Here is a 54,443-nt window from a genome sequence, read left to right as displayed (position 1 = left end):
TCGCCCGCATGGACATGCGGCACCGGATGGCCGTGACGGAGCTCCCGGACGGGACGACGCTGTTCGTCGACCGGCTCGACTACCGGATGCACCCGTGGGCGCTCGGTCTCGCACTGTGGCCGGGCATGTGGGTGATCTGGCAGTGGCGTGCACTGCGGATGCGGCAGCAGGCCCCGACCTGGCCCCCTGCCTGACGCAACGCTCCGCACGGAATCGAGCCGAGCCTCCCGTCCGCCGCGGAGCGGGCGTAGCCTCGACCACGTGAGCCAGACGCGCCCCCAGGAGCCGACGACCGACGACCGCGTGCACAGCACGCTGGCGACCGTGGACTGGCGGCGCATGACGTTCGACCTGTACCGCCGCGTGCGCGCCACCCCCGACCCCGAGACGGCGCACGCGCTGTGGCGGGAGACCCGCGACGCGATGTTCGCGGAGCACCCGGCCAGCCCGCTGCTCGACGAGGACGCCCGCGACTTCGAGGAGCTCCCGGTCCCGCCGTACGACCCGGAGTGGCGCTTCCGGGCCCGTGTCGAGCCGGCCGAGCCCCAGGTGCTCGACGTCGAGACCGGCACGGACGGCATCGTGCACTTCGACCGGCTCGGCATCGTGACCCTGCCCGGCATCGGGTCGCTCGACGTGTGGTCGCACGGCGGCTACGCGGGCGGGGTGTTCATCCCCGTGAAGGACGCCAGCGCCGGGAAGGCCCGCGGGACCTACGGGGGCGGACGCTACCTGCTCGACACGATCAAGGGCGCTGACCTCGGCGGCGACGACGGCGAACTCGTGCTCGACTTCAACTTCGCGTACAACCCCTCGTGCGCGTACGACCCGGCGTGGGCGTGCCCGCTCGCGCCTCCCGGCAACACCGTCGCGGTCGCGATCCCCGTCGGCGAGCAGTACGACTTCTAGGGTGGGCGCGATGTCTTCGACCGGGCTCGTGGCGATCGACGCCGGAGGGCGGATCCCGCCGTTCGAGCAGGTGCGGTCCCAGATCGCCGCCCAGATCACGGCCGGCTACCTGGTGGACGGGCAGCGGCTGCCGAGCGTCCGTGCGCTCGCGGACGAACTCGGGCTCGCGCCGGGGACGGTCGCGAAGGCCTACACCCTGCTCGAGGAGACCGGGCTCGTGCACACCGCACGGGGCGCAGGCACGCGGGTGATCCGACCGGCGGCCGTGCCGGAGGACGTCGTCGCAGCGGCCCGTGCGCTCGCGGCTGCCGCGCGCGGGGCCGGGTTGTCGGCGGACCAGGCGACGGCGGCGCTCCGCGACGTCTGGCCCGCGTAGGCGCGACGGGCCCTCAGCAGCGCTCGAACACGTACGCCGGCTTCGACACGGGCACCAGGTCCCGGTCGCGCAGGATCGTCATCGCCGGGCGGTCGTCGAGGTCGCAGACGGACGACCACGACCGGCCGATGTTGTCCGAGTACTCGATGTCGATGACCCGCGCGCCGTAGGTCTTCGTGTACGCGGCGCACTCCCGGTACTTCACGCACTCCTCGGCGACGACGAAGTCGAACCCGGTGTCACGCTTGCCGGAGGCCCCGAGCTGCGGGGTGTTCTTCTGCCCGGCGGCGAGCCCGTGCGCATGTGCGACGTCGACGAGCGCCGAGGCCAGCGCGAGGTTCCCCGATCGGGTCAGCGCGCCGTGCGACCGTGTCCAGGAGTCGAGGTTGTCGAACTCGACGGCGTCGAACCCGCGGTCGCTGCACCGGGCGATCGACTTCGTCAGCACCGCCACGATCGACTCCCGGGCGGCGGTCGTCCTGGTGTCGAGGAGCATCTCGTCCGGCCACCCCGGATCGGACACCGGGTCGCCGTCCTCGTCCCGCAGCAGGGCGTCGGCGTGCGACCGCTTCCACATCGACGCGTCCTCCGGCTGGGTCTGGAACCCGTTGACGTAGCAGACGTCGTACTTGCCGGATGCGGGGTGCGCGGTGCTGTCGCGCTCGACGATCGTCACGTCGTCGGCCGGCCGGTACGCGCCACCGAGCTGGTAGTCGGGGACGCCCGAGGTCGGCAGGTTCGTGTAGTCGTGACCCCCGGATGCCGGAGACGAAGCAGTCGCGCAACCGGACACGAGCAGGGTCCCCACGACGACGGCACCGATGAGCAGGGTCCGTGACAGCATGCACGGATCATCCCACGAGCGGGTTTCGGGTCCACCCGCTATGATGGGTCGTACTCGAGGCGCCGATCGCCTCGTGCGTCGTACGGACGCCCCCGAAACCTCCCGGTCGAACTCGACCGATGCGTATCACGCACCACCGCTCCCCCGGAACCCGTCCGGGTCGGAACACCGGTGCCAGGCTCTCTGCTGCGGCGACAGTGCCCGCACCGCCGCGCCCACTCCCGAGCACCAGCTCCCGAGCGAGCGCCGGCACGCGGACATGCTCCCGCCCGCGCGCTGATCCGAGCGCGCACCACGGCCGGCAACGGCCCGAAAGGTCACCATGACCAACCCCACTGCTGACGTCCGCTTCGCCGATCTCGGCGTCCCGACCCCGATGGTCGACGTGCTCGTCGCCCAGGGCAAGGAGACCGCCTTCCCGATCCAGGTGGACACCCTCCCCGACTCCCTCAACGGCAAGGACGTGCTCGGTCGTGGCCGCACCGGCTCCGGCAAGACGATCGCCTTCGCGATCCCCCTCGCCGCACGCCTCGCCGCCAACCCGCGCAAGCGCCGCGCCGGCCGCCCCCGCGCCCTCGTCCTCGCCCCGACGCGTGAGCTCGCGACGCAGATCGACGCGACGCTCGCCCCGCTCGCCAAGGCGATGGGCCTGAACACGACGACGATCTTCGGCGGCGTCTCGCAGGGCCGTCAGGTCGACGCGCTCCGCGGTGGCGTCGACGTCGTCGTCGCCTGCCCCGGTCGCCTCGCCGACCTCATGCAGCAGGGCCACGTGTCGCTCGACGCGATCGAGGTCACCGTCCTCGACGAGGCCGACCACATGGCCGACATGGGCTTCCTGCCCGGCGTGACGAAGATCATGCAGGCGACGCCCGAGCAGGGACAGCGTCTGCTGTTCTCCGCAACGCTCGACAACGGTGTGGACAAGCTCGTCAAGAAGTTCCTGCACAACCCGGTCATGCACTCCGTCGACGACGAGTCCAGCCCCGTCGAGGCGATGACCCACCACGTGTTCGAGGTCGCCGACGCCGACGCGAAGAAGGACCTCGTCCGGACCCTCGCCTCCGGCACCGGTCGCCGCATCCTCTTCATGCGCACGAAGCACCACGCCAAGCGCCTCGCGAAGCAGCTCTCGTCCCAGGGCATCCCCGCGGTCGACCTGCAGGGCAACCTGTCGCAGGGTGCTCGTGAGCGGAACCTCGCGAAGTTCTCCGCCGGCGAGGCCCTCGTGCTCGTCGCCACCGACGTCGCCGCCCGCGGTGTGCACGTCGACAACGTCGAGCTCGTCGTGCACGTCGACCCGCCGACCGAGCACAAGGCGTACCTGCACCGCTCGGGCCGTACCGCTCGTGCCGGTTCGTCCGGTGACGTCGTCACGGTCGTCATGCCGGCAGAGCGTCGCGACGTCGCGCAGATGATGCGCAAGGCCGCGATCACCGCCAAGCCGCAGCAGGTCAGCGCGAACTCCGCGCCGGTCGCCGAGCTCGTCGGTGAGATCGCCCCGATCCGCCACGTGGCCGAGGCCCCGGTCCAGCAGCAGCAGCCGCGTCGCCAGCAGTCCGCCTCGTCCGAGTCCGCCGGTCAGGGTCGCGGTCGCGGCCGTGGTCGCGGTGGGCGGACGGGAGGCTCGGCCCCGGCCGCGCAGTCCGGCTCGGCTCCCAGCAGCTCGGGTGGACGTCGTGGCGGACGCTCCGCTGACGCCGGCTCCGCTGGTCGCGGCGGTCGCTCCGCCGACACCGCGTCGGCGGGTGGGCAGCGCCGCGGCGGCGGGAGCCGTCGTGCGTCGAGCGACACCGTCCGCGGTGGCTCGGCTCCGGTCTGGTCGTCGGACGGTGGCTACGCTGCCGGTCGCTCGGGTTCGGAGTCCGGCGGCAACCGTCGTGGCGGTTCGCGTCGGGCCTCGCGTCCGGCCGGCTCCGCGCGCTGACGCCAGGGGGACAACCTCAACGCTCCCTGCGAGCGGATGTCCCGTTAGGTGTAGCTTCTGGGTCACCGGAGGGCACGCGAGTGTCACCCGGTTGACCTGTCCACCGACGGAAGGAGCCGCCTATGGCTGGCATCGATGACATCAAGAACGCTGCCGAGAAGGCAGCAGGCAAGGCCAAGGAAGCCGTCGGGAACGTGACGGACAACGACCGTCTCAAGGCCGAAGGCCAGACCGACCAGGCGAAGGCCTCGGCGAAGCAGGGCGCGACCGACGTCAAGGACGCCGCGCACGGCGTTGCCGACAGCTTCAAGGACAACAAGTAAGACCAAGTCGGTCGCACAGACCGCACTGCGAAGCCCCCGGATCCCATACGGATCGCGGGGGCTTCGTCGTGTCCGGGGGTCGTTACAGCAGCGCACCGACGGAGGCGAGACCGGCGCGCATGAGTGCACCACGGCCGCCTTCCATCTCGTCGGAGACCGCGGCCGACGCCGCTTCCATCGGGCTCATCCACGTCAGCTCGAGCGCGTCCTGACGCGGCTCGCACGTGCCGGTGACGGGGACGACGTACGCCAGGGAGATCGCGTGCTGGCGCTCGTCGGTGTACACCGAGGCGCCGGGCAGCGGGAAGTACTCCGCCACCGTGAACGGCGCCGGGTTCGACGGCAGCTGCGGGAAGGCCATCGGCCCGAGGTCCTTCTCGAGGTGCCGGAACAGCGCGGTGCGGATCGACTCGCCGAACATCACGCGTCCGGACACCAGGGTGCGGGCGATCGAGCCGCTCGGGGCGACGCGGAGCAGCACGCCGACCTCGGTCACGACGCCGAGGCCGTCGGTGCGGACGGGGATCGCCTCGACGTAGCAGATCGGCAGGCGACGGCGGACCATCGCGAGCTCCTCGTCGGACAGCCAGCCGGAGTCGGGGTCGGGGGTGCGCAACGAGGCCATGCACCGTGTCTACCAGGGACCGGGGCGAAGCACGTGCAAGACCACGGGGTTGGGGATGGTTGATGCGTCAACTATTGTCGGCAGCATGATCGACCAGAGCGCCGCCCAGTGGACCCGTCCGGCCGGCGAACGCGCCGGCACACCCCTGCTCGTCCTGCTGCACGGGGTGGGGTCGAACGAGCGGGACCTCCTCGGGCTCGCGCCCGCGCTGCCGCCGACGTGGACGATCGCCTCGCTGCGGGCGCCGACGGCATGGGGGCCCGGCTACAGCTGGTACCCGCTCGGCACGCCTGGGTCGCCCGCGCTCGAGCCCGTCGACGCCGCGGTGGACGGCGTCCTCGACTGGATCGACGCCGTCGCGGCCGACCATCCGCGGATCGGGCTGCTCGGGTTCTCGCAGGGCGGGTCGATGGCGCTGCAGCTCCTGCGCGCACGGCCGGCGGGCTTCGCGTTCGCCGTGTCGTTGTCCGGGTTCGTGGTGCCCGGTGTCACGGACTCCCGTGACGAGGCCGTCGCGGCGGTGCGCCCGCGGGTGTTCCTCGGGCACGGTGACCTCGATCCGGTCATCCCCGGCGAGGCCACCGCGCGGACGGCCGCATGGGCAGCGGCGCACACCGACGTGACCGACCGAACCTACGAGGGCCTGCCACACGCGGTGTCGGCGGCCGAACTGGCCGACGTGGCCGCCTTCATCGGTTCCTGACCCGCGCACGGACGGGAGGCCCGGTGCCAGCTGGCACCGGGCCTCCCGTCCGGATGGTGTCGCGACGCTAGTCGGCGAGGATCTGCAGGAGGTCCTTGCGGAGCTGGTCGACCTTGGCGGCTGCCGCCTTGGTCTGCTCCTCCGTCGCGCTGGTGCGGTACATGTGCAGCACGCCCATCGTCTTGCGGAGCGACTCGAAGAACTCGCGCTGCGCGTCCGGGACACCGGGCGTGGAGTCCCACGCCGCGGCGATCTCGTCGGCCTTCGCCTCTGCCTCGGCCTTGCCGGCGTCCGTGAGCTCGAAGAGCGTCTTGCGGCCGTCACCCGTCGAGACGACGAGGTCCTCGTCGACGAGCTGCTGGAGCGTCGGGTAGACCGAGCCGGGGCTCGGCTTCCAGGCGCCGCCGGTGCGCTCGGCGATCGTCTTGATGATCGCGTAGCCGTTCTGCGGGCCCTCGGCCAGCAGGCCGAGGATCGCGAGGCGGACGTCACCGCGGCGGCGACGCTCACGGCCGAAGCCCGGGCCGCCGAAGCCCATCCCGGGACCCATGCCCGGGCCGAAGCCCATGCCGGGACCGAACCCGCCACGGCCGAAGCCGCCGCGTCCACCGTGGTCACCGCGGTCGCGGCCGGGGAAGCCGGCGCCGTGGTGCTGCCGCGCGCCGCCGAAGCGGGGGCCGCGCGGTCCGAAGCCGCGCTGCTGGCGGCCGTTGTCGTTGTCGTCGTAGTCATCCATGGTGCGCATGAGTGACTCCTTCCTGCGTTCGTGTTCGAAGTTGGCTCGCGCTTCCGAACTGTTCCGTTCGTATCGCGATGTGTTAACGATAGATCGGTAACTATCGCCCTGTCAAGCATGTCTTCTCGTTGGGTCGGTTGTCGGGGGTCGCGGGCAGGATGGGACGGACCATGACGGACGTGCTCGAGCGCTTCTCCCCCGCGACCGCGGAGTGGTTCCGTGGCGCGTTCTCCGCCCCCACCGCGGCGCAGTCCGGCGCGTGGGACGCGATCTCGACCGGCCGGCACGCGCTCGTGGTGGCGCCGACCGGGTCCGGCAAGACGTTGGCGTCGTTCCTGTGGTCGATCGACCGACTGATCAGCTCGACGGAGCACCCGCCGGCCAAGCAGCGCACACGGGTGCTCTACGTCTCCCCGCTGAAGGCCCTGGGTGTCGACGTCGAGCGGAACCTCCGCAGTCCGCTCGTCGGCATCACGCAGACCGCTCGTCGCCTCGGGCTCGAACCACCGGACGTCACGGTGGGCGTCCGGAGCGGGGACACGCCGTCGTCCGACCGGCAGAAGCTCCTGCGGCAGCCGCCGGACATCCTCATCACGACGCCGGAGTCGCTGTACCTGATGCTGACGTCGCAGGCGCGCGAGACCCTGGTGAACGTCGACACCGTCATCGTCGACGAGGTCCACGCCGTCGCCTCCACCAAGCGCGGGGCGCACCTCGCGGTGTCCCTCGAACGGCTCGACGACCTGCTCGACAAGCCGGTGCAGCGGATCGGCCTGTCGGCCACGGTGCGCCCGGCCGAAGAGGTCGCCCGGTTCCTCGGCGGACGCGCTCCGGTGGAGATCATCGCGCCGCCCGCGCAGAAGACGTTCGACCTGCGGGTGGTCGTGCCCGTCGACGACATGTCCGAGCTCGGGGCGCCCCCGGTCGGAGCCGACGCGTCGGACGCCCCGACGAACGGGTCGATCTGGCCGCACGTCGAAGAACGCGTGGTCGACCTGATCGAGGAACACCGGTCGACGATCGTGTTCGCGAACTCCCGGCGGCTCGCCGAGCGGTTGACCGCGCGGCTCAACGAGATCCACGAGGAACGGGTGCTCGGTGCATCTGCCGACGACGCTGCGCTCGTGGCTGCGGGGGCTTCCCGGCCGCAGTCACCGGCCCGAGCTTCGGCGCACGCGCCGGTCGCCCAGCCGAAGCGTCCGCCCGCTCAGGTGATCGGTCAGTCCGGGCAGACCGACGGCGGCGGATCCGACCCGTCGGTGCCCGTCCTGGCACGCGCGCACCACGGCTCCGTGTCCAAGGACCAGCGCGCCATCATCGAGGACGACCTGAAGTCCGGACGACTCCGGTGCGTGGTCGCCACCAGCTCACTCGAACTCGGCATCGACATGGGCGAGGTCGACCTCGTCGTCCAGGTCGAGGCACCGCCGTCGGTCGCCAGCGGACTGCAGCGCGTCGGTCGAGCCGGGCACCAGGTGGGCGAGATCTCCCGAGGGGTGCTGTTCCCGAAGCACCGGGCGGACCTCGTGCACAGCGCGGTCACGGTCGAGCGCATGGTGTCGGGGCAGATCGAGTCGATCTCCGTGCCCGCGAACCCGCTCGACGTCCTCGCGCAGCACACCGTCGCCGCCGGGTCCGTCGACACCCTCGACGTCGAGCACTGGTTCGAGCTCGTCCGCCGCAGCGCGCCGTTCAGCGGCCTGCCGCGCTCGGCGTTCGAAGCCACGCTCGACCTGATCACCGGCCGGTACCCGAGTGACGAGTTCGCCGAGCTCCGCCCGCGCCTGGTCTGGGACCGGGTGCACGGCACGCTGACCGGTCGGCCAGGTGCCCAGCGACTCGCGGTGACGAGCGGCGGCACCATCCCGGACCGCGGCATGTTCGGCGTGTTCATGGTCGGGGAGCGGGCGTCCCGCGTCGGCGAGCTCGACGAGGAGATGGTCTACGAGTCCCGTGTCGGGGACGTCTTCGCGCTCGGGGCCACGAGCTGGCGCATCGAGGAGATCACCCACGACCGGGTGATCGTCAGTCCGGCGTTCGGGCAGCCGGGGCGGGTCCCGTTCTGGAAGGGCGACGGCATCGGCCGGCCAGCCGAGCTCGGACGTGCGACCGGCGCCTTCATCCGAGAGGTCGAGGGCGCCTCCGACGCGGATGCCCGCGCCCGCGTCGCCGCCGGTGGGCTCGACGAGCGCGCGATCACCAACCTGCTGACGTTCCTCCGCGAACAGCGCGAGACCACCGGTCACGTCCCGAACGACACCACGCTCGTCGTCGAGCGGTTCCGTGACGAACTCGGCGACTGGCGGCTCATCCTGCACTCGCCGTACGGCATGCAGGTGCACGCCCCGTGGGCCCTGGCCGTCGCAGCACGCCTCCGCGAACGCCACGGCATCGACGGCGACGCGATGGCGGCGGACGACGGCATCGTCGTTCGGATCCCCGAGACGGATGCCGAGCCGCCGGGCGCGGACCTGTTCGTGTTCGAGCGGGACGACCTCGAAGCGCTCGTCACCGACGAGGTCGGCGGCTCTGCACTGTTCGCCGCGCGATTCCGCGAGTGTGCCGCACGTGCGCTGCTGCTCCCGCGCCGCAACCCGGGCCAGCGTTCGCCGCTGTGGCAGCAACGGCAGCGGGCATCGCAGCTGCTCGAGGTCGCACAGAAGTACCCGTCGTTCCCGATCGTGCTCGAGACCGTGCGCGAAGTCCTGCAGGACGTCTACGACGTGCCGTCCCTGCTCGGCATCGCGGACGAGATCGCCCGCCGGAAGATCCGCCTGGTCGAGAGCGAGACCGAGCAGCCGTCGCCCTTCGCCCGGTCGCTGCTGTTCGGGTACGTCGCTGCCTTCATGTACGAGGGCGACACCCCGCTCGCCGAGCGTCGCGCGGCAGCCCTGTCGCTCGACTCGACACTGCTCGGGGAGCTGCTCGGGCGGGCCGAGCTCCGCGAGCTCCTCGACCCGGCCGTCATCGCCTCCACCGAGCAGGACCTGCAGCGGCTCTCCCCCGACCGTCGAGCACGCGACGCCGAGGGGCTGGTCGACGTGCTCCGACTCGTGGGCGCGCTCGACCTCGACGAGGCCGTCGACCGCAGCTGGGTGGCTTCCTCGGACGACCGCGACGCGGCTCGGGCGACCGTCCGGACGACCCTCGAATCGCTCGAACGCGATCGCCGCGTGCTGTCGTTCTCGCACGCGGGGTCCACACGTTGGGCCGTCATCGAGGACGCCGCCCGGCTCCGCGACGCCCTCGGTGTCCCGCTGCCCATCGGCGTCCCCACCGCCTTCATCGAGCCCGTGGCCGATCCCCTCGGTGACCTCGTCGGCCGGTACGCCCGGTCGCACGGCCCCTTCGCCGCGCAGGACGCCGCGACGCGGCTCGGGCTCGGCGTCGCCGTCGTCCAGGACACCCTGCGTCGGCTCGTCGCGGACCGGCGCCTGGTGGAGGGCGAGTTCCGCCCGGACCGTCAGGGCGCCGAGTGGTGCGATGCCGAGGTCCTGCGGCGCATCCGCACACGGTCGCTCGCGGCGCTCCGGCACGAGGTCGAACCAGTCTCCCCGGACACCCTCGGCCGGTTCTTGCCCGCGTGGCAGCACGTCCAGACACCAGGCGTCCGCGGGGGCCTGCGCGGGATCGACGGCGTGCTGCAGGTCGTCGACCAGCTCGCCGGGGTCGCCCTGCCCGCCAGTGCCTGGGAGTCCCTGGTGCTGCCCGCTCGGGTCTCCGACTACGCCCCGAGCATGCTCGACGAGCTCACCGCCACGGGAGAGGTCCTGTGGTCCGGTGGCGGCACCCTGCCCGGGAACGACGGCTGGGTCCGCCTCCACCTCGCCGACACGGCGCCGACCACCCTCGCCGAGCCGGCTGGTGACGAGACGACCGAACTGCAGCGCGATGTGCTCGGCGCCCTCGCCGGCGGTGGCGCGTACTTCTTCCGGCAGCTCGGGCAGGCCGTCGGCAGCACCGACGACCAGGCGCTCACGACCGCGCTGTGGGACCTCGTGTGGGCCGGGCAGATCACGAACGACACGTTCGCCCCGCTCCGCGCGATGCTCGGCGGCAAGGCCCGGTCGAGTACAGCGCCGCGGACCAGGGCGTACCGCGGGCGTCGGCGTCCGACGATGCCGTCGCAGTCCGGGCCGCCCAGTGTCGGCGGCCGGTGGTCGCTCCTGCCCCTGGCCGAGGCGGACGCGACCGTGCGGGCAGCGGCGACCGCGGAGCAGCTGCTCGAACGGTACGGCGTCGTGACCCGCGGCGCCGTGCAGGTCGAGGGCGTCCGCGGCGGGTTCGCCGGCGTGTACCGGGTGCTCTCGCGCTTCGAGGAGTCGGGTCGTGCACGGCGCGGGTACTTCATCGAGGGGCTCGGGGCAGCGCAGTTCGCGACGAGCCCGACGGTCGACCGGCTCCGCACGTTCGCCAGGGACCCCGACGACGACGAACGCGCGAACCCGGACCGCGCACGGACGGCCCTGGTGCTGGCAGCGACCGACCCCGCGAACCCGTACGGGGCGGCGCTGCCGTGGCCGACCGAAGCGGATCCCGAGGACGGACCCGTCGCGACGACGGCCGAGCCGAGGTCCCGCGGGCACCGCCCCGGTCGCAAGGCGGGTGCGCTCGTCGTGCTCATCGACGGGGAACTCGCGGTCTACGTCGAGCGCGGCGGCAAGTCCGTACTGACCTTCACCGAGGACCCGGCCGACCTCGCCGCAGCTGCCACCGCCGTCGCGGGCGCGGTGCGGAGCGGTCTCGGCAAGCTCTCCGTCGAGCGGGTCGACGGCGTCTTCGTGCTCGAGGCCCCGCTCGGCGAGGCACTCCGCGCCGCAGGGTTCACGGCGACACCGCAGGGGGTCCGGCTCCGTGCCTGAGGGTGACACCGTCTTCCGTGCCGCCGGTCGACTGCACACCGCGCTCGCCGGCAAGGTCCTGACGCGCAGTGACTTCCGGGTGCCGGCGTTCGCCACGCTCGACCTCGTCGGGCGCACCGTCGACGAGGTGGTCCCGCGCGGGAAGCACATCCTGCACCGCATCGGTGACCTGACCGTGCACTCGCACCTCAAGATGGAGGGGCGGTGGGACGTCTACGCCCCCGGCGACCGCTGGCGTCGACCGGCGCACCAGGCCCGGGCGATCCTCGACGCGGACGACGTGTCGACGGTCGGCTTCGCGCTCGGTGTCCTCGAGGTCGTCCCACGCGACCAGGAGTCCGAGATCGTCGGGTACCTCGGACCCGACCTGCTCGGGCCCGACTGGGACGCCGGACTCGCGGAGGAGAACCTCACCGCCGATCCGGCACGCCCGGTCGGACTCGCGCTGCTCGACCAGCGCGTGCTCGCGGGGCTCGGCAACGTCTACCGGAACGAGCTCTGCTTCCTCCGCGGGGTGCTGCCGACGCGCCCCGTCGGCGAGGTGCACGACACGGCGCGGATGATCGACCTGGCACGCCGGCTCATCGTGATGAACCGTGATCGCAGCGCGCGGGTGACGACCGGCGTCGATCGGCCGGGGTCGCGGTTCTGGGTGTACAACCGCCGCGGCAAGCCCTGTCTGCGGTGCCGGACGCCGATCCGCGCCGGGGAGCTCGGCGATTCCGAGCTCACCCTGCGCGACACGTACTGGTGCCCGCGCTGCCAGACCTGAGCAGGGTGGAGCGGCGCTGCCGAACCTGAGTCGCGGGGGCCGACGGGCCGACTCGGAACGACAGGCTCGGTGTCGTACGACAGCGACGCTGTCGCTCGTTGCGGACGCAACGGTCCGAGCGGCGCGCACCGGGCACTGGTCGCGCAGGGCGCCGGACGGGAGGCTCGGTGCCGGACGCAAGCCGAGCCTCCCGTCCGGCAGACGCGAGCCCGCCCACCCGACTCGACCCGACTCGACCCAGAACGACAGGCTCGTTGTCGTACGACAGCGACGCTGTCGTTGCTTGCGGACGCAACGGTTGCACGCGCGTCCTTGCGACAGGCTCGCTGTCGTACGACACCGACGCCGTCGCTCGTTGCGGACGCGCGTCAAGCGGACGCGGAGCGATCCCGGAGCGAGCGACGACGGAGCGTCGGCTGCAGGACGGCCGGCGGGTTGTACTGCTGGTCGAGGCGACCGACGTCGGTGCCCGGCGGGACGATCGCGTCGATGCGGTCGAGGACCTCGTCCGAGAGCGCCACGTCGGCACCGGCGAGCAGGTCGTCGAGCTGCTCCATCGATCGCGGTCCGATGAGCGCGCTCGTCACACCAGGGTGCGCGATCGCGAACGCCATCGCGAGGTGGGTCATCGGGATGCCGGTCTCCTCGGACAGGGCGACGACCTGCTCGACGGCGTCGATGCGTCGTTCGTCCTGGTTGTGCCGGAACATCCCGACGCGCGCGAGGTCGCTCTCCTGGCCCTTCCGGAAACGGCCGGTGAGCATGCCCCCGGCGAGGGGACTCCACACCAGGGTGCCCATGCCGTAGCGCTCGGCGGTGGGGAGGACCTCGCGCTCGATGCCGCGGTTGAGGATCGAGTAGGTCGGCTGCTCCGTACGGAAGCGCTCGAGGCCGCGACGCTCGGACGTCCACTGCGCCTCGACCTGCATCGACGCGGGGAAGTCGGAGCTGCCGATCGCGCGGACCTTGCCGCTCCGGACCAGGTCGGTCAGGGCGGACAGCGTCTCCTCGATGTCGACCGTGTCGTCCGGGCGGTGCGCCTGGTAGAGGTCAATGTGGTCGGTCTGCAGGCGGCGGAGCGAGTCCTCGACGGCGCGCATGATCCACCGGCGGGAGTTGCCGCGGCGGTTCGGGTCGTCGCCCATCGGACCGTGGAACTTCGTGGCGAGGACGACGTCGTCGCGACGGCCCTTGAGCGCCTTGCCGACGAGTTCCTCGGAGCCGCCCTGTGAGTAGCGGTCGGCCGTGTCGATGATGTTGATCCCGGCGTCGAGCGCACGGTGGACGATGCGGATGGAGTCCTGCTCGTCGCCGTTGCCGATCCGGCCGTCGGTGCCGAGCATCATCGCACCGAGTGCGAAGGGGCTGACCTGGATCCCGGTCTTGCCGAGGGTGCGGTACTGCATGGTTCCTCCTGTCGATGGCGCCCCGTGCGTCCGTGCCGTATCGTGGACCGAACTGGAACGCTCTTCCGGAACTATACGGAATAGCTTTCCGTTTATGCAAGCTGTCAGGAGAACTCTGTGCGCGCCGATGCCCGACGCAACCTCGACGCGTTGACCGACGCCGCGAAGGCCGTGTTCGCGACGGACGGGGTCGACGCACCCGCGAAGGTGATCGCGGACCGCGCTGGAGTCGGCGTCGGCACGCTCTACCGGCACTTCCCCCAGCGTTCCGACCTGGTCGTCGCCGTGTTCCAGCGCGCGGTCGACGCCTGCGCGGACGCTGCCCCGACGCTCGCGGCCGAGTACGCACCGGACGAGGCACTCGCCCGGTGGCTCCAGCGGTTCACCGAGTTCGTCGCAACGAAGCGCGGGCTCGCCTCGGCGCTCCACTCCGGGGACCCTGCGTTCGAGGCCCTGCCGGACTACTTCCTCGGGCGACTCGGCGACGCGCTCACCGGGCTGCTCGACGCCGCCGCGGCAGCCGGCACGATCCGCGCCGACGTCGACGCACGCCAGCTCCTGCACGCCGTCGCGAACCTCTGCCACGGCGCACCGACACCGGAGCAGAGCCAGCTGATGGTCGGACTCCTGGTGGACGGACTGCGCTACCGCGCGACAGTCTGAGGCCTCAGCGCCCCGGGTGCAGGCGTGACGCGGCGGTCGAGCGCACGGCGTCGGTGACCCGGTCCAGCAGGGGCGAGGCCAGGTTCCAGCGCTGCCACCACAGCGCGACGTCCGCCCGACGCCCCGGGGTGAGTTCCACGAGCGACCCCTGCGCGAGGGCGTCGAGACACTGGGCCTCGGGCAACAGCCCCCATCCGAAGCCGAGCGTCACGGCCCGTGCGAAGTCCGCCGAGGTCGGCACGAAGTGTCGCGGTGCCCGGGGCGCGTGGCCGACGACACGGCGCAGGAAGCCCTGCTGCAGGTCGTCGTCGTGGTCGTAGTCGACGAGCGGGACACGATCGAGCCGCTGCAGCATCCGCCGTTCGGTGTCCGCACCGTCGAGGTACCTCGTGACGAAGTCCGGCGATGCCACGGCGCGGTACCGATCGATCCCGAGCAGGACCGACGAGCACCCCTGGACGGGCTCGGCCTCTGCCGTGACCGCGGCCATCACCGTCCCGGCTCGCAGCAGTTCGGCCGTGCGGTCCTGGTCCTCGCGGTGCAGGTCGAACACGACCTCGGTGTCCGCCCGGACCAGGGCGAGAGCGTCGAGGAACCACGTGCCGAGGGAGTCGGCGTTGACCGCGAGCGGGATCGACGGGATCCCGCCGTCGTCGGCACCGCCGCCGGTGCCGAGGGAACGGGCGGTCTCCTCGTCGAGGAGCCGGACCTGTCTCGCATGGCGGAGCACCACGGCGCCGTCGGCGGTCGGGACGATCGGCGTCGTGCGCTGCACCAGCACCCGGCCGACGAGCTGCTCCATCGCCTTGATCCGCTGCGACACCGCGGAGGGCGTGATCGCCAGCGCCCGGGCGGCAGCGTCGAAGGTCCCGAGGTCGACCGCGGCGAGCAGCGTCTCGAGGTGGTCGCGGTGGAGGCGCAGCATGAGCAGAGCTTACGGTGCATCAGGAACGTGAGCTGTACTACACGACTCCGCGTCCGTACGGTCGTCGTGTGACCGCACTCCTCCCCGCTCTCTCCGGCCTCGGTACCGGGCTCGCGCTCATCGTGGCGATCGGCGTGCAGAACACGTACCTGCTCCGGCTCGCCGTGAGTGCGCGACTCCGGGTGGTGGTGGCAGCGGTCGTCGTGTGTGCGGTGTCCGACGCGGTGCTCATCCTCGCGGGGGTGCTCGGCGTGGGCGCGGTGGTCGAGCGGTTCCCGGTGGCGCTCGTCGTGATCCGGTTCGTGGGTGCGGCGTTCCTGCTGACCTACGGCGCGCTGGCCGCGCGTCGGGCGGTGCGGCCGTCCGGGGATGCGATCCGGGTCGGAGCCTCGGACGACGGGGTCCCCGTGGGGTCGGGGTCGGGGTCGGGGTCGGCGTCGGGGGCGGGGTCGGGGTCGGCGTCGGGGGCGGGGTCCGCCGTGATGGCGCCCGCTGATGGACATCGCGCCCCGGCACGTGCGGGCGCGACGGTCGTGGCGGGGCGCGATGCATCCGCGGACGGGACGGACGGAGCGGACCAAGCCGGACGAGCCGGACGGACAGCACCCACCCTGCGTGCCGCGGTCCTGACCATGCTCGTCTTCACGTGGGCGAACCCGCACGTCTACCTCGACACGCTCGTGTTCCTCGGATCCGTCGCGAACCAGCAGGGTGTGGACGACCGCTGGTGGTGGACGATCGGCGCCGTCGCCGCGAGCTGCCTGTGGTTCGGAGCGCTCGGGTTCGGCGGGCGGCTGCTGCGCCCGCTCTTCGCGAAGCCCATCACCTGGCGCGTGTTCGACGCGGTGGTCGCCCTCGTGATGCTGGCGTTCGGCGTCGCGCTGCTCGTCGGCGCCTGACGCACGCGGGGTCCACTGGCCGTTCGCACAACCGGAAGCAGTCCGTGCCACGGAACATCGTGGCGCGGACTGCTTCCGGTTGTGCGGGAGCGATCGGCGCCGTGCGTCCGTTCGGGCGCGGCCGCCCTGACGTGACTACTGCAGCCCGCGGCCCACCCGGCTGTGCCGACGGCTGTACCCGAAGTAGACGATGAACCCGATCGCGAGCCAGATCACGAAGCGCAGCCAGGTCTCGACCTCGAGGTTGAGCATCAGCCAGAAGCACAGCACCGCGGACAGGATCGGCAGCACGGGCGACCACGGCACGCGGAAGGATCGCGGTGCATCCGGCCGCGAGCGACGCAGCACGACGATACCGATCGACACGAGCACGAACGCGGACAGCGTGCCGATGTTGATCATGCCCTCGAGCTTGTCCACCGCCGTGAACCCGGCGAGCACCGCGACGACGACGCCCGCGACGACCTGCACCCGGACCGGGGTCTGCGTCTTCGGGTTCGTGACCGAGAACCAGCGGGGCAGGAGCCCGTCGCGGCTCATCGAGAACACGATGCGCGACAGGCCGAGGAGCAGCACCATGACCACCGTGGTGAGGCCGATGAGCGACCCGATCGCGATGATGCCGGCGGCCCACGGGAGCCCGACGAGGTCGAACGCGGTGACGAGCGACGGCGAGTCGGCCGATGCGAGCTGCTTGTACGACACCATGCCCGTGATCACGACGCTGACGCCGACGTACAGCAGCGTCACGATGCCGAGCCCGATGAAGATGCCGCGCGGCAGGGTCTTCTGCGGGTTCTCGGTCTCCTCGGCGCTGGTGGCGACGACGTCGAAGCCGATGAACGCGAAGAACACCAGCGACGCCGCGGCGAGCAGCCCGAAGACGCCGTACTGCGCGGGCTCGGAGCCGGTGAACCACGAGACGAGCGACTGGGTCCAGACGCTGCCCTCCTGGCCCTTCGTCGGCTGGGCCGGTGGGATGAACGGGGTGAAGTTGGCCGCCTTGACGAAGAACGCACCGACGACGATGACGAACACGACGATCGCGACCTTGATGATCGTGATGACGGCCGAGACGCGCGAGGACAGCCGGGTGCCGAACGCGAGCAGCACGGTGAAGATGCCGACGATCAGGACCGGCCCCCACGTGAAGCCGATCGGCCCGAGGGCGATCGTGCTCGGCAGGTTGACACCGAACACCTCGAACGCCTGGCTCAGGTAGATGCCCCAGTACTTCGCGATCACGGCGCTGGCGGTCAGCGTCTCGAGGATCAGGTCCCAGCCGACGATCCACGCCAGGAGCTCGCCCATCGTGGCGTAGGTGAACGTGTACGCGGAACCGGCGACGGGGATCGTCGAGGCGAACTCGGCGTAGCACATGATCGCCAGGCCACACGTGACGGCGGCGAGGAGGAACGAGATGATGACGCCGGGTCCGGCGAAGTTCGCCGCGGCGTTCGCGCCGACGGAGAAGATCCCGGCACCGACCGCGACCGCGATGCCCATGGCCGCGATGTCGAAGGTCTTCAACGATCGCTTGAGCGACCGCCCCTGTTCTTCGGAGTCGGCGAGGGAGGCCTCGATCGACTTCGTGCGGAGCTTCGTTGCCATGGGTGGATCCCGTCATCGGCTGGCGGTGGACCCCGGAAGGGTACTGGTGTACCACCCCGGCACGCAAAGCGTGCGTCGGCCTGTCCGGCCTGGAGGCTCGGTGTCAGTCCGCCGCGCGACGCCAGTCCGACAGGTAGCGGGCTCCCGCCTCGTCGTGGATCACGCCGTCGGGTGCGGTCAGCACGGGGTACGGCGTCGCAGGGACACCGTCGGACGGACGGACGTCGACGTGCGCCACCTCGTGGCCGTTCGCGTGCAGCCAGTCCGCCATCGCGTAGTCGCTGCGCGAGTCGCCCATCGTGCGCCACGCGAGCGGCAGGTCGCCGTCCTCGGCCAGGAGCTGGAGGGAACGCTCGGCTCCCATGTCCTTGCCGCTGCGGTCGGCCTCGACGTCGGTGGAGATGATCGTCGGGTCGATGCGCCACTGCACGGAGCCGTCGGCCGCCGGACGGACGTCGTCGAGTCGGCGGACCCCGAGTCCACGGCGCTGGAGTGCGGCCATCGCCCGCTCGTCGAACTCCGGCTGTCGGGCGAGGTACGTGGCGTTCGGGATCTCGACGCGCTGCTCGATGGACACCATCGCCCGCTTCGTCTCGTCGAAGAAGACCAGGTCGGCGTAGTCGCTCCTGACGAGCTCGCGCATCTCGTCCGCGTAATCGCGGGGCAGCGCGAGGTCCTCGGCGACCGTGATGTCACCCATGCCGTCCTCGAACTGCGGGCCGATCGAGCACCACACGGCACCCTTCTCGCACACCGCGTGCACCCGACCGCCCGGCGCGAGGCCGCCGGCGAGCAGGGGCTTCACGACCTGCTCACGGATGAAGGCATCGCTGCGGCCGGTGTTGAACACCACGGGGATACCCGCTGCGGCGAGCGCGACCAGGTCGTCGACGATGCTGGGGATCGCGATGGTGCGGGAGACGGGACTGGCGATGGGGCCGTCGACGTCCAGCAGGAGTCCGAGTCGTGGTGCGCTCACCCGACCATCCTCCCCCACGTTCAGCGTTGCAGTGCCCCGACCCGGGTGAGGAGCCCCTGGAGCGTGGCGGCGTCCGGCGAGTGGTCCTGCCCGGGAACCACGACGAGTTCCGATCCCGGGATGGCGTCGGCGGTGGCCCTGGCGGCGAGGCCGAGCCAGCCGGCGCTGTCGGTACCGGATCCGACGACGATCGGGACCCCGACGGCGGACAGCGTCCGTTCCGGGATCGCGAGGCCGTTCAGCATCCGGACGTCGCGGGCGAGCACGTGCGCGTCGGCGAGGAAGGTGCGCCAGAGCGCCGGTCGCAGGCGGTAGGCGCTGACCTGCCCCATCGGGAGCCCGAGCACCTGCGCGAGGAACGCCCGGACAGCAGCTGCTCGTCGGCCGGCCGCGACGTGCTCGTCCAGGCTGTCGGCGAAGACGACGTCGTCCGCGTGCGGGTCGACGGTCGCACGGTACGGCGGCTCCCAGAGCACGGCGGCCTCCACCGGCAGCCCGGTGGCGAGGGCGTGCAGGACGACACCGGCGCCGACGCACACGGCGACGACGGTGACAGGCCCCTCCACCGAGTCGACGACGGCACGGAGGTCGTCGACCTCGCGCTCGATCGACCACGGGTCGGTGTCGCCGCTGTCGCCTCGACCGCGCCGGTCGTAGGTGACCACACGGCGCTCGACCGCGAGTCCCTGCACGACCTCTTCGACGAAGGGGGTACCGCGGTGGCCGAAGGCTCCCCCCACGACCACCACCGCCGGACCGGAGCCGGCGTCGGACACCGCGATGCGGGTGCCGTCGGTGGAGACGACCGTGCGGTCGACTGATGCGTGCATGGAGTCCTCGGAGGTGTGTCGACGGCGCTGCGTCGGGTCCTCGGGTGGACCGTGCGAGTCGGTTGTCTGCAGTGTCGCAGCAATGGTGACCGTTGCAACATCCCACCTTCCGGGGGCAGACAGTTCCGATCCGGAACGGAACCGGGGTGCCTCAGCGGTCCCGGTAGACCTCGCGTCGGTGCCCGGCATCCACCACGACGACGACCAGTCGACCGTCGTCGATCTGGTAGATCAACCGGTAGTCGCCGGCACGTACCCGCCACCCCGGCCGGTTGGTCAACTTGCGTGCGGCAGGCGGGCGCGGGTGCTCAGCCAGGATCGCGAGGAGCGCCTCGATCCGACGACGTCCATCGGGCGGGAGTTTCCTGATGACACGTCGCGCGGCCGGCATCACCTCGACCGTGTACGTCACCCGAGTCCGAGTTCTCGCTTGAGGTCGTCCCACTTCACGTTCTCGCCGCCGATGCGCGCGTTCTCGGCCATCGCGGCGTCGTAGGCCACGATGTCGTCGAGGTCTTCGGCGGCTTCGAGCAACCGGTCGAGGATGTTCGCGTCGACGACAGCGGCGACCCGCTTGTTGCGCCGCGTCAGGTACACGGGTTCATGTCGGGCGTCATCGATGATCGACGCCAGGCGGGTGCGTGCTTCGGAGATCGACACTTCGCTCACTCGTACATTCTAGAGCGTTTTGTACAAGTCAAGCAGGTCAGACGAGCGCCGTGGTTCCCACGGACTCCCGCTCGAGCAACGACCGCTTGACGTCGACGCCCCACGCGAACCCGCCGAGCGAGCCGTCCGAGCGGAGCACCCGATGGCACGGCACGAACAGCGCCGGGGCGTTCCGTGCACACACGCTCGCAGCCGCCCGGACGGCCTCGGGACGCCCCATCGCCGCGGCGAGCTCGGTGTACGTGAAGGTCGAACCAGCGGGGATCTGCCGGAGCTGCCGCCAGCCTTCTGCGAAGAGCTCGGTGCCGAACTGCCGGACGGGGACCTGCATGGCGTGCTCGATCTCGCCGGCGTAGAACGCGTCGACGGCATCGGCCGAGGAGACGCTGCCGGCGCGCACGAGTGCCGGTCGGTGTCGGGCGACGACGCGGGCGACGATGCGCTCCGCGGAGTCCGTCCAGCCGGATGCGAGCACCCGGCCGTCATCGTCTTCGAGCACCGTGAACGGGCCGTCGGGGGTGTCGAGCGTGGCGATCACTGCGTCGGTCATGGAGTGTCCTTCCGAGGGTTCTGGTGAGCTGCACGGGCGGCGAGGGCCGCGCGGTCGACGATCGGCCGCCAGCAGTGCATCGTGAGGTAGCTCCGCCAGGGGGCGACCTGGTCCGACCATAGGGACAGCTCGCGCGCCGAACCGGGCAACCCGAGTTCCTGTGCACCGTTGCGCACGGCGAGGTCGGTGTGGAGGAACAAGTCCGGATGGTGCCGGACCCGCAGCGCGACGTAGTCCGCCGTCCACGGCCCGATGCCACGCACCGCGAGGAGCCCGTTCCGGAGGTCGTCGAGCGACTGCCCGCCGTCGACGACGAGCGAGCCGTCCGCCAGCGCCTCCGCGACCCGCAGGATCGTCTGGATCCGGGCACCCGGCCCCCGCAGGACCGCGCCGCCACGCGACGCGATGTCCGCTGCGGAGGGGAAGAGCAGGCCGTCCGATGCGATCGCCGTCGGCACCGGCGTCCCGAGCGCGGCCACGAGTCGGCCCTGCGCGGTGCGGGCCGCCGCCACCGAGACCTGCTGGCCGATGAGGGTGCGGAAGACGACCTCGTGCGCGTCGATCGCGCCGGGCAGCCGGATCCCCGGGACCCGTTCGACCGCCGGCACGAGCGTCGGCACCGACGCGAGGACCGAGTCGACCGCGACCGGGTCGGCATCGAGGTCGAACAGTGCCCGCACCCGCGCGACCAGCGTGGGCAGGTCGCTGAGGTCGGTGACCCGGACGACCAGGTCGACACCGGTGCCCCGGCCGGCCGCATCAGGGACCGCGGCCGACGCGCTGAACCAGCCAGGGCCTCCAGGCAGGGCGACCAGGCGGCCGTAGGAGGTGACGGTGCCGTCGGCGGACCGGACCACGTGCTCCAACCCGGGGAGCGCGTGCAGGGCGTGCCAGTCGAGGAGTCCCTGCCCGTCGAAGGGCGCCCGTGCCGGCAGGTGCACGTGCAGGCCGCCGTCGGCGACCGGGCGGACCCGGCGTCGGGCACGGAGCTCTGACGGTGTGACGGCGAAGACCTCGCGCACGGTGTCGTTGAACTGGCGGACGCTCGCGAACCCGGCCGCGAACGCCACGTCAGCGATCGGCAGGTCCGACGAGGTGAGCAGCGTCCGCGCGGTCTGCGCACGGTGGGCACGGCTCAGGGCCTTCGGTCCGGCACCGAGCTCCTCGGTCATGATCCGGCCGAGGTGCCGCTCCGAGTACCCCACGCGGGCAGCGAGACCGGGGACGCCCTCCCGCTCGACGACGCCGTCGAGGACCAGCCGCATCGCGCGGCCGGCGACGTCCTCGCGCAGGTCCCACTCCGGGCTCCCAGGTGTGGCCTCCGGCAGGCACCGCTTGCACGCCCGGAAGCCAGCGAGGTGGGCGGCGGCACTGGTCCGGTAGAACGTGACGCCCGTCGAGCGCGGTGTCCGGGCGGGGCAGCTCGGCCGGCAGTAGATGCCCGTGGAGTGCACGGCCGTCACGAACTGCCCGTCGAACCGGGCGTCGCGCGACGCGGCGATGCGGTACCGCTCGTCGTGCAGCGGGTCGGGTCCTGTGGCGGTCATGTGCCAAGCCTGACACGCCCCACCGTCATCGACTGGCGGAAATCGGACGCGGCAGCGGCCGGGCGGGCACCGTCCGGCTGGAGGCACGGCTAGCGTCGTCCGCATGGCTTCCGGTGTCGACGCGCGCGCGTCCAGTGCCCTGGGTCACGTCGCGCAGGTCGAGGTCGCCATGCTCCTCGTGTCCGGACGGCACCGCTACGAAGGACGTCCCGCCGACGGCGCGCTGCCCGCGGACGAAGAGGAACTCCGCGACCGGATCTCGCTTCGCGCGGGGCTCGGCATCGTCGGCGACCGGTACTTCGCGTCACGGGCGCACGTGCACGCGTCGGTCACCGTGATCGGACTCGAGGCACTGGAGGACGTCGGCCGCTCGCTCGGCATCGCCCTCGACCCCGCGAAGACCCGGCGGAACGTGTACCTGCGCGGGGTCGACGTCGAGGCGTTACGCGGGGAGCCGTTCTCGCTCGACACCGGCGACGGCCCCGTGCTGTTCCGCGGGTACCGCCCGGCGAACCCGTGCGCCTGGATGGACCACGAGCTCGCTCCAGGGGCGTTCCGGGCGATGCGCGGGCGGGGCGGGGTGCGGTGCGACCCGGAGTCCGACGGCGTGCTGACCCTCGGCGCGGCGGTGCTCCGCACGGCCGTCCCCGTCCCGCTCACGTAGCGCCCGCCCCGGAGACCGCTAGGCGGAGGCGGGGACCAGCGCCGCCTGGATCGCGTCGACGAACGCGGGCAGGTCGTCCGGGTTCCGGGACGTGATCACGGTGCCGTTCGTCTCGTCGACCTGGACCTCGCGGTCGACCCACTCGGCGCCGGCGTTCCGCACGTCGGTCTGCAGCGACGGGTACGAGGTGATCGTGCGACCCGGCAGGATCCCTGCTTCGACGAGGGTCCACGGCCCGTGGCAGATCGCCGCGACGGGCTTGCCCTGCTCGACGAAGGCCTTGACCAGGTCGACCGCCGTCGTCTCGCCGCGGATGGTGTCCGCGTTGATCGTGCCGCCCGGGACGACGAGGGCGTCGAAGTCGCCCGCGGAGACCGAGTCGAACGTGGTGTCGGGGTCCAGGGACTTGCCCGGGTCCTTGTCGCCGACGAGGGTCTGCACGGTGTCGGTGGTCTTCGCGGCGACCGTCACCGAGGCGCCGCGCTTCCGGAGTTCCTCGGTGGGGACGATGATCTCGTCCTGCTCCACGCCGTAGTTCGTGGTGATGACGAGGACGGTGGTTCCGTCGAGGGCTGCCATGGGTCGCTCCTTCCGCGGGTCGGGGTCTCCGACCGCGCCATCCACCGTGCTCGGTCACGCTGGAAGCCGACTCAGCCGCGCGGGCGACTCAGCCGCGCAGGCGACTCAGCCGTGCGGGCGACTCAGCCGCGCAGGCGGAACGTGCCGTCCTCGGCCGAGACCTCGATGCCGTCGAACCCGTGCACGCGGGCGAGGCCGATCGTGACGTCGTCCTCGAGCTCGCCGACGACCACCGTCGTCGCTCCCGAATCCACGGCCGCCCGGAGACCGGCTGGGGCGTCCTCGAACGCGACGCACTCCTCGGCGCGCAGCCCGAGCAGCGCCGCCCCGCGGACGTAACCGTCCGGGTGGGGCTTGCCGTGCTCGACGTCCTCCGAGGTGACGACCGCCTCGGGCACGTCCACCCCGGCGGCCCGCATCCGGTTCAGGGCGAGGTCACGCGGAGCACTCGTGACGAGCGCGACGGGCACACCAGCCTCGACGAGCCGCCGGACGAACGCCGCCGCCCCGGGGATCTCGATGATGCCGTGGGTGTTCTCGACCTCGTCCGCGACGAGCTCGTCGGCCAGCCGGCGCTGCTCGGTGGGGTCGAGGTCCGGCAGGAAGTGCCGGACGGTGTCGATCGTCTGCCGCCCGTGCGAGAACGCCAGGATGGTCGACGGCGCGATGTCGTGCTGCGCGCCGAATCGGCCCCACGCCCCTTCGACGATCGCGGTCGAGTCCACCAGGGTCCCGTCCATGTCGAAGAGGACCCCGGACGCCACGATGTCGATCACGAGCCCGACCCTACCTGCCACAGCCCGGTCGGCAGCCCTGCAGGCAGCACCCGAGATGGGTCAGCGATGCGTCCTGCGGCGTGCACGGATCGCGACGACGAGTGCGGCGACGAGAAGGACGAGTGCGCTCGCCCAAACCACGACCGGAGCACTCCGGAGACCCGGCACGACCTGGCCGAGCGCCATCACGGTCCCGGCGGCGAGACAGAGCACCGCCGCGGAGCGACTCCCGTTCTCTCGAGCTCGCATCGTCATCAGCCTCCCTCTCCGCGGTCAGCCTAGCCGATGTGTAACACTTCAGTCCACCTGCCGGACGTACCGCGTCAGCAGCACGTCGTCCGCGCCGCGGAGCACGTGCGCGAGCCGCATCCGCCGCAGGTCGGGCGAGGATCCCCGGGCGATCCTGGGTCCGGCGCCGCCCTCGAGGGACGGGTCGATCGTCAGGCAGAGCTCGTCGACGAGGTCAGCCGCGATCAGGGAGCCGAGGAACGACGGTCCGCCCTCGCAGTGGATCCGTCCGAGGCCGCGCGACACCAGGGTGTCCCGCACCAGCCCGACGTCCACGGAGTCCTCGCCGCAGGACACGACGTCCGCCACGGCTGCCAGCGCCTCACGGCGGTCGGCGGGCGCCGACGGCGAGGTCAGCACGATCGGACGCACCGGCGCATCCGTGAACACCGGCGACGACGGATCCAGCGACAGCGACCCGGACACGATCGCGAACACCGGGTGGTCGGGCATCCCGTGCGCACGACGCCAGGCGACGTCGGCGTCCCGCACCCGCATCGGGCCGTAGCCCTCGTCGCGGACGGTCCCCGCGGCGACGAGCACCACGTCGGTGACCCGGCGCAACAGGTCGAACACCCGCAGGTCGTCCGGGCCGCCGATGCCCGCCGTCACACCGCCGGCCGATGCCGACCCGTCCAGGGTGGTCACGAAGTTGACCCGAAGCCACCCGACGGACGACGTACCGGACGCAGGCCGGGCCTCCAGTCCGTACAGGGCGACCACCTGCTCGTCCGACAGGTCCGCGATCGACGGCGGGAGCACCACCGGCGGCAGCCCGCTCACGTGTTGTGCCGCGCTTCCACCGGCTCGCGCCAGCCGAGCGTCGCCTCCACCATGCGCATCGCGTCGACGGACTCCTGGACGTCGTGCATCCGGACGATCCGGGCGCCGAGCATCGCGCTCACCGTCGCGACCGCGAGCGATCCGGACAGCCGCTCGCCCCGGGGACGGCCGAGGGACTCGCCGACGAAGTCCTTGTTCGAGACCGCGGCGAGCACCGGGTAGCCGAGCGCGACCACCTCGGGCAGCCGACGGGTGAGCTCGAGCGTGTGGACGGTGTTCTTGTTGAGGTCGTGCCCTGGGTCGACGATGATCCGCGACTCCGGGATGCCGGCGGCGAGCGCCCGGTCGACCCGTTCCCGGAGGAACGCGACCACCTCCCCGGCGACGTCGGCGTACCGGGGCGGGGACGCCAGCGCGGTCCGTGGTGCCGCGAGCGAGTGCGTGATGACGATCGTGGCCTCGGAGTCGGCGACGACGGACGCCATCCGCGGGTCCGACAGCCCCGTCGTGTCGTTGACGACGCTCGCGCCGGCGGCGATCGCGGCCTGCGCGACCTCCGGACGGAAGGTGTCGACGCTGATCGTGACGTCCGACTGCTGGACGAGCTGCGCGACGACGGGGACCACGCGGTCGATCTCGTCGGCGGCGGGGAGCTCGGGGCCCGGCGCGAACTTCACGCCGCCGATGTCGACCCAGTCGGCGCCCTGTTCGGCGGCGCGGACCGCTGCGGCCACGGCGCGGTCGAGCTCGAACGTGGCGCCGCGGTCGTGGAAGGAGTCCGGCGTGCGGTTGACGATCGCCATCACCGCGATGCGGCGGTCGAAGTCGAAGGTGCGTCGGCCGATGGTGCGGACCGGGTGGCGCAGGGCGGGGACCACCCAGCCGGGTCCGGCGGCGGCCTGGAGGCTCGTGATGCGCCCGTCGGCGGTCAACCGTCCGCCTCCGCGTGCGTTCCGACCGGTGCGGCGTGCGTCGCGACCGGTGCCGTCGCCGCGGCGTGCGTCCCGATCAGGGCGATCGCCTCGGCACGTCCCGCCGGGTCGGCGAGCGCCCCGGTCGCAGCGACCGTGACCGTCGTGGACGCCGTCTGGCGCTCACCCCTGGTCGTCACGCACTGGTGTTGCGCGTCGAGGACCACGAGGACCCCGCCCGCGGCCAGCCCCTGTTGCACGGCGGCGACGACCTGCTCGCCGAGTCGCTCCTGCAGTTGCGGACGCGAGGCGAGCGCGTCGACGACCCGCGACAGCGTCCCGAGTCCGATGAGCCGCTCGCCGGGGGCGTACGCGAGGTGCGCGACACCGGTGAACGGCAGCAGGTGGTGCTCGCACACCGAGCGGAAGCGGATGTCACGGACGACGACCAGCTGCCCGCGTTCGGTGTCTCCGGCGTGCACCGTGCCGTCCCGCGCGATCGCCACCGCGTCGACGCCGGCGCCGTGGAAGAACTCGGCGAACGCGTCCGTGACCCGCTCCGGGGTACGGGCGAGTTCGGGGCGGTCGGGGTCCTCGCCGAAGGCCGCCAGCAGCTCACGCACCGCGGCCTCTGCGCGGGCACGGTCCATGCGCGACGTCACCCGTCCATCCAACACCAGGCCACCGACGTTGCCAGCGTCCTTTAAACTTCGTTGGTGAGCGCCCCGCAGACAACCGAAACGCCGTCCCGGAACCGAGTCGCTTCCGGCCTCGACCGCTTCTTCTCCATCACCCAGCGCGGTTCGACCATCCCCCGCGAGGTCCGCGGTGGCCTCGTGTCCTTCGTGACGATGGCGTACATCGTCATCCTCAACCCGCTCATCCTCGGTGGGTTCAGCGCCGACCAGGCCGCGAAGGACGTCACGGGCGGGTGGCTCGAGAACGCCCAGGTCGCCGCGGCCACCGGGCTCGTCGCGGGGCTGATGACGATCGCGATGGGCGTGATCGCGAACCTGCCGTTCGGCATCGCGGCGGGGCTCGGGATCAACTCGTTCCTCGCGGTGAGCGTCGTGCACCAGGTGACGTGGGCCGAGGCGATGGGCCTCGTGGTGATCAACGGCATCATCATCGTGATCCTGGCGTTGACCGGGATCCGGACGATGATCTTCACCGCGGTACCGGCGCAGCTCAAGGCAGCGATCACCGTCGGCATCGGCCTGTTCATCGCGTTCATCGGCCTCGTGGACTCCGGCTTCGTCCGCTCGTCCGGCCTGGCGTCGCCCCCGCTGCAGCTCGGCGAGGACGGCTCCGTCGGTGCGCTGCCGACGATCGTGTTCCTCATCGGCCTGGTCATCATCGGCACGCTCATGGCCAGGAAGGTCAAGGGCGCGCTGCTCATCGGCATCATCGCGACGACGATCATCGCGATCATCCTGCAGGCGATCTTCAACGTGCCCACCTCGGTCGACTCGAAGACCGGCTGGAACCTCAACGCCCCCGGCCTGCCGAGCGCGCTCTTCGCCTTCCCCGACCTGTCGCTCGTCGGCCACTTCGACTTCGGCGCGTTCAGCCGCATCGGGCCGTTGGCCGCGTCGATGCTCGTCTTCACCCTGGTCTTCACGAACTTCTTCGACGCCATGGGCACGATGACCGGTCTGGCGAAGGCCGCCGGTGTCGCGAAGCCCGACGGCACCTTCCCCCGCCTGCGTTCGGCGCTCGTCGTCGAGGGCGCAGGAGCCATCGCGGGCGGTGGCGCGTCGGTGTCGTCGAACACGGTGTTCATCGACTCCGCCGCCGGCATCGGCGAAGGAGCGCGCACCGGGTTCGCCTCGGTCGTCACGGGGCTGCTGTTCCTGGCGTCGATGTTCCTCACGCCGCTGACCCAGGTCGTCCCGCTCGAGGTCGCCGCCGCCGGGCTCGTGGTCGTGGGTGCGCTCATGGTCGCCCAGGTGAAGGACATCGACTGGGCCGACTTCGGCTCGGCGCTGCCGGCGTTCCTGACGATCGTCGTGATGCCGCTGACGTACTCCATCGCGAACGGCATCGGCGCGGGCTTCATCAGCTGGGTGCTCATCAAGGCGCTGTCCGGCCGTGGCCGCGAGGTCTCGTGGCTGCTCTACGTCGTCGCCGCCGGGTTCCTGCTGTACTTCGCGCGCGGTCCCCTGGAGTCGGTGCTCGGCGTCGGCTGACCCGCCGGTCCGTCATGCGAAAGCGACAGTTCCCTGCCAGGATCCGGCGGGGAACTGTCGCTTTCGCGGTCGCGGCGGGTGAGCGGACCGACCGGGAGGCCGTGAGTCAGCCCGGCAGGTCGGCCGGGGTCGCCTCGTGGTGGCGGCGGCCGGAGGTGCGCCGGTCCTCCTTCATGCCCGCCTCGAACAGGTGGCGGCGGCCGCCGACGAGTTCGTCCCGCGCGGTGCGTTCGAGCTCCTTGGCGAGGGCGTAGTACCCGTCGTCGTAGTCCTCGACGACCTGGAACGTCCACCGTCCTGCGATGACGTTCCGACCGACGAGCTCCGTGTCGATACGGTCCGCCAGGTCCGTGTGCCCGGCCTTCCTGAGCTGTTCGACGGCCTCGCCGAGGTCGAGGTCCGCACTGCCCGTCAGCCGGTGGAACCCGTAGAGCAGCCCGCGTGCGTGCTCGATCGTCTCGAGCGCTGCCGAGAGGGTCCCGAGTGCCTCGACCGTCGCTTCCGACACCCCGTCGGGTACCTGGTGCTGGTCGTCCGGGCCCTGTTCGTCCTCATTCATGCCTTCCCGTGTACACGGGCTCGCCCGCACGGTCGCCGAGACTCGGCGCGGGGCGCTCCATGAGGCGCCATGAGCCACCGAGCAGGGGCGCGAGCGTGACCACGGTGTAGATGCACGCGACGACGCCGAACGTCGTGGAGACGCCGATGCCGTCCGCGGCGACCCCGGCGAGCAGACCACCGAGCGGGATCCCCGCCCAGGACCCCGCGCCGAGCAACCCGAAGACCCTGGCGCGAATGTGCACCGGGATCCGCTCGAGCTCGACGGCGCCGAGGATCGGGTTGAGCGCCCCGGCCGCGAGGCCGGACAGGGCGGCAGCCCCGAGGACCCACGGCAGCCCCAGACCGAGCGCTGGGGCGAGCAACGACGGGCCGCCCGCGAGCACGAAGCACACCACGAACGTGATGCGCCGCGGGACCCGGTGCGCGACGTACCCGAACACCAGCGAGCCGAGGAACGCCGCCCCACCGAACGTCCCCGTGACGAAGCCGAGCGACTGCGCACCGCCGAGTCGTTCGTCCGCGTAGAGCGGCAGCAGGGTCGTGGACCGTGCCGCGTCGAGCAGGTTCGTGACGAGCACCAGCGCGATGATCAGCCGGAAGAACGGGTCCCGCACGCAGAACCGGAAGCCTTCGGCGATGTCACGCCAGTAGCCGGCCGACTCCGGTGCCACGGCCGCGACGTCGGCGACCGGTGTCGGGGCCTCCCGCACCACGAGCGCCGTCAGCAGTGCGGCGGCGCCGAACACGAGGGCCGTGCAGGCGAGCGCCGGCATCGGGCCGAGTGCCGCGACCAAGATCCCACCGACCGGAGCGCCGACCAGCACGGACAGACGCGCAGAGGCCTCGAAGTGCCCGACGGCCCGTTCGAGCGGCACGCCCGCCGCCGTCGCGAGCCCCGGGAGGAGTACCCGCCGGGCCGACTCCCCCGGCATGTCGAAGAGCCCGCTGACGAACACCAGCGCCAGCAGGGCCCAGAACGGCAGTCCGACGGTCCAGGCGAGCACCGGCATGGCGAGGAGTGTCGCGCCGCTGATGACGTCCGACCAGGCACTCGACCGGACGAACCCCACGCGCTCGACCAGCGCGCCGCCGAACGGCCCCCCGAGCACGATCGGGACGGTCGCCATGAACGCGGTGATCCCGACGTCCGTCGCCGACCCACCTCGCGCCAGCACGGCGAACGGCACGGCCACCGTGGTGACGACGTTGCCCACGCGCGAGACGACCTGGACGGCGAGGAGTGCCCGGAGCCGTCCGCGCGGGCTCAGGTGCGCGGCCATCGGTACGCCTGCTGCAGCACGAAGACCTGTTCGGAGCCGTCGTCCGCGGTGTGGTCTGCGCTGACGGGCAGCCAGCGCTCGACGACGTCGCGGAGCTCGGCGCCGAACCGCTCGAGCTCCGGCGCGGTGAGCCGGAGGACACGGTCGGCACTCATCGCCGCGGCCACCCACTCGCGCTCCATACCCGGTGCCCGGTCGACGAAGGCCTCGTAGTTCGCGGCGTAGACCCGGGCGACGGCACGGTCCAGCGCGCTGGCCGCCATCAACTGGTCCGGGTCGTCCATCGCGTCGGCGAGGTACCAGGACGACGAGGTGTGGGACGCTCGCCACCAGCGCTCGCGGCGATCGGTCCCATGCCCCTCGGCGGGCTCGATGAACCCGGCACCGGCCAGGCGCGTGCAGTGGTAGCTGATCGTGCCGGGAGCCTCGTCGATGAGGTCGCCCAGCATCGCGGCCGTCTGCGGACCGTTCGCCCGCAGCAGCCCGAGGATGCGCAGCCGGGTGGGGTGCGCCAGTGCCCGCATGTGTGCCGGGTCGTCGATGCGTCCGTCGTCCATGCGGCCCAGCGTAGATCCGCAAGGACTGTTGTGCAAGAGTCCTTGTGGACTTGGCGTGACTTCATCCGCGCCACGCCGTGCTGTTGCACACCATCGAGACGCGACCTAGCATTCGAACACACGTTCGAACGAGGGAGGACCCGATGATCGTCATCGATGCGGCCACGACGGTCTGGTGGGCGGACGGTGCGCCGGTCCGTCTCGTCTGGCAGGGGCGACGCTGGCGGGTGACCGACCACCCGACGCGGCTCACCGTCACACCGGCCGCGCTGCCGACCGCGATCACGCACGCCCCCGAACGCACGGTCGGGTGGCGCTTCCAGGTCACGGCCGAGGACGGCGAGACGCTCGTCGTCGACATCGTGCCCGACGGCTCCGCCTGGACCGTCGCGCGGACCTGGAACTGACCCCGGGCTCCGGGTACGGTCGCGACATGAGCAGGTGGATCGCGCTGCTGCGCGGCGTGAACGTCAACGGGATCACGATCCGGTCCGCCGAGCTGCGGTCCCTGTTCGAGTCGCGCGGGTACCGGAACGTCCGCACCGTCCTCGCCTCGGGCAACGTCGTGTTCGACGCGGACGCCGGTGCCGCCGAGCTCAAGCGGGAGGTCGAGCAGGCACTCCGTGACCGGTTCGGCTACGACGCCTGGATCGTGCTCGTCCCGCACGACGGGCTGGCCGCCGTGGTCGACGGGTTCCCGTTCGAGAGCGGCGCGGACCGGCACGACTACGTCGTGTTCGGGTCGGACGACGCCGCACTCGACGGCCTGCTCGCGGACCTCGAGCTGGACCCCGCGCTCGAACGGGCCGCCCGCGGGGACGGCGTCGTCTACTGGTCCTGCCCGAAGGGGTCGAGCACGGACACGCCCTTCGCGAAGCGAGCAGCGGCAGCCCGGTTCAAGCGGACGACGACGACCCGGAACGTGAACACGCTCCGGAAGCTGCTCTGATCGCGGGGCCGGCAGCCGTCCGGGTCAGGCGGTCGTCTCGTCCACCTCGTACTCCCGCTCGAGCGAGATCGTCGGGATCGACGCCGTGATGACGGAGCCGTCAGCGCGCAGGGTGCCCTGGATGTCACTGGTGGTCGGCGCGTGCCCGTCCATGCGCGGACCCTGGTGCGGGAGCGGCACGACCGTCGGTGCCTCCGCCGTGACGTCGAACGGCTGGTTGTGCACCCATGCGGTGAAGCCGTCGCCGGTCTCGACCGTGAACGTCATGCGCTCCTGTTCGAGGTCGACGCGGATCCGGGAGCCCCGGACGGTGATCCGGTAGGTCAGGCGCTCCCACGACTTCGGCAGCCGCGGGTTGAACGTCATCTTCCCGCCGTGGTCCCGCATCCCGCCGAACCCGTTCACGAGCCCGCCCCAGATGCCACCCGTCGACGCGATGTGCACGCCGTCCGTGGTGTTGCCGTGCAGGTCGGCCAGGTCGACGTAGAGCGCCGTGTTGAAGTACTGCTCCGCGAGCTCGTGGTAGCCGACCTCGGCCGCCATGATCGACTGCACGACGGCCGACAGGGTGGAGTCGCCCGTCGTCAGGGCGTCGTAGTAGTCGAAGTCGCGCCGCTTCTCGGCCGGGGTGAACTCGTGGCCCTGCAGGAACAGCGCGAGGACGACGTCGGCCTGCTTGAGCACCTGGAAGCGGTAGATGACCAGCGGGTGGTAGTGCAGCAGGAGCGGACGCTTGGACTCCGGCGTGTTCTCGAGGTCCCAGAGCTCCTTGTCGAGGAACTGGGCGTCCTGCGGGTGGATCCCCCGGTGCGGGTCGAACGGGATCTCCATCGACTCGGCGGCGCGCTCCCAGTCCACGATCTCGGACTCGTCGAGCCCGGTCCGCCTGACCATCCGGGCGTACTCCTCGGGGTCGTCGACCGCGAGCTCACGGCACGCGTTGACCGCGAACCACAGGTTCGCCCTGGCCATCACGTTCGTGTACATGTTGTCGTCGACGACGGTCGTGTACTCGTCCGGGCCGGTGACCCCGTCGATGTGGAACTTCTGGTCACCGTTCGAACGCCAGAATCCCAGGTCCTCCCACAGACGAGCGGTCTCGACGAGGATGTCGATCGCGCCGCGCTTCAGGAACTCCCGGTCACCGGACGCCCGCACGTACTGCATGAGGGCATGCGCGATGTCGGCGTCGATGTGGTACTGCGCGGTGCCGGCGGCGTAGTACGCGCTCGACTCCTCGCCGTTGATCGTCCGCCACGGGAAGAGCGCGCCGTGCTGGTTGAGCTCGCGCGCACGGGAGCGCGCGGAGTCGAGCATGTTGTAGCGGAAGCGCAGGGCGTTCCTGGCGACGATCGGCGCCGTGTACGACAGGAACGGCAGGACGTAGATCTCCATGTCCCAGAAGTAGTGTCCGCCGTAGCCGGACCCGGTGACGCCCTTCGCCGCGATGCCGTGCCCGTCGGTGCGTGCGGTGGCCTGCGCGAGCATGAAGAGGTTCCAGCGGACGGCCTGCTGGATCTCCGGCTGCCCCGCGATCTCGACGTCGCTGCGCTCCCAGTAGTCGTCCATCCACGTGCGCTGCTTGGCGAACGTCTCCTCGACGGTCTCGGCGTGTGCACGGTCCAGCGTGCGGTCGCACCGATCGGCGAGTTCGCGCGCCGGTACCCCGCGGGACGTGTGGTAGACCACGTTCTTGGTCAGGCGGATCGGCTGCCCGGCCTTCGCCTGGACCCGGTAGATGTGCTTGGCGAGGTCGTCCTCGATCGACGACGACTCGTCCCAGGTGTTGTCCGTCTCGAGCCGGTGCTCGACACCGACGCAGATCGTCATGCCCGAGCTGGCGGCCTGGTACCCGAGCAACGACCGGGTGCCGGAGTTGCGCTTGATCTTCGGCTCGAGGACCCGCTCGGTGAACGCCTCGGCCTTGCGCGGGTCGAACGCGGTCGCCGCCGCACGCATCCCCGCGTGGTACTCGTCGACGACGTCCTGCCGGTTCAGGATCTGGCTCGACAGCAGCACCGAGGCGTCCGCGTCGAGCATCGTGACCTCGTAGTCGATGACGGCGAGGTGTCGGTCCGTGAACGAGACGAGCCGACGCGAGCGGATGAGCACGCGCTTGCCCGACGGCGTCGACCACTCCGTCTCGCGCAGCAGGTACCCGCCGCGGAAGTCCAGCCTGCGGGTGTGCCGCAGGATGTCCGCTTCGGCCAGAACCAGCGGCTCGTCGTCGACGTAGAGCCGGATCACCTTGGCGTCGGGCGCGTTGATGATCGTCTGCCCGGTCTTGGCGAAGCCGAAGGCGTCCTCGGCGTGCCGGATCGGCCACGTCTCGTGGAACCCGTTGATGTACGTGCCGTACTGCACGCCGCCGCGGCCCTCGTCGAGGTTGCCGCGGAGGCCGAGGTAGCCGTTGCCGACAGCGAAGTTCGTCTCCGCGACACCCTGCTCGTCGGGGGCGTACTCCGTCTCGACGAGCGCCCACTCGTCGACGGGGTAGCGCACACGATCGAGGGGATCCAAGGTGATGGGGTTCATGGGTGCTCCGTGGGAAGGGAGGTGGTCGGGGACGTCCTGGAGGCACGGATCGCGCCGTGCAGGCCGCCTACGTCGTCTGCGTGGCCGGCTGGGGCAGTTCGGCGATGAGGTCGGCGAGGTCCGTCACGACGACGTCGGCGCCGTTCGCGAGCAGCTCGTCGGCGCCCGCTCCACGGTCGACGCCGATGACGAGCCCGAAGGCGCCGTTCCGTCCGGCCGCCACACCACTCGTGGCGTCCTCCACCACGACGCACTCGGCCGCCCTCAGTCCGAACCGGCTCGCCGCGTCGAGGTAGGTGTCCGGAGCGGGTTTGCCGGGGAGTCCGTCCTCGCGGGCGACGAGCCCGTCGACGATGACCGGGAACCGTTCGAGGATGCCGGCCGTCCGGAGGACCTCCACCGCGTTCGCCGAGCTCGACACCACCGCGACCGAGAGCCCGGCGTCGATGGCCGCGACGAGGAACCGCAGCGAGCCCGGGTAGGGCTCGACACCGTGCTCGTGCAGCTCCGCGGTGAACTCGGCGTTCTTCCGGTTGCCGAGCCCGCACACGGTGTCCTGGTCGGGGGTGTCGTCGGGGGTTCCCTGCGGCAGCTCGATGCCGCGGGAGTCGAGCAGGGATCGGACTCCGTCGTACCGGGGCTTGCCATCGATGTACGCGAAGTAGTCCTGCTCCGTGTACGGGTCGACGCCGTGCGCGGCGAGGTAGGGCGTGAAGAGCCGGCTCCAGGCGCGCATGTGCACGTCGGCCGTCGGCGTCAGCACCCCGTCGAGATCGAAGAGGAGGGCTCGCGTGTCAGCGAGGCGCGCAGGGGTCCGCCGGTCCGACGACGTCATGGACAACCTTCCAGGGGGGTGGTGTCGTACGAGTGCTGCGCCCGAGTCTAGGACCGCTCCAGTCCCCTCGTTCGACCGACCCACCAGGTACGGTCGGGGCATGCCGGGAACACCAGCGGGGATCCGTGTCCGCGCCGTCGCCGTCGCCGTGCGGGACCGCGAGGTGCTCGTCGTCCTCCGACACCGCGACGACCGGTCGTACGCCGTGCTTCCCGGGGGCGGCCTCGAGGCGGGCGAGACCCCGCAACAGGCGTGCGTGCGGGAGCTCCGCGAGGAGACCGGACTCGTGGGCATCGCCGAGGCGTTGTTGCCCGTCGGGCTCGATCGCGATGCCCCGGCGCTGTACTTCCGGGTCAGCGTCGAGGGCGGGACGCCGCGGATGCCCGACACCGCACCGGAGGCCAGGCGCGCGACCGACGAGAACCGGTACGACCCCGCGTGGGTGCCGGTCGACGACCTCGACCGCATCGGACTCCGCCCGGACCGCGCCCGCCGGGCCGTGGAGCTCGCGCTCAGCGAGCCGCGCTGACCGCGACGTCGAGCTGGTCGAGCACCGCATCGAGGCCCTGGTCAGGACCACCGACCCACGTGAGGTGCATGCGGGTGGCGAGGAAGGCCTCCAGTTCGACCAGGACGTCCGCCATCATGTCGCCGCCCAGATCCCCGTGGATCACCGGACCCGATGCGGCACGCGCCGTGAAGCGGCGGTCCGCCTCGGCGGCGTCGAGGCGGAGTGCGCACTCGACGAACCCCGCGCCTTCGGCGGCGGCGAGCGCCGCGAGCTCGTCGATGAACGCGTCGGACCTGGCGTACTGCGGCACGATCACGTCACGGCCGGAGCCGAGGTGCGCGCGCATCGCGGCCATGGCCATCGCACGGGCGGCGTTCCCGGCCGGGCGGAGCTGCGCGTCCCACCCGCCGATCATCGCGCGCAGCACGTCGATGTCGAACGCGACGGGCATCGACGGAGCGTGCCGTTCGGCCCAGGCGCGTGCGGTGGTGGACTTCCCGCTCGCCGGGATGCCGTTCAGGTGGACGAGGACCGGCCGCGGCATCAGCTGAGTCCGGCCGAGCGGAGCCCCTCGGTCCAGCGCTCGATCGCCGTGCTGATCTGGTCGCGGGCATCGGCGCGGGAGATGGTCGCGGTGCGGTCCCCCGGCTGCGCACCGTACGCCCCGAAGTCGGCGTGGTTCGAGCCCTGGATCTCGGTCATCGTCGCGTCCGCGGGCAGCAGGTGCCGCGCGGCGTCGATCTTCGCCGGCGTCGACAGGCCGTCACGTGACCCGGAGACGCTCAGCACGTCGAGGCCGGTGTCCGACAGGTCGTTCGCGCAGTAGCTCCCGAGCAGCAGGAGGCCACTGACCCCGGGGTCGTCGGCGAGCTGGCACGCCCGGACCCCGCCGAGCGAGTGGCCGCCGACCGCCCAGGTCCTCACCTCGGGTGCGTGCGACTCGAACGTGGCGAGCGGTCGGGTGTCGAAGAACGCCAGGTGCAGCGTCGGCTTCGTGATCACGACCGTGGTGCCGCTGGCGACCACCTGCCGGAACGTCGCCATGTACGCGTACGGGTCGACCTTCGCGCCCGGGATGAACACGACCCCGACGCCGTTCGCGGACCCGGTCGGCGTCATCACGACGGCGTCGCCCGCGTCCCGCACGGTGACGCGGTCGTCCCGCCAGACCTGCAGCGCAGCGGACCGGGTGCCCTGCATGACGATGTTCGCCCACACCAGGAAGACGACCACGACGACGAGCAGCACCGCCACGATCCAGGCGGTCCAGCGCAGTGCTCGGTTCATCGGGTGTCCTCCGGTCGTCGTGCGGTGACGGTCAGCCAGCGTTCCTCGGCCCCCGGCGCGGTCGTCTCGCGGACGACGACGTCGGTCCACCCGGTCTCGGTCACCACCGACGCGAGTTCGTCCTCGGTCCAGTAGGTGAAGTGCCGGGGGCGGTCGAGCTTGCGCGTGCTCCAGTCGTCACCGTCGCCACGCTTCACGGTGGCGGCGAGGACCCCGCCGGGGACGACGGCCACGAGCGCTCGACGCAGCACGCCGGGGAGTTCCGCGCGCCGGACGTGGAGCAGCACCGCGTTCGCGAACACGGCGTCGTACCCGCTGCCGAACACCCCGGTGCGGACGTCGAGCACCCGGGCGGCGTGCCCGTCGGCGCGGAGCCGCTCGACGAACGAGCGGGCGCCGTCGGTCCGGTCGACGCGGAGGCCGGCGGCTTCGAGGGCGAGTGCGTCCCGCCCGGGGCCGGAGCCGAGTTCGAGGACGCGTGCACCAGGCGTCACGAGCGTCAGCAGGTCGTCGACGAGGCCGGCGCGGTGCCCGTCGGTCCGCTCGGCGTACAGTCCGGCCGCCCGCTCGTACGTGTCGAGCGTGCGGTCGGCGGTGAGGTCCCGGCGCATGACGACCTCGTGCCGGCCATCGGGGAGCCGGTCGCCGAGGACATCGGCGACCGTGAAACCGTTGCGCTCGTAGGTGCGGCGGGCGGTGTCGTTGTCGGGCATCACCGACATCTCGAGCTCGGTCGTGCCCGCCGCAGCGGCCCACCGCGCGATCGCCTTGATGAGCAGTCCGGCGACACCCCGGCCGCGGACCGCGGGGTCGACCCACATCGAGATGAGCTCGGCGCGGTCGTCGTCGGTCGGAGCGCCGCTGGCCATGCCGACGGCGCGGTCGCCCTCGACGGCGAGCAGGTCGAGCGCTCCGGGGATCGACAGGCGTGTCCGCCACCGGTCCTCTGGCGCGTCCACCCAGTCGGCGAGGCGCGACCCGAACGCGTCCGGCGCATCGGCGAGCGCCGCCAGTCGGACGGGTCGCCAGTCCCGCCAGTCGTCGGCGGTCACCGCGCGGAGCTCGATCGTCACGCCCCGACGCTACCGCTCCGCGCGGCGGCGCTCACGTTCGTCCCGGCCCGGGACCACGCTCCGTGACAGCCGGGGGAGGTTCCCGTATCCGCCCGTGACGAATCCGGTTCCCGATCCCCGAGGTTCGGGAACCGGATTCGTCATCGCCGAGAACGAAAACCCGGTCACCGCGACGAGCTGCACCGGTCCGGGCCGCGATGAACGGCTGTCCCGCGGAGCGGTCAGAGCGCGCGCGACCAGGCGACCTCTCGCGCGAGCTGGCCGGTCGCGCGGAACAACGACACCTGGGTCGTCCCCGCCAGCAGGACGGCGAGCTCCGAGCGGTCGGCGGGCGCGAACCCGAGGCCCTGCCAGAAGGGGCCCGACCGGCGACTGAACAGCCACGCCCGATCTGCGCCGGCAGCGGCGGCCGCGTCGAGCGCGAACCGCGCGAGCCGGGTACCGGTACCGGAGCCGCGGAACGCCGGGCCGACGGCGACGCTGCGGAGGAGCGCGTGCCGCCCGTCCGTGCTGCACTCGAACCCGGTGGAGCCGACGACCGTCAGGTCGCACTCGGCGAGGAAGCCGCGCACGTCCGCGACGTCAGCGGGACTGACGGGAAGCGGTTCGTGCACGGCTCCGAGCCTAGGCGAGCTCTACGCGGTGATGGCGGCGCGGATCTCGGCGGCGGCTGCACCGACGTCGGACGCGCTGTAGATCGCGCTGCCGGCGACGGCGACCGTCGCACCGGATGCCTGGACGTCCCCGACGGACGCGGCCGTGACGCCACCGGCGACCGAGAACGGGACGCCGGAGGCCTTGCCGTCGTCGAGGAGCGTGGAGAACGTGAAGCCCTCCTCGGCCTGCTCGTCGAGGCCGGCGTGCATCTCGACGAACTCCGCGCCGAGCGCGATGACCTCGCGGGCACGTGCTGCCTTGTCGGCGACACCGATGAGGTCGACGACGACGCCCTTGCCGTGCTGCTTCGCCGCCGTGACGGCGCCGGCGATCGTGCTGTCACCGGCGACGCCGAGCACGGTCACCAGGTCGGCACCGGCTTCGAACGCGATCCCGGCTTCGAGCTCGCCCGCGTCCATCGTCTTGAGGTCGGCGAACACGGTCTTGTCCGGGTGCGCCTGCTTGATCGCGGTGATCGCGGAGAGCCCGGCGCTCTTGATGAGCGGGGTGCCGAGCTCGAGGATGTCGACGTGCGGTGCGGCCGCTCCGGCGAGCTCGAGGGCGGCTTCGGTGGTCAGGGTGTCCATGGCGAACTGGAGCTGCATGGTGGAGGTGCCTTTCATTCGAGGTTGGCGTGTCGGGGCCAGAGGTCGTCGGCGGACTGCCCGCCGCGGGCCCAGAGCGTGTGGAAGAGCGCGTCACCGAGGAGGGCGACGGCCTGTTCGAACAGCCCGCCGGCGTACTGCGCGGACGCGGTGCCGGAGCGGTCGGTCTTCGTCGCGGCGGGGAGCACGACGGTCGTCGTCGCGACGGACGACAGCGGGGAGTCCGACGTCGTGGAGACCGCCACGACCGATGCGCCGACGGATGCCGCGGTGCGTGCCGCCTGTACGATCCCGGTCGTCGTGCCGGAGCCGCTCGCGACGACGAGCAGGTCGCCGGGGCCGATCGCCGGGGTGGTCACCTCGCCGACGACGTGGACGTCGAGCCCGAGGTGCATCAGGCGCATCGCGGTCATCCGGAGTGCGAGCCCGGACCGACCGGCGCCGTGCACGAACACCCGCCTGGCGTCCTCGACGAGCGTGACGAACTGCGCGGTCGCCTCGGGGTCGATCCGCGACGCGAGGTCGTCGAGCTCACGGAGGACGAGCCCGAAGGACTCGGGGACGGTGGGTTCCTGCATGCCGACGAGCCTTTCATGCTGAGGCCGATCCCACCGCTCCCCGACACGGCGGGAGTCCCACCCGATCGGGTGGCCCCGTCCTCTCGGGTGGGACCGGTACGGTCGGCCACGTGGGAGCGACGGATCAGGACGGCACGGAGGCTCGGCTCGGCCCCGCCAGTCGGCGCGCGGCAGCGGAGCACGCCAGGACGGTCGCAGAACAGGCGGACCGGCACGCGCTCACGCTGGAGTCCGTGCTCGCGGTGCTCCGGTCCCCGCGGGTGGGCGATGCCGCTGCCCGGTCAGAGGCCGTCGAGATCGCCTCGGCTGCGCTCGTCGAGCTCCGGACGCTGACCGACCGGCAGCGGAGCACACTGCTCGAGCCCGTCACGGGCGCGTTCTCACGGCTGCGCGCCGACCTGCGTCCCCTCGTCCGGTTCGGCGACCTCGACGTGCAGTTCGTCGAACCGCCGGCGACCGGCCGCGCCCTGCCCGGCGACGTCGCCCACGCGGCCCGCGCCATCGTCCGCACCGCCGTGCTCGCACTCGTCGACGCCGGTGAGGCCCACCGCGTCCGGATCCAGTGGGACTGCGACGGCCGGAACCTCCTCATGCAGCTCCGTGACGACGGCGCGGGCACCCTGGACGCGCACGACGACACCATGCGGCCGATCGCCGAACGGGTCGTGGCGCTCGACGGACGACTCGCGGTCGAGTCGACGCCGGCGTGGGGGTCCGTCCTGGACATCTCGCTGCCGCTCGATCCGGCGCCCGGCACGGTCGAGGTCGCCGACGACACCGACCTGACCCCGCGCGAGCGGGACGTGCTGCGGCTCGTCGCGACGGGGGTCGGCAACCAGGAGATCGCCGAGGGCCTCGGCATCAGCGTGAACACGGTGAAGTACCACGTGGCGAACCTGCTCAGGAAGCACGGCGCGAGGACCAGGGCGGAGCTCGCAGCAGCCAGGCCCTAGGGGGTGAAGCGGTACCCCATGCCCGACTCCGTGACGATGTAGCGCGGGGACGACGGGTCTGGCTCGAGCTTCCGCCGCAGCTGCGCGACGTAGAGCCGGAGGTACCCGGAGTCGTTGCCGTGCGACGGCCCCCACACCTCGGTGAGCAGCATCTCCCGCGTCATCAACCGGTCCGGGTTGGCGATCAGGACCTCGAGCAACCGCCACTCGGTCGGGGTCAGGCGGATCGCCGGGCCCTCCGCCGGCAGGACCTGCTTCGCGACGAGGTCCACGACGAGGCTCCCGATCCGCACCGTCGGACTCGTGTCCGTCGCCGCCGCGGCCGCCGCCTGCCGACGCCCGAGCGCCCGCAGCCTGGCGAGCAGCTCGTCCATCTGGAACGGCTTCGTCACGTAGTCGTCCGCGCCGGCGTCGAGCGCGTCGACCTTGTCGGCCGAGTCGGTCCGCCCGGACAGCACCAGCACCGGCACCTGCGACCACGAGCGGATGCCCTCGAGCACACCGATCCCGTCGAGTCGCGGCATGCCCAGGTCGAGCATCACGAGGTCCGGCCGCTCGGTGATCACCGCGTCGATCGCGGCGCGGCCGTCCCGGGCGGTGACGACGTCGTACCCACGCGCCGTCAGCGTCACGCCGAGGGCACGGACGAGCTGCGGGTCGTCGTCCGCGACGAGGACCTTCATCGTGCCTCCACCCCGACGTGCCCGGCGATCGGGAGCCGCACCACCATCGTCAGGCCGCCGCCGGGGGTGTCGTCGGCCTCGATCGTCCCACCCATCCCCTCGGTGAACCCCCGCGCCAGTGCGAGCCCCAGGCCGAGCCCCGTGTCGTTGTCGGTGTCCCCGAGCCGCTGGAACGGCTGGAACACGTCGTCGCGCTGCGCCTCGGGGATCCCGGGGCCGTGGTCGGCGACGCGGAGCTCCACCGACCCGCCGAACGCACTGGCCGCCACCCGCACCGTCGTCCCCGCCGGGCTGTGCCGCACCGCGTTCGCGAGCAGGTTCACGACGACGCGCTGCAGCAGCACCGGGTCGGCGAGCACCGGTGGCAGGTCGCCGGGCAGGTCGAGGTCGACGTCGTCCGGCCCGAGCTCCAGCTCGTCGAGTGCCGGCGCGACCACGGTCTCCAACGGGAGGGCGACGGGGGTGACCGCGAGCACCCCCGCCTGCACACGCGAGACGTCGAGCAGGTCGCCCAACAGCACCGCGAGCTGGCGGAGGCTCTCGTCGGCGGTGGCGAGCAGTGCCTCCCGGTCGGCGTCGGAGAGCCGGATGTCGCTGGCACGGAGCGTCTGCACGCTCGCGCTGGCGGCCGCGATCGGCCGGCGGACGTCGTGGCCGACGGCCGCGAGGATCGCGCTCCTGACCCGGTCCGCCGCGGCGATGCGTTCCGCGTCGACCGCGGTCCTGGTCAGTTCGCGGTGCTCCAACGCCGCGTCGATCTGCTGCTCCACCACCCGCAGCAACCGGCGCTGGGTCGGGTCGTCCGGTGCACCGGCGAACTCCAGGACCGCACCGGACGGGAGGCTCGTGGTGGCGTCCGGTGCGTCGCCGAACGTCCCCGAAGTGGCCGGCACCACGTCCCCCTGGCGGACGCGCAGACCGGTGTAGCCGAACGCCTCGCGCGTCCGCTCGACGAGGGCCTGGAGCGCGTCGTCACCGCGGAGCACGCTGCCGGCGATGCCGATGAGCAGCCCGGACTCGGCCCCGGCACGGCGGGCCGTCCGCGAGCGTCGGGCCGAACGGTCGACGACGAAGCTGAAGAGCACGGCGCTGATCACGTACATCACGAGGGCGACGAGGTGCCAGGGCTGCTGCACGGTGACGCGGTACAGCGGCTGGACGAAGAAGTAGTCGAGGCTCAGCCCGGACAACACCGCGGCGAACACGGCGGGCCACATCCCGCCGACGAGCGCCACGACGAGCACGAGCAGCTGGTACGCGAGGACGTCCACGGTGATCGCATCGGGGGTCTTGCCGAACGACAGCAGCCAGGTCAGCAGCGGTCCGACGACGAGAGCGAGGCCGAACGCGCTGAGCACACGGCCACGGGACAGACTGCCCCCGAGCCGCGGGAGCGCGAAGCCACCGCCGGCGCGTTCGTGGGTGACCACGTGCACGTCGATGTCGCCGGACTCGCGGATGACGGTGTTGCCGATGCCGGGGCCGGTGAGCGCCGCGGCCGCCCGCGTGCGCCGGCTGACGCCGATGACGATCTGTGTGGCGTCGATCGACCGCGCGAAGCGGACGAGCGTCGTTGGCACGTCGTCGCCCACCACCTGGTGGTACGTCCCACCGAGCTGCTCGAGCAGTGCGCGCTGCGCACCGAGCGCACCGGGGTGCCGTTCGCGCAGCCCGTCGTTCGTGGTGACGTGCACGGCCGCGAGCTCGCCGCCGGAGGACCTGGCGGCGATCCGGGCCCCGCGACGGAGGAGCGTCTCGCCCTCCGGCCCTCCGGTCAGCGCGACGAGGACGCGCTCGCGCGCCTCCCACCGGTGCTCGATGCCGTGCTCGGCCCGGTAGCGCTTCAGGGCGTCGTCGACCTCGTCCGCGAGCCACAGCAGGGCGATCTCGCGGAGCGCGGTGAGGTTGCCGAGGCGGAAGTAGTTCGACAGTGCGGCGTCGATCCTGGCGGCCGGGTACACGAGGCCCTCGGAGAGCCGCTCGCGCAGCGCCTGCGGCGACAGGTCGACGACCTCGATCTGGTCGGCTGCGCGGACGACCGCGTCAGGGACGGTCTCGCGCTGGACGGTCCCGGTGATCTCGTGCACGACGTCGCCGAGGGACTGCATGTGCTGGACGTTCACCGTCGAGACCACGTCGATGCCCGCCGCCAGCAGGGCTTCGACGTCCTGCCACCGCTTGTCGTGCCGGCCGCCCGGTGCGTTCGTGTGCGCGAGCTCGTCGACCAGCGCGACGTCGGGGTGACGGGCGATCACGGCGTCGAGGTCCATCTCGTCCAGCTCCACGCCGCGGTACCGTTCGACCCGGCGGGGGACGACCTCGAGCCCCTCGACGAGGGCGGCCGTGGCGGCGCGGCCGTGGGTCTCCACGACGGCGACGACGACGTCCCGACCCTCGTCACGGAGCCGGCGTCCCTCCTCGAGCATCGTGAAGGTCTTCCCGACGCCGGGTGCAGCCCCGAGCAGCACCCGCAGCTTGCCTCGCTTCACGCGCTCATCCTCTCGCTTCTCGATCGATCCTGGGGTGTGCACGGACAGCAGCACGCAACCGATCCGCCAGCGCCGCACCTGCGCCTCGGAGCTCGGCAGGACCGTCGATGGTGAACGCCGCGTCGAAGCCGGCGAACCGTGCGGCGAGCGCCGTCCACGACCACGAGCCCATCGTGAGACGGCACCGACCGTCGCCGAGGTCGTCGAGCACGGCATCGACGTCGAGGTACGGCGCGATCGACCGCGCCGGCACGTCGAGCACCGCCGTCCCGGTGCACGGCCACACGTCGGCGCCGTCGGAACCCTTGAACCGGGCCGCGAGGAAACCCGCCGCATCTCCGCCCGGGACGGGTCGCGGCGTGAACCGGATGCCCGTCGGCGCCCGCGGGTGCATCCGGTCGATGCGGTAGGTGCGCCAGTCGTCCCGCTCTGGCGCCCACGCCAGCAGGTACCACCGGCCGTTCCTGGCGACCACCGCGTGCGGGTCGACCCGCCGCGGCGGGCGGTCGTGCTGGTCGCCGCCCCACGCGGAGTCGTAGTCGAAGCGGAGCACCTGCCGGGTGCGCACGGCGTCGGAGACCGCGACGAGCACCGCGGGGTCGACCGTCGTCGTGCCGGGGGTCGTCACCACGTCCACGGCGTCGATCCGGTGCCGCAGGCGCGCGGGCATCACCTGCCGGACGGCTCCCAGTGCCCGCGCTGCCGCCTCGGCGATGTCTGCGCCGGACGCCGGAGCGACGGCGAGCGCGAGGGCGATCGCCACGGCCTGCTCGTCGTCGAAGAGCAGCGGCGGGAGTTCCGATCCGGCGGACAGCCGGTAGCCGCCGGCCGGCCCGCGGAGCGCCTCGACCCGGTAGCCGAGCTCCCGGAGCCGATCGACGTCACGACGGACGGTCCGCGGGCTGACCTCGAGCCGTTCGGCCAGGACGTCACCCGGCCAGTCCCGGTGCACCTGCAGCAGGGAGAGGAGCGCGAGCATGCGTGAGGACGGTCCGGACACGCATGCAGTATCCGTCGAGAAGCGGACACGATCTGACCGCATTGCCGAACAGACTCGCTCCCATGACGATCACAACCACTCCGCACCTCAACTTCGACGGCAACGCCCGCGAGGCGCTCGACTTCTACGCGAAGGCCCTCGGCACCGAGCCGGCGACCATGACCTACGGCGCGATGGGCGCCACCGACGACCCGGCGTGGGCCGACCGGATCGTCTGGGGCCAGGTCCAGACGGCGAGCGGCATCCGCGTGATGGCGTTCGACGTGTGGCCCGGGCAGCCCTACGACCAGGGCACGAACGCCTTCTACGTGTACCTGAGCGGCACGGACGCGGACGAGATCACCGCTGCGTGGGAGGGGCTCTCCGACGGCGCCGAGATCCGGCAGCCGTTCGGTCCCGCAGCGTGGTCGCCCCTCGCCGGGCAGCTCCGCGACAAGTTCGGCGTGATCTGGGCCCTCGACGTGGCCCAGGAGTCCACCGACCACTGAGCGACGCCCGCGTCGGCATACTGGGCGCATGGGGGACACGAACACCACTGCGGAGGCGGCGCGGAAGCGGAAGCTCCGGAAGCGTCGGCAACTCCGGAAGAACCTGCGCCGGCAGATGAACTGGCGCGGTCGGCCAGTCCCGCCGCTCGGGTGGTACGTCGCCGTCCTCGCCGTCGCGTGCGGCATCGCCTACGGCGTCCTGCACGACCGCGGCGACGCTGATCCATCCGGGATCGGCGTCGTCGTGCCCGGTGTGGCCGCCGGAGTGCTCTGGGGCGCGGTGGTCATGGCCGTCGCGCCGCCGATCATCGCCGTCCCGGTCATCGTGGCGGGGATCTTCGTGTTCGGGCCGCTGTTCGGCCCTGCGTACCCGAGCGCACTCTCCGCGTGGATCACGAGCACGGTCGCCGGCTGGTTCGTCGGCATCGCGATCCGGTACCGAACCGTCGGACGCCGTCGACCGCCGCCGGCACAACCGCTCGTCGACCGCACCCGTCCGCGCCGGAAGGCCCCGATCGGCAAGTCGGAGCGGAGCAACCTGGTGTCGTCGGCGATCGCGGGCGTCGGGCTCCTCGCCCTCCCGGTGCTGCTGTTCGTCGTCCCCACTCCCCGGCTCCTCACCGGGTGGCTGCTGCTCGCCGGGTTGGCGCTCGCGTGGGCGATCCCGACCGGATGGTGGAGCGCGAGGGCGCAGAGTCACCACGCTGTCGGTGGAGCACCGCTGCAGGCAGCGACCTGGGGCGTCTTGTTCAACGCATGGGGTGCGGCCGGTGTGCACGGCATGCCGTTCGCACTCACCGCGGGGATGGGCGGCGTTGCGATCGGCTTCGTGCTCCGACGACTCTGGGAGGCCCGGGTCGGCCGCTACCCCCGGCAACGACCGGCTCCGGCAACCGGATCCGTCACCTCGCGGAACGGGAACCTGTCTCCGGCGCCCACGTCGACACCGTCACGGCGGCGGTGACGGTCGTCGGGGCGAAGACCGCGTCGGGAGCGACGTGGTGGTGGCTCGGGCCCATGTGCACGACGTCGTGGACGTCCTCGGCGGACAGGTCCATCGTCCAGGTCAGGTCCTCGGACGAGCGCAGCACGAACGACGGCGTGAGGGAATCGTGCAACCGCCGTTCCTTCTCGGGATCGACGCTGATCGTCGCCTCGGCGAGTTCGGCCAGGTGCCCGGTTCGTGGCGTGACGACGACGAGCACGCCGTCCTCGTGCAGGACCCGGGCGTACTCGCGCTGGTTCCGCGGGGCGAACACGTCGAGGACGACTGCGGCAGCGCCGTCGACGATCGGCAGCCGCTCCGTGACGTCACCGACCACCGCCCCGGCCGCCACGTGCACGCGAGCCGCCCGTCGGATCGCGACGGCGGACAAGTCCAACGCCACCCCCAGTCGCAGAGCCGGCTGACGGCCGACAAGTGCTGCGCCTCCAGCCGCCACCCCGAGCCTCCCGTCCGCCGCGCGCAGCGCATGGGCCAGGTAGGTCCCCGGACCGGAGCCGACGTCGAGGACGATGCCGGGTGCGGAGGCGGACGCGACCACCGCGGCGAGCGCCCGCTCGACGGGTGCGTAGTGCCCGCGCCCCAGGAACCGGATGCGGGCGTCGACCATCTCCGGGGTGTCCGCGGTGAGCGCGCGGCGCTTCGTCGGCAGGAGCGTCAGGTGGCCCTGCTTCGCCTCGTCGTAGCGGTGCCCGTTCGTGCAGCCGGCCTGCCCCGCCCCCGTCCGCGACAGCGGCTCGGTGCACACGGGGCAGGCGAGCACGGGCAGCAGGTCGTCACGCACGCCGTCCAGCGTACGGGCGTCGGTAGCCTGGCCGGATGTCGCTGCAGCAGCTCTTCGGTCTCGACGGACGCGCCGCACTCGTCACCGGCGGCAGCTCGGGCATCGGGCGGGCGATCGCCGGGGCGCTGGCCGACGCCGGAGCCCACGTGCTCGTCGCCGCCCGGACGGCGGCGACCATCGACGAGGCCGTCGCGGAGGTCCGCGCGGCAGGAGGCGCCGCGGACGGCGTCGTCGCGGACCTGTCGACCCGTGGCGGAGCACACGCGCTCGCCGATGTCGTCGGGGACGTCGACGTCCTCGTCAACTCCGCGGGGATCAACCTGCGGCCGCCGATGCCCGACCTCGACGAGGACACGTGGGACACCACGATGGCCGTGAACCTCGATGCCCCGTTCGTCCTCGGGCAGCGCCTCGCACCCGGCATGGCGGCGCGCGGGTACGGCCGGATCATCGGCATCAGCTCGCAGCAGGCCCACCGCCCCTTCGCCGCCAGCGGCGCGTACGGGGTCTCCAAGGCCGGACTGGAGGCACTGGCCAGGTCCCAGGCAGAAGCCTGGTCCGGGCAGGGGGTCACCTCGAACGTCCTCGTGCCGGGTTTCGTGCAGACGGCACTGAACCGCCGGCTGAGCTCGGACCCGGCGACCGTCGAACGGCTGGCAGCCAGGACGCTCGTCGGACGGAACGGCTTGGCGTCAGACTTCGCGGCCGCGGTGGTGTTCCTCGCCGGCCCCGGGGCGGCCTACGTCACGGGGCAGTCGATCGCTGTCGACGGCGGCTTCTCCGTCCACTAGAACGTGTCTCGTCGTGGGTCGCGAGTGCGCGGGCGATGAGTAGGTTTGTGCCGTGGATTGGCGTGGAGACCGCATCGGAGCGGCACATCGTGGCGAGAATCCGACCGTACTGGCCGAGCTCGCCGGCGGCTTCGCGGTCATCGGGGACGCGCAGTTCCTACCCGGCTACTGCGTGCTGCTCGGGAAGGACCCATCGGTCACCGCCCTCGCCGACATGCCCCGAGGTGATCGCGTGCAGTTCCTGGCGGATGCCGATCTGCTCGCCACCGCTGTCGAGCGCGCATGCCGGGCGATCGACCCGGCGTTCCGACGGGTGAATCTCGACGTGCTCGGCAACGCGGACGCGTTCGTCCACGCCCACATCTGGCCACGGTACGAATGGGAGCCTCCGTCGTTGGTGACCCGTCCGGTCTGGCTCTACGAGCCCGATCGGTGGCTCGACCCTCGGACCGCGCTCGGCACCGAACACGCCGGACTGCGCGCGCGCATCACGACTGAGCTCGATGTCCTCGCGAACGCTGACACGGTGCGCATCAGCGGATGACGTCGGCCAGGTGGCGACTCGACGCGACCACGGCGCTGTCGACGGCGGCTTCTCCGTCCACTAGTTTCGGCTCATGGCCGTCATCCACAACGCCGAACTCCGTCCGTCGAAGACCGAGGCGATCGGCGGGTGGCTGCCCGATCAGCCGTGGAGCGGGGTCGAACCCGGCGCCGAGGTCGTCGTCGACGGGCGCTTCCGGTTCGACGACCCGGACGGCGAGGTCGGCGTGGAGACGTACCTCGTGCACGTCGGGGACGGTCCGGTCCTGCACGTGCCGCTGACGTACCGCGGCGCTCCGCTGGCCGACGCTGCCGACTTCCTGATCACCGAGATGGACCACTCCGTGCTCGGTCGACGCTGGGTGTACGACGCCGCGGGCGACCCCGTCTACGCCGACGTCCTCCGTCGTGCGATCGCCACCGGGGGGCACGAGGCCCGACTGGAGGCAGCCGTCGCGTCCGACGCCCCGCCGCCGTCGCTCGGGTCGGCGGTCGGCAGTGGCTCCGCGTCGTCGTCGCCGACGGTGCACGTGGTCTCGCCGACGACCGACGGCGCGCTGACCACGATCGGGGACCTCGTCATCGTGCGGGTCGTCGGGACGCCCCTGCCCGACGGTGAGACGCTCACGGCGACCTGGGCCGGCTCGGAACCCACCGTCGTGGCGACCCTGCGCGCCTGAGAGGTACGGCCAGGACCTCGTTGTCCGCTCCGGGTCCTGGCAGGATCGGGGACGTGAAGACACTGGAGTTGCCACAGACGGACCTCACCGCATCCGACGTCATCGTCGGCCTGATGCGGATCAACGACATGAGCGACGAGGACATCCGTTCGCTCTACACGGCCTCGCGCGACGCGGGCGTGACGATGTTCGACCATGCAGCGGTCTACGGCGGGTGGCACGGCTGCGAGGAGCGCTTCGGCGCCGCGGTCACGCTGTCCTCGTCCGAGCGTGCCGCCATCCAGCTACAGACGAAGGTCGGCATCCGGCCGACGGACCACGGCGCGTACTTCGACTTCTCGTACGAGCACATCCTCTCGTCCGTGGAGGAGTCGCTCGCGGCGCTCCGCACGGACTACATCGACGTCCTGCTGCTGCACCGCCCCGACGCCCTCGTGGAGCCGGAAGAGGTCGCGAAGGCCTTCGACGAGCTGCACGCCGCCGGCAAGGTCCACCACTTCGGCGTCTCGAACCACACCCCCGGGCAGGTCGAGCTCCTGAAGAAGTTCGTCACGCGGCCGCTCGCCTTCAACCAGGTGCAGCTGAGCATCACGCACGCGAACGTCATCACGCAGGGCCTCGCGGCGAACATGGGCGGCCTGGACCAGTCGATCGACCGCGACAACGACATCCTCAACTACTCGCGGCTGCACGACATCACGCCGCAGGCATGGTCGCCGTTCCAGAAGGGCTTCTTCGACGGCGTCTTCCTGGGCGACCGCGAGCAGTACGCGGAGCTCAACGACGTGCTCGAGGAGCTCGCATCGGCGCACGGGGTCACCCCGACGGGTATCGCCGTCGCGTGGATCACCCGGCACCCCGCGCACTTCCAGGTCGTCCTCGGCACGACGAACCCGCAGCGCGTGCGGGACTCGGCCGCCGGCTCGGACGTCGAGCTCTCGCGCGAGGAGTGGTACCGCGTCCTGACCGCCGCCGGGCACACCGTTCCCTGAACCACCTGCGAACGGGCAGGGTGGGATCGTGCTCGACGATCTCACCCTGCCCGTTCCGCTGTCCGCACGCGCCGGCTCGTTCACGCTGCGCTCAGCGGTGCCCGACGACCTCGACGCGCTGATGGCCCTGCTGTCCGACGACCCGATCAGCGCCGCGCGCGGGGACGTCGCCGCTGCGGGTGACCGGGAGGCCTACGCGGGCGCGCTCCTCGCGATCGTCGAGGACCCCGCGAACGCGCTGCTCGTCGTGGTCGACGTGACGGGCTCGGTCGTCGGGACGATGCAGCTCACCCGGATCCCCGGCATGGCCCGGCGGGGGTCGACCCGGCTGCTCGTCGAGGCCGTGCGAGTCTCGCCCGCGCTCCGGTCGAGCGGCATCGGGAGCGCCATGATGCGATGGGCGACCGACGTCGCCGCACCCGCGCTCGGCGCGTCCCTCGTGCAGCTGACGTCCGACGCCGCACGTGCTCATCACGCCGACAACTGCGCACGCGGACGCATGCGCAGTTGTCGCCAGCGCGGGCAGAACCGGGGGCTGACGGGCGGCCGGCGCCGGCCGGGGCGGGCTACTCCGGGTCGGACGGGGACGGGGTGGAGATCGGGGCGAGGAACAGGGACGGCGCAGCCGGGTCGGCAGCGGCGCCACTGACCACCTCGACCTCGATGTCCAGCCCGTGTGCTGGGTCCTCGTCGAGCTCGAGGCCGTTCTCGGACACCTGGTCTTCGGGGATGGCGCGGCCCTGCGAGGGATCGAACGCGCTGCTCATCGACATGGGACGAGCATGCCCGTCCCGCATGAGCAGCGCCTCAGAGCCGCCCGTCGGCAGCGATGAGTTCCAGCTGGGTCAGCTCCACGTCCGTTCCAGCGGTGAACGCGAACGACGCCCCGCCGCCGCTGATCGGGAACACCCGGGTCTGGCCTGCCCACTCGAACACGGCGTCGGTGACGTCGACCGAGGACGAACCGAGCGCGACCTGCCACGAGTAGGTCCCCGGCGCCGCGGCGGTCACCGTGTAGAGCGACGCCGACTCGATCGACACGTCGAACGAGACGGTCGTCCCCGCGGCGAGCGCCGTCACCGTCCGTCCGGTGTCGTCCGTCAGCGCGGACGACCGCACGGGGAGGACGTCCGTCGGGGTGTCGCGGTACCCGTGCACGTCGGACGCCGAGACGGGTCGCGTGTCCGACGCCCAGCCGGTCGGCGTCTCGGACAGCTCGACGACGATCGACGATGCGCCGACCACGACCGCGTGCGGGATGCTGACGGACGTCCAGGGCGAGCCGTCGACGGTGACCGAGGCGACGAACCGACCAGCGCGAGTCGTCTCGATGACGATGGGCGAGCCTCCCGGGGGTCGGAGCACCGCGCGCCGGACCGACGGCGGCACGATCACGTAGGAACCACTGGCCGGTGCCAACGGGTACAGGCCGATGGTGGCGAAGACGTACCAGGCGCTCATCTCGCCGTTGTCCTCGTCGCCCGGGTAGCCCTGGCCGAGGTCGGACCCGACGAAGAGCCGGTCCAGCGCCGACCGGACGACGCGGTGGGCGTCGTCGTGGCGCCCGGTGAACATCGGGAAGAACGGGATGTGGTGCGCCGGCTGGTTCGACAGGCCGAGCATGCCGATCCGGACGTCGCGGGCCTCGGTCATCTCGTGGATCGGGAAGCCGTAGTGTCCGGCTCGGTCGGTCGCGCCGGTCTCCTGCGTCGCGAAGAACCGGTCGATCGCGGCGTCGAAGCCCTCCGGCCCGCCGTGCAGGTCGACGATCCCGGCGCCGTCGTGCGGGGCGGTGAACATCGTGCCCCAGGCGTTCGTCTCGGTGTAGTCGCCGCCCCACTGGTCCGGGTCGTAGCCCTCGCCCTCGCGCCACCGCCCGTCGGGGGTCCGTCCGATGAAGAACCCGCGGCGACGGTCGAACACGTTCCGGTACTGCAGGGACCGACGGGCGAACCACTCCGCCTCTGCCGTGTACCGCTCGCGTTCCACGGCGTCGGTGGTCCGGTCCGCCAGGGCGGTCGCCATCACCGAGACGCTCCAGTCGTTGATCGCGGCGTCGACGGTCCAGGACATCCCCTCGGACGTGTCGGTGTCGACGTGGCCGCGGAACGCACCCGGGAGGCTCCCCTTCCGCCCGACACGCTCGTCACGCGGCGGGACGGTCGCGTTCTTCACGGCGCTCCGGTACGCCTGCTCCAGGTCGAACCCGTGGACACCCTTCGACAGCAGGTCCCCGAAGACGGTGTCGCTCGTCGTGCCGGTCATGCAGTCCTCAGCGCCGGGGGCGCTCCACCGCGGGGTCCAGCCGCCGTCGTGGAAGTGCTGGACGAAACCCTGCGCGAGCTCGCCGGCGGTGTCCGGGGTGAGGAGCCCGAGCAGCGGCCACGCGGTGCGGTAGGTGTCCCAGAAGCCGTTCGTGGTGGTCATCGCACCGTCGACGATCTCCGGCCCCGGCTCGTCGCGGATCGGTTCGGCGAGGACGTCGCCGTACGGGGAGCGGTAGTGCGGCGCACCCGTCAGGGCCGTCTCCCCGGCGCGGTTCGGGTAGAGGAACAAGCGGTAGAGGCCCGAGTAGATCGAGGTCAGCTGGTCCTCCGTGGCACCGTCGACGTCGAGCGTCGCGAGCTTCTCGGTCCACTCGCGCTCGGCCCGCTCGCGCATCGCGTCGAAGGGACCGGCGGCGTCGAGGTTCGCGCGGGCGTCCTCGTATGAGACCGTCGAGATGCCGAGGAGCACGTCGGTGCCCCCCTCGACGGCGATCCAGCCGCGGAGCTGCTGGTCCGTGGTGGTCGTGTGGTCCGCCGTCGCGCCGGGTACGCGGACGTGCACGAAGTGCGGGGGCGTGCCGGGTCGGTCGTCGAGGTGCGCCTCCACGATCGCGGTGCCGTCCTCGATGCGCACGGTGGACTCGAGCACCCGGCCGTGGTGGTCGAGCACGATGCTCCTCGTGCCGGTGAAGCGGAAGCCCAGGGCGAACTCGCCTGGGGTCATCTCCGCGGTGACGCCTTGCTCGAGCGCGACGCGGTAGCGGTGCGGGCCGTCGAGCTCGTCGTCGTGGTCGAACGCCAGGGCCCGTGCGACACGGTCGACGTCCGGCGACCCGAGCGGGGACGGCATCACCTGGAAGACCCCGCGGTCCCCCATCCACGGCGACGGGATGTGGCTCGTGGCGAAGGCCTGGATCGCGGGGCGGTTGTCGCTCGCCCGGTTGTGCTCCTGGTACGCGTACGGCCACCGGTTGCTCGCCGCGTCCGTCATCGGCAGCCCGAACACGCCGCCGTGCGGGAGCCCGACGAGCGGGGCGTTGTTGCCGCGCGAGAACCGGGAGGACGCCTGCGTGCCGCGCGTCGTGCGGACGTGGTCGAGGGGGCGGGACGCCGACGGACGCCGAGGCTGCTCGATCCGGACGTCGTCGAGCCATCCACGGAGCCCGGTGACCGGCGCGCCGGAGCCGAGCCGGGCCTCCAGGCGGTCGACGACCCGGCCCGCGAACGGCGTGAGGTCCACCGCGCGACGGTTCCACTGATCGACCCAGGCCTTGCGGGCGGTGTCCTGCGCCTCCGGGGTCAGCGCGTCGCCGTACTGGTCCGCTGCCTGCTCGCTGAGCCGGGTGCCGTCGCGGAAGACGATGTCGAGCGTGAACGCCGTGGCGTCCCAGAAGTGCTCGAGGTCCTGCTCCTCGGGCTCGGACCCGCCGTCCGGGAGGGTCCGCTCGGGGAACCACACCCATGAGAGCTCGTCGCCGGACTCGATCGTCCGCCCGGCGAACCCGGGCACGATCGCTTCCGGCTCGTCCACCAGGAACGCCTCGAGGGACGTGAAGCCGACACCGTTCTTCGCGGCGACGGCCGTCGTCGGGCCACCGCTCCGTTGCAGTTCTCGCACGCCCCCACCCTATTTGCTCCAGCGGATGGACGAAACCCGTTGCCGCCGGCGCGCGCGAGTCTCGCGCTCAGGCGTCAGCGATCCGGGCGAGCCAATCGCGCATGAGCGCCCGCTCCGACGGCGACAGGGCGGCGAGCGCGTCGTCGTCAGCGGCGAGCTGCACGGCCGCGGCGTGCGACCCGGGGTCGACCTCCGGCGCCGCCGTCAGGATCGCGAACGCCAGCGCATCCCACGCCGCAGCGACGAGCGCCGGGTCACGCTCCTCTGCCGGCGTGCCGATCAGGTCGAGGACGACGCCGACCCCGATGGCGTGCACGAGCGACACCGCGCGAGGCTCGGGGACCCGGAGCCGTCCGGCGAGCGCCACGCGGTGGATGC

The 54,443-nt window shown here is 72.0% G+C and carries 58 protein-coding genes (2 of these 58 cut by a window edge); 23 read left to right on the top strand and 35 right to left on the bottom strand.

What is annotated here, in order from left to right:
* The 3 genes from ACEN9V_RS12975 to ACEN9V_RS12965 form a co-directional block, all read left to right on the top strand.
* Nucleotides 1-194, top strand: the 3' end of a protein-coding gene (locus tag ACEN9V_RS12975; protein ID WP_281266071.1) for a hypothetical protein. It extends 283 nt beyond the left edge of the window; 194 of the gene's 477 nt are visible here — the last part of the coding sequence; its start codon lies beyond the left edge, outside the window; the stop codon is at nt 192-194.
* A 145-nt stretch (nt 195-339) separates the two neighbouring features.
* Nucleotides 340-909 (top strand): DUF1684 domain-containing protein, encoded by a 570-nt coding sequence (locus tag ACEN9V_RS12970; RefSeq protein WP_281267641.1) that lies wholly within the window; start codon nt 340-342, stop codon nt 907-909.
* A gap of 10 nt (nt 910-919) precedes the next feature.
* Nucleotides 920-1,285, top strand: coding sequence for a GntR family transcriptional regulator (locus ACEN9V_RS12965; protein ID WP_281266072.1), 366 nt, complete (start codon nt 920-922; stop codon nt 1,283-1,285).
* Between the two features lie 13 nt (nt 1,286-1,298).
* On the opposite strand, the gene ACEN9V_RS12960 is transcribed toward ACEN9V_RS12965, so the two are convergent.
* Nucleotides 1,299-2,129 (bottom strand): endo alpha-1,4 polygalactosaminidase, encoded by an 831-nt coding sequence (locus tag ACEN9V_RS12960; protein ID WP_413600663.1) that lies wholly within the window; start codon nt 2,127-2,129, stop codon nt 1,299-1,301.
* A 322-nt stretch (nt 2,130-2,451) separates the two neighbouring features.
* Between ACEN9V_RS12960 and ACEN9V_RS12955 the strand changes: the two genes are divergently transcribed.
* Together ACEN9V_RS12955 and ACEN9V_RS12950 are read left to right on the top strand one after the other, a co-directional pair.
* A complete protein-coding gene (locus tag ACEN9V_RS12955; protein WP_413600662.1) occupies nt 2,452-4,056 on the top strand; it encodes a DEAD/DEAH box helicase in 1,605 nt (534 codons plus the stop codon).
* A gap of 122 nt (nt 4,057-4,178) precedes the next feature.
* Nucleotides 4,179-4,379 (top strand): CsbD family protein, encoded by a 201-nt coding sequence (locus ACEN9V_RS12950; protein ID WP_111105972.1) that lies wholly within the window; start codon nt 4,179-4,181, stop codon nt 4,377-4,379.
* A gap of 82 nt (nt 4,380-4,461) precedes the next feature.
* On the opposite strand, the gene ACEN9V_RS12945 is transcribed toward ACEN9V_RS12950, so the two are convergent.
* Nucleotides 4,462-5,004 carry an NUDIX hydrolase family protein gene (locus ACEN9V_RS12945; RefSeq protein ID WP_402727306.1) on the bottom strand — a complete coding sequence of 181 codons (543 nt, stop codon included), beginning with the start codon at nt 5,002-5,004 and terminating at the stop codon, nt 4,462-4,464.
* 85 nt (nt 5,005-5,089) lie between these two features.
* Between ACEN9V_RS12945 and ACEN9V_RS12940 the strand changes: the two genes are divergently transcribed.
* Nucleotides 5,090-5,707 (top strand): alpha/beta hydrolase, encoded by a 618-nt coding sequence (locus ACEN9V_RS12940; protein WP_413600661.1) that lies wholly within the window; start codon nt 5,090-5,092, stop codon nt 5,705-5,707.
* A gap of 67 nt (nt 5,708-5,774) precedes the next feature.
* Here ACEN9V_RS12940 and ACEN9V_RS12935 read toward each other — a convergent pair whose 3' ends face one another.
* The gene (locus tag ACEN9V_RS12935; protein ID WP_413603060.1) at nt 5,775-6,443 is read right to left on the bottom strand and encodes a PadR family transcriptional regulator; all 669 of its coding nucleotides are present in this window, start codon (nt 6,441-6,443) and stop codon (nt 5,775-5,777) included.
* 170 nt (nt 6,444-6,613) lie between these two features.
* On the opposite strand from ACEN9V_RS12935, the gene ACEN9V_RS12930 reads away from it, so the two are divergent.
* Nucleotides 6,614-11,305 carry an ATP-dependent helicase gene (locus tag ACEN9V_RS12930; protein ID WP_413600660.1) on the top strand — a complete coding sequence of 1,564 codons (4,692 nt, stop codon included), beginning with the start codon at nt 6,614-6,616 and terminating at the stop codon, nt 11,303-11,305.
* On the top strand, nt 11,298-12,077 hold the full coding sequence (locus ACEN9V_RS12925; protein ID WP_413600659.1) for a DNA-formamidopyrimidine glycosylase family protein: 780 nt from the start codon (nt 11,298-11,300) through the stop codon (nt 12,075-12,077). The genes ACEN9V_RS12930 and ACEN9V_RS12925 overlap by 8 nt, the downstream gene beginning before the upstream one ends.
* Nucleotides 12,078-12,445: 368 nt before the next feature.
* Here ACEN9V_RS12925 and ACEN9V_RS12920 read toward each other — a convergent pair whose 3' ends face one another.
* Nucleotides 12,446-13,483 carry an aldo/keto reductase gene (locus ACEN9V_RS12920; protein WP_413600658.1) on the bottom strand — a complete coding sequence of 346 codons (1,038 nt, stop codon included), beginning with the start codon at nt 13,481-13,483 and terminating at the stop codon, nt 12,446-12,448.
* 117 nt (nt 13,484-13,600) lie between these two features.
* On the opposite strand from ACEN9V_RS12920, the gene ACEN9V_RS12915 reads away from it, so the two are divergent.
* On the top strand, nt 13,601-14,146 hold the full coding sequence (locus tag ACEN9V_RS12915; protein ID WP_281266081.1) for a TetR/AcrR family transcriptional regulator: 546 nt from the start codon (nt 13,601-13,603) through the stop codon (nt 14,144-14,146).
* Nucleotides 14,147-14,150: 4 nt separating this feature from the next.
* Here the strand turns inward: ACEN9V_RS12915 and ACEN9V_RS12910 are convergent, their stop codons facing one another.
* On the bottom strand, nt 14,151-15,071 hold the full coding sequence (locus tag ACEN9V_RS12910) for a LysR family transcriptional regulator ArgP (protein ID WP_413600657.1): 921 nt from the start codon (nt 15,069-15,071) through the stop codon (nt 14,151-14,153).
* Nucleotides 15,072-15,139: 68 nt separating this feature from the next.
* Between ACEN9V_RS12910 and ACEN9V_RS12905 the strand changes: the two genes are divergently transcribed.
* On the top strand, nt 15,140-15,970 hold the full coding sequence (locus ACEN9V_RS12905) for a LysE/ArgO family amino acid transporter (protein WP_413600656.1): 831 nt from the start codon (nt 15,140-15,142) through the stop codon (nt 15,968-15,970).
* A 135-nt stretch (nt 15,971-16,105) separates the two neighbouring features.
* On the opposite strand, the gene ACEN9V_RS12900 is transcribed toward ACEN9V_RS12905, so the two are convergent.
* The 7 genes from ACEN9V_RS12900 to ACEN9V_RS12870 form a co-directional block, all read right to left on the bottom strand.
* A complete protein-coding gene (locus ACEN9V_RS12900) occupies nt 16,106-17,581 on the bottom strand; it encodes an APC family permease (RefSeq protein WP_413600655.1) in 1,476 nt (491 codons plus the stop codon).
* A gap of 103 nt (nt 17,582-17,684) precedes the next feature.
* Nucleotides 17,685-18,560: a hypothetical protein gene (locus ACEN9V_RS12895; protein WP_413600654.1), complete on the bottom strand. Its 876-nt coding sequence runs from the start codon at nt 18,558-18,560 to the stop codon at nt 17,685-17,687.
* Between the two features lie 20 nt (nt 18,561-18,580).
* Nucleotides 18,581-19,390, bottom strand: coding sequence for an alpha/beta fold hydrolase (locus ACEN9V_RS12890; RefSeq protein ID WP_413600653.1), 810 nt, complete (start codon nt 19,388-19,390; stop codon nt 18,581-18,583).
* Between the two features lie 151 nt (nt 19,391-19,541).
* Nucleotides 19,542-19,781, bottom strand: coding sequence for a type II toxin-antitoxin system RelE family toxin (locus ACEN9V_RS12885; RefSeq protein ID WP_413600652.1), 240 nt, complete (start codon nt 19,779-19,781; stop codon nt 19,542-19,544).
* Between the two features lie 17 nt (nt 19,782-19,798).
* A complete protein-coding gene (locus tag ACEN9V_RS12880; RefSeq protein ID WP_413600651.1) occupies nt 19,799-20,059 on the bottom strand; it encodes a type II toxin-antitoxin system Phd/YefM family antitoxin in 261 nt (86 codons plus the stop codon).
* Nucleotides 20,060-20,096: 37 nt separating this feature from the next.
* Nucleotides 20,097-20,609 carry a methylated-DNA--[protein]-cysteine S-methyltransferase gene (locus tag ACEN9V_RS12875; protein WP_413600650.1) on the bottom strand — a complete coding sequence of 171 codons (513 nt, stop codon included), beginning with the start codon at nt 20,607-20,609 and terminating at the stop codon, nt 20,097-20,099.
* A complete protein-coding gene (locus ACEN9V_RS12870) occupies nt 20,606-22,156 on the bottom strand; it encodes a DNA-3-methyladenine glycosylase 2 family protein (RefSeq protein WP_413600649.1) in 1,551 nt (516 codons plus the stop codon). The genes ACEN9V_RS12875 and ACEN9V_RS12870 overlap by 4 nt, the downstream gene beginning before the upstream one ends.
* A 103-nt stretch (nt 22,157-22,259) precedes the next feature.
* Between ACEN9V_RS12870 and ACEN9V_RS12865 the strand changes: the two genes are divergently transcribed.
* Nucleotides 22,260-22,820 (top strand): molybdenum cofactor biosysynthesis protein, encoded by a 561-nt coding sequence (locus ACEN9V_RS12865; RefSeq protein WP_413600648.1) that lies wholly within the window; start codon nt 22,260-22,262, stop codon nt 22,818-22,820.
* A gap of 18 nt (nt 22,821-22,838) precedes the next feature.
* On the opposite strand, the gene ACEN9V_RS12860 is transcribed toward ACEN9V_RS12865, so the two are convergent.
* The 5 genes from ACEN9V_RS12860 to folE all read right to left on the bottom strand — a co-directional run bounded on the left by ACEN9V_RS12860 (nt 22,839) and on the right by folE (nt 26,807).
* A complete protein-coding gene (locus ACEN9V_RS12860) occupies nt 22,839-23,399 on the bottom strand; it encodes a type 1 glutamine amidotransferase domain-containing protein (protein WP_413600647.1) in 561 nt (186 codons plus the stop codon).
* Nucleotides 23,400-23,521: 122 nt separating this feature from the next.
* Nucleotides 23,522-24,175 (bottom strand): HAD-IA family hydrolase, encoded by a 654-nt coding sequence (locus tag ACEN9V_RS12855; protein WP_413600646.1) that lies wholly within the window; start codon nt 24,173-24,175, stop codon nt 23,522-23,524.
* Between the two features lie 297 nt (nt 24,176-24,472).
* The gene (locus ACEN9V_RS12850; RefSeq protein WP_413600645.1) at nt 24,473-25,246 is read right to left on the bottom strand and encodes a pyrimidine reductase family protein; all 774 of its coding nucleotides are present in this window, start codon (nt 25,244-25,246) and stop codon (nt 24,473-24,475) included.
* Nucleotides 25,243-26,178, bottom strand: coding sequence for a dihydropteroate synthase (gene folP / locus ACEN9V_RS12845; protein WP_413600644.1), 936 nt, complete (start codon nt 26,176-26,178; stop codon nt 25,243-25,245). The genes ACEN9V_RS12850 and folP overlap by 4 nt, the downstream gene beginning before the upstream one ends.
* Nucleotides 26,175-26,807, bottom strand: coding sequence for a GTP cyclohydrolase I (gene folE, locus ACEN9V_RS12840; RefSeq protein ID WP_413603059.1), 633 nt, complete (start codon nt 26,805-26,807; stop codon nt 26,175-26,177). The genes folP and folE overlap by 4 nt, the downstream gene beginning before the upstream one ends.
* A gap of 63 nt (nt 26,808-26,870) precedes the next feature.
* Between folE and ACEN9V_RS12835 the strand changes: the two genes are divergently transcribed.
* Entirely contained in the window at nt 26,871-28,346 is a 1,476-nt protein-coding gene (locus ACEN9V_RS12835) for an NCS2 family permease (protein ID WP_413600643.1), read from the top strand.
* Nucleotides 28,347-28,452: 106 nt separating this feature from the next.
* Here the strand turns inward: ACEN9V_RS12835 and ACEN9V_RS12830 are convergent, their stop codons facing one another.
* From ACEN9V_RS12830 to ACEN9V_RS12820, 3 genes are read right to left on the bottom strand one after another with little or no spacing between them, the layout of a single operon-like run.
* A complete protein-coding gene (locus ACEN9V_RS12830; protein ID WP_413600642.1) occupies nt 28,453-28,905 on the bottom strand; it encodes a hypothetical protein in 453 nt (150 codons plus the stop codon).
* Nucleotides 28,898-30,187, bottom strand: coding sequence for an MFS transporter (locus ACEN9V_RS12825; protein ID WP_413600641.1), 1,290 nt, complete (start codon nt 30,185-30,187; stop codon nt 28,898-28,900). Before ACEN9V_RS12825 ends, ACEN9V_RS12830 begins: the two co-directional genes overlap by 8 nt.
* Complete coding sequence (locus ACEN9V_RS12820) at nt 30,172-30,744, bottom strand: helix-turn-helix domain-containing protein (protein WP_413600640.1); 573 nt, start codon at nt 30,742-30,744, stop codon at nt 30,172-30,174. The genes ACEN9V_RS12825 and ACEN9V_RS12820 overlap by 16 nt, the downstream gene beginning before the upstream one ends.
* A 143-nt stretch (nt 30,745-30,887) precedes the next feature.
* On the opposite strand from ACEN9V_RS12820, the gene ACEN9V_RS12815 reads away from it, so the two are divergent.
* A complete protein-coding gene (locus ACEN9V_RS12815) occupies nt 30,888-31,151 on the top strand; it encodes a hypothetical protein (protein ID WP_281266100.1) in 264 nt (87 codons plus the stop codon).
* 26 nt (nt 31,152-31,177) lie between these two features.
* The gene (locus ACEN9V_RS12810; protein WP_413600639.1) at nt 31,178-31,693 is read left to right on the top strand and encodes a DUF1697 domain-containing protein; all 516 of its coding nucleotides are present in this window, start codon (nt 31,178-31,180) and stop codon (nt 31,691-31,693) included.
* A gap of 24 nt (nt 31,694-31,717) precedes the next feature.
* On the opposite strand, the gene ACEN9V_RS12805 is transcribed toward ACEN9V_RS12810, so the two are convergent.
* Nucleotides 31,718-34,228, bottom strand: a complete 2,511-nt coding sequence (locus tag ACEN9V_RS12805; RefSeq protein WP_413600638.1) for a glycoside hydrolase family 65 protein — start codon at nt 34,226-34,228, stop codon at nt 31,718-31,720.
* Between the two features lie 67 nt (nt 34,229-34,295).
* Entirely contained in the window at nt 34,296-35,063 is a 768-nt protein-coding gene (locus tag ACEN9V_RS12800; RefSeq protein WP_413600637.1) for an HAD family hydrolase, read from the bottom strand.
* A gap of 100 nt (nt 35,064-35,163) precedes the next feature.
* Here ACEN9V_RS12800 and ACEN9V_RS12795 point away from each other — a divergent pair, with 100 nt between their 5' ends.
* A complete protein-coding gene (locus ACEN9V_RS12795; protein WP_413600636.1) occupies nt 35,164-35,592 on the top strand; it encodes an NUDIX domain-containing protein in 429 nt (142 codons plus the stop codon).
* On the opposite strand, the gene ACEN9V_RS12790 is transcribed toward ACEN9V_RS12795, so the two are convergent.
* From ACEN9V_RS12790 to hxlB, 6 genes are all read right to left on the bottom strand, one after another.
* Nucleotides 35,576-36,118: an AAA family ATPase gene (locus ACEN9V_RS12790; protein WP_413600635.1), complete on the bottom strand. Its 543-nt coding sequence runs from the start codon at nt 36,116-36,118 to the stop codon at nt 35,576-35,578. The two genes, ACEN9V_RS12795 and ACEN9V_RS12790, sit on opposite strands and share 17 nt — an antisense overlap.
* Nucleotides 36,118-36,861 carry an alpha/beta hydrolase gene (locus ACEN9V_RS12785; RefSeq protein WP_413600634.1) on the bottom strand — a complete coding sequence of 248 codons (744 nt, stop codon included), beginning with the start codon at nt 36,859-36,861 and terminating at the stop codon, nt 36,118-36,120. The genes ACEN9V_RS12790 and ACEN9V_RS12785 overlap by 1 nt, the downstream gene beginning before the upstream one ends.
* The gene (locus ACEN9V_RS12780; RefSeq protein WP_413600633.1) at nt 36,858-37,934 is read right to left on the bottom strand and encodes a GNAT family N-acetyltransferase; all 1,077 of its coding nucleotides are present in this window, start codon (nt 37,932-37,934) and stop codon (nt 36,858-36,860) included. Before ACEN9V_RS12780 ends, ACEN9V_RS12785 begins: the two co-directional genes overlap by 4 nt.
* A gap of 221 nt (nt 37,935-38,155) precedes the next feature.
* Entirely contained in the window at nt 38,156-38,548 is a 393-nt protein-coding gene (locus ACEN9V_RS12775) for a GNAT family N-acetyltransferase (protein WP_413600632.1), read from the bottom strand.
* 21 nt (nt 38,549-38,569) lie between these two features.
* A complete protein-coding gene (gene hxlA / locus ACEN9V_RS12770) occupies nt 38,570-39,196 on the bottom strand; it encodes a 3-hexulose-6-phosphate synthase (protein ID WP_413600631.1) in 627 nt (208 codons plus the stop codon).
* Nucleotides 39,197-39,210: 14 nt separating this feature from the next.
* The gene (gene hxlB / locus ACEN9V_RS12765; RefSeq protein ID WP_413600630.1) at nt 39,211-39,774 is read right to left on the bottom strand and encodes a 6-phospho-3-hexuloisomerase; all 564 of its coding nucleotides are present in this window, start codon (nt 39,772-39,774) and stop codon (nt 39,211-39,213) included.
* Between the two features lie 110 nt (nt 39,775-39,884).
* Here hxlB and ACEN9V_RS12760 point away from each other — a divergent pair, with 110 nt between their 5' ends.
* On the top strand, nt 39,885-40,727 hold the full coding sequence (locus ACEN9V_RS12760) for a helix-turn-helix transcriptional regulator (protein ID WP_413600629.1): 843 nt from the start codon (nt 39,885-39,887) through the stop codon (nt 40,725-40,727).
* Here ACEN9V_RS12760 and ACEN9V_RS12755 read toward each other — a convergent pair.
* From ACEN9V_RS12755 to ACEN9V_RS12745, 3 genes are read right to left on the bottom strand one after another with little or no spacing between them, the layout of a single operon-like run.
* A complete protein-coding gene (locus ACEN9V_RS12755) occupies nt 40,724-41,410 on the bottom strand; it encodes a response regulator (RefSeq protein ID WP_281266112.1) in 687 nt (228 codons plus the stop codon). The two genes, ACEN9V_RS12760 and ACEN9V_RS12755, sit on opposite strands and share 4 nt — an antisense overlap.
* Nucleotides 41,407-43,899 carry an ATP-binding protein gene (locus tag ACEN9V_RS12750; protein ID WP_413600628.1) on the bottom strand — a complete coding sequence of 831 codons (2,493 nt, stop codon included), beginning with the start codon at nt 43,897-43,899 and terminating at the stop codon, nt 41,407-41,409. The genes ACEN9V_RS12755 and ACEN9V_RS12750 overlap by 4 nt, the downstream gene beginning before the upstream one ends.
* A 4-nt stretch (nt 43,900-43,903) precedes the next feature.
* Entirely contained in the window at nt 43,904-44,899 is a 996-nt protein-coding gene (locus ACEN9V_RS12745) for a helix-turn-helix transcriptional regulator (protein ID WP_413600627.1), read from the bottom strand.
* A gap of 62 nt (nt 44,900-44,961) precedes the next feature.
* Between ACEN9V_RS12745 and ACEN9V_RS12740 the strand changes: the two genes are divergently transcribed.
* Both ACEN9V_RS12740 and ACEN9V_RS12735 read left to right on the top strand, forming a co-directional pair.
* Entirely contained in the window at nt 44,962-45,387 is a 426-nt protein-coding gene (locus ACEN9V_RS12740) for a VOC family protein (protein WP_413600626.1), read from the top strand.
* A 28-nt stretch (nt 45,388-45,415) separates the two neighbouring features.
* Nucleotides 45,416-46,351, top strand: a complete 936-nt coding sequence (locus tag ACEN9V_RS12735; protein WP_413600625.1) for a hypothetical protein — start codon at nt 45,416-45,418, stop codon at nt 46,349-46,351.
* On the opposite strand, the gene ACEN9V_RS12730 is transcribed toward ACEN9V_RS12735, so the two are convergent.
* Entirely contained in the window at nt 46,290-47,174 is an 885-nt protein-coding gene (locus ACEN9V_RS12730) for a putative RNA methyltransferase (RefSeq protein ID WP_413600624.1), read from the bottom strand. The two genes, ACEN9V_RS12735 and ACEN9V_RS12730, sit on opposite strands and share 62 nt — an antisense overlap.
* A gap of 35 nt (nt 47,175-47,209) precedes the next feature.
* On the opposite strand from ACEN9V_RS12730, the gene ACEN9V_RS12725 reads away from it, so the two are divergent.
* The 5 genes from ACEN9V_RS12725 to ACEN9V_RS12705 all read left to right on the top strand — a co-directional run bounded on the left by ACEN9V_RS12725 (nt 47,210) and on the right by ACEN9V_RS12705 (nt 50,829).
* On the top strand, nt 47,210-47,965 hold the full coding sequence (locus ACEN9V_RS12725) for an SDR family NAD(P)-dependent oxidoreductase (RefSeq protein ID WP_413600623.1): 756 nt from the start codon (nt 47,210-47,212) through the stop codon (nt 47,963-47,965).
* A gap of 52 nt (nt 47,966-48,017) precedes the next feature.
* A complete protein-coding gene (locus ACEN9V_RS12720) occupies nt 48,018-48,509 on the top strand; it encodes a diadenosine tetraphosphate hydrolase (RefSeq protein ID WP_413600622.1) in 492 nt (163 codons plus the stop codon).
* Between the two features lie 73 nt (nt 48,510-48,582).
* Nucleotides 48,583-49,188 (top strand): CG0192-related protein, encoded by a 606-nt coding sequence (locus ACEN9V_RS12715; protein WP_413600621.1) that lies wholly within the window; start codon nt 48,583-48,585, stop codon nt 49,186-49,188.
* Nucleotides 49,189-49,241: 53 nt separating this feature from the next.
* Entirely contained in the window at nt 49,242-50,180 is a 939-nt protein-coding gene (locus ACEN9V_RS12710; RefSeq protein WP_413600620.1) for an aldo/keto reductase, read from the top strand.
* A gap of 28 nt (nt 50,181-50,208) precedes the next feature.
* Nucleotides 50,209-50,829, top strand: a complete 621-nt coding sequence (locus ACEN9V_RS12705) for a GNAT family N-acetyltransferase (RefSeq protein ID WP_413600619.1) — start codon at nt 50,209-50,211, stop codon at nt 50,827-50,829.
* Here the strand turns inward: ACEN9V_RS12705 and ACEN9V_RS12700 are convergent.
* From ACEN9V_RS12700 to ACEN9V_RS12690, 3 genes are all read right to left on the bottom strand, one after another.
* Nucleotides 50,747-50,953, bottom strand: coding sequence for a hypothetical protein (locus tag ACEN9V_RS12700; RefSeq protein ID WP_413600618.1), 207 nt, complete (start codon nt 50,951-50,953; stop codon nt 50,747-50,749). The genes ACEN9V_RS12705 and ACEN9V_RS12700 overlap by 83 nt on opposite strands.
* Nucleotides 50,954-50,987: 34 nt before the next feature.
* Nucleotides 50,988-54,065: a GH92 family glycosyl hydrolase gene (locus ACEN9V_RS12695; RefSeq protein WP_413600617.1), complete on the bottom strand. Its 3,078-nt coding sequence runs from the start codon at nt 54,063-54,065 to the stop codon at nt 50,988-50,990.
* A 67-nt stretch (nt 54,066-54,132) separates the two neighbouring features.
* Nucleotides 54,133-54,443 carry the end of a TetR/AcrR family transcriptional regulator gene (locus ACEN9V_RS12690; RefSeq protein WP_413600616.1) on the bottom strand. It continues 361 nt past the right edge of the window, so 311 of the gene's 672 nt are visible here — the last part of the coding sequence; its start codon lies beyond the right edge, outside the window — the gene reads right to left on this strand; it ends in the stop codon at nt 54,133-54,135.

It is taken from the genome of Curtobacterium sp. Curtsp57, from assembly GCF_047324335.1.
In the GTDB taxonomy this organism is placed as follows: Bacteria; Actinomycetota; Actinomycetes; order Actinomycetales; family Microbacteriaceae; genus Curtobacterium.
The sequence above is the reverse complement of the archived record's forward strand: the minus strand, read 5'-3'. Positions and strand labels throughout refer to the sequence as shown.

Bases quoted from the DNA above. Each gene is read 5' to 3' on its own strand.
- ACEN9V_RS12830 (WP_413600642.1), bottom strand. From the start codon at position 28,905: ATGAATGAGGACGAACAGGGCCCGGACGACCAGCACCAGGTACCCGAC.
- hxlA (WP_413600631.1), bottom strand. From the start codon at position 39,196: ATGCAGCTCCAGTTCGCCATGGACACCCTGACCACCGAAGCCGCCCTC.
- ACEN9V_RS12815 (WP_281266100.1), top strand. From the start codon at position 30,888: ATGATCGTCATCGATGCGGCCACGACGGTCTGGTGGGCGGACGGTGCG.
- ACEN9V_RS12900 (WP_413600655.1), bottom strand. From the start codon at position 17,581: ATGGCAACGAAGCTCCGCACGAAGTCGATCGAGGCCTCCCTCGCCGAC.
- ACEN9V_RS12755 (WP_281266112.1), bottom strand. From the start codon at position 41,410: ATGAAGGTCCTCGTCGCGGACGACGACCCGCAGCTCGTCCGTGCCCTC.
- ACEN9V_RS12865 (WP_413600648.1), top strand. From the start codon at position 22,260: ATGGCTTCCGGTGTCGACGCGCGCGCGTCCAGTGCCCTGGGTCACGTC.
- ACEN9V_RS12935 (WP_413603060.1), bottom strand. From the start codon at position 6,443: ATGGATGACTACGACGACAACGACAACGGCCGCCAGCAGCGCGGCTTC.
- ACEN9V_RS12800 (WP_413600637.1), bottom strand. From the start codon at position 35,063: ATGACGTCGTCGGACCGGCGGACCCCTGCGCGCCTCGCTGACACGCGA.
- ACEN9V_RS12930 (WP_413600660.1), top strand. From the start codon at position 6,614: ATGACGGACGTGCTCGAGCGCTTCTCCCCCGCGACCGCGGAGTGGTTC.
- ACEN9V_RS12785 (WP_413600634.1), bottom strand. From the start codon at position 36,861: ATGAACCGAGCACTGCGCTGGACCGCCTGGATCGTGGCGGTGCTGCTC.
- ACEN9V_RS12955 (WP_413600662.1), top strand. From the start codon at position 2,452: ATGACCAACCCCACTGCTGACGTCCGCTTCGCCGATCTCGGCGTCCCG.
- hxlB (WP_413600630.1), bottom strand. From the start codon at position 39,774: ATGCAGGAACCCACCGTCCCCGAGTCCTTCGGGCTCGTCCTCCGTGAG.
- ACEN9V_RS12965 (WP_281266072.1), top strand. From the start codon at position 920: ATGTCTTCGACCGGGCTCGTGGCGATCGACGCCGGAGGGCGGATCCCG.
- ACEN9V_RS12910 (WP_413600657.1), bottom strand. From the start codon at position 15,071: ATGCTGCGCCTCCACCGCGACCACCTCGAGACGCTGCTCGCCGCGGTC.
- ACEN9V_RS12950 (WP_111105972.1), top strand. From the start codon at position 4,179: ATGGCTGGCATCGATGACATCAAGAACGCTGCCGAGAAGGCAGCAGGC.
- ACEN9V_RS12715 (WP_413600621.1), top strand. From the start codon at position 48,583: ATGGCCGTCATCCACAACGCCGAACTCCGTCCGTCGAAGACCGAGGCG.
- ACEN9V_RS12885 (WP_413600652.1), bottom strand. From the start codon at position 19,781: ATGCCGGCCGCGCGACGTGTCATCAGGAAACTCCCGCCCGATGGACGT.
- ACEN9V_RS12890 (WP_413600653.1), bottom strand. From the start codon at position 19,390: ATGCACGCATCAGTCGACCGCACGGTCGTCTCCACCGACGGCACCCGC.
- ACEN9V_RS12820 (WP_413600640.1), bottom strand. From the start codon at position 30,744: ATGGACGACGGACGCATCGACGACCCGGCACACATGCGGGCACTGGCG.
- ACEN9V_RS12810 (WP_413600639.1), top strand. From the start codon at position 31,178: ATGAGCAGGTGGATCGCGCTGCTGCGCGGCGTGAACGTCAACGGGATC.
- ACEN9V_RS12790 (WP_413600635.1), bottom strand. From the start codon at position 36,118: ATGCCGCGGCCGGTCCTCGTCCACCTGAACGGCATCCCGGCGAGCGGG.
- ACEN9V_RS12795 (WP_413600636.1), top strand. From the start codon at position 35,164: ATGCCGGGAACACCAGCGGGGATCCGTGTCCGCGCCGTCGCCGTCGCC.
- ACEN9V_RS12805 (WP_413600638.1), bottom strand. From the start codon at position 34,228: ATGAACCCCATCACCTTGGATCCCCTCGATCGTGTGCGCTACCCCGTC.
- ACEN9V_RS12735 (WP_413600625.1), top strand. From the start codon at position 45,416: ATGGGGGACACGAACACCACTGCGGAGGCGGCGCGGAAGCGGAAGCTC.
- ACEN9V_RS12725 (WP_413600623.1), top strand. From the start codon at position 47,210: ATGTCGCTGCAGCAGCTCTTCGGTCTCGACGGACGCGCCGCACTCGTC.
- ACEN9V_RS12870 (WP_413600649.1), bottom strand. From the start codon at position 22,156: ATGACCGCCACAGGACCCGACCCGCTGCACGACGAGCGGTACCGCATC.
- ACEN9V_RS12920 (WP_413600658.1), bottom strand. From the start codon at position 13,483: ATGCAGTACCGCACCCTCGGCAAGACCGGGATCCAGGTCAGCCCCTTC.
- ACEN9V_RS12875 (WP_413600650.1), bottom strand. From the start codon at position 20,609: ATGACCGACGCAGTGATCGCCACGCTCGACACCCCCGACGGCCCGTTC.
- ACEN9V_RS12970 (WP_281267641.1), top strand. From the start codon at position 340: ATGACGTTCGACCTGTACCGCCGCGTGCGCGCCACCCCCGACCCCGAG.
- ACEN9V_RS12960 (WP_413600663.1), bottom strand. From the start codon at position 2,129: ATGCTGTCACGGACCCTGCTCATCGGTGCCGTCGTCGTGGGGACCCTG.
- ACEN9V_RS12945 (WP_402727306.1), bottom strand. From the start codon at position 5,004: ATGGCCTCGTTGCGCACCCCCGACCCCGACTCCGGCTGGCTGTCCGAC.
- ACEN9V_RS12825 (WP_413600641.1), bottom strand. From the start codon at position 30,187: ATGGCCGCGCACCTGAGCCCGCGCGGACGGCTCCGGGCACTCCTCGCC.
- folE (WP_413603059.1), bottom strand. From the start codon at position 26,807: ATGGACCGTGCCCGCGCAGAGGCCGCGGTGCGTGAGCTGCTGGCGGCC.
- ACEN9V_RS12860 (WP_413600647.1), bottom strand. From the start codon at position 23,399: ATGGCAGCCCTCGACGGAACCACCGTCCTCGTCATCACCACGAACTAC.
- ACEN9V_RS12940 (WP_413600661.1), top strand. From the start codon at position 5,090: ATGATCGACCAGAGCGCCGCCCAGTGGACCCGTCCGGCCGGCGAACGC.
- ACEN9V_RS12700 (WP_413600618.1), bottom strand. From the start codon at position 50,953: ATGTCGATGAGCAGCGCGTTCGATCCCTCGCAGGGCCGCGCCATCCCC.
- ACEN9V_RS12740 (WP_413600626.1), top strand. From the start codon at position 44,962: ATGACGATCACAACCACTCCGCACCTCAACTTCGACGGCAACGCCCGC.